The sequence below is a fragment of the Simiduia sp. genome, assembly GCF_058345725.1.
The window spans coordinates 1-55962 of record NZ_JBTUOC010000020.1 but is presented as its reverse complement, the minus strand read 5'-3'; the positions used below and the strand labels follow the sequence as shown (position 1 = coordinate 55962).

56 protein-coding genes and 1 riboswitch (1 of these 57 only partly in view) are annotated in these 55962 nt (G+C 57.5%); of the genes, 26 read left to right on the top strand and 30 right to left on the bottom strand.

The features are described from left to right. Positions 1 to 162, bottom strand: partial view of a pilus assembly protein PilM gene (locus ACW8F6_RS04880; RefSeq protein WP_491574727.1) — the beginning only. It extends 909 nt beyond the left edge of the window; 162 of the gene's 1071 nt are visible here — the first part of the coding sequence; its start codon is at positions 160 to 162; the stop codon falls past the left edge of the window. Positions 163 to 307: 145 nt separating this feature from the next. Here ACW8F6_RS04880 and ACW8F6_RS04875 point away from each other — a divergent pair, with 145 nt between their 5' ends. After that, on the top strand, positions 308 to 2836 hold the full coding sequence (locus tag ACW8F6_RS04875) for a penicillin-binding protein 1A (RefSeq protein ID WP_491574726.1): 2529 nt from the start codon (positions 308 to 310) through the stop codon (positions 2834 to 2836). A 53-nt stretch (positions 2837 to 2889) separates the two neighbouring features. On the opposite strand, the gene ACW8F6_RS04870 is transcribed toward ACW8F6_RS04875, so the two are convergent. Together ACW8F6_RS04870 and rpmE are read right to left on the bottom strand one after the other, a co-directional pair. Beyond that, positions 2890 to 4167, bottom strand: coding sequence for a malic enzyme-like NAD(P)-binding protein (locus tag ACW8F6_RS04870; protein WP_491574725.1), 1278 nt, complete (start codon positions 4165 to 4167; stop codon positions 2890 to 2892). A gap of 235 nt (positions 4168 to 4402) precedes the next feature. Further along, positions 4403 to 4618, bottom strand: a complete 216-nt coding sequence (gene rpmE, locus ACW8F6_RS04865; RefSeq protein WP_491574724.1) for a 50S ribosomal protein L31 — start codon at positions 4616 to 4618, stop codon at positions 4403 to 4405. Positions 4619 to 4773: 155 nt separating this feature from the next. Between rpmE and ACW8F6_RS04860 the strand changes: the two genes are divergently transcribed. The 17 genes from ACW8F6_RS04860 (at position 4774) to ACW8F6_RS04780 (ending at position 21456) form a co-directional block, all read left to right on the top strand. Then, positions 4774 to 6966, top strand: a complete 2193-nt coding sequence (locus tag ACW8F6_RS04860) for a primosomal protein N' (protein WP_491574723.1) — start codon at positions 4774 to 4776, stop codon at positions 6964 to 6966. A 54-nt stretch (positions 6967 to 7020) separates the two neighbouring features. After that, positions 7021 to 7572, top strand: coding sequence for an SPOR domain-containing protein (locus tag ACW8F6_RS04855; protein WP_491574722.1), 552 nt, complete (start codon positions 7021 to 7023; stop codon positions 7570 to 7572). A 76-nt stretch (positions 7573 to 7648) separates the two neighbouring features. Beyond that, positions 7649 to 8170, top strand: coding sequence for an ATP-dependent protease subunit HslV (hslV, locus tag ACW8F6_RS04850; protein ID WP_491574721.1), 522 nt, complete (start codon positions 7649 to 7651; stop codon positions 8168 to 8170). 4 nt (positions 8171 to 8174) lie between these two features. After that, positions 8175 to 9500, top strand: coding sequence for an ATP-dependent protease ATPase subunit HslU (hslU, locus tag ACW8F6_RS04845; protein ID WP_491574720.1), 1326 nt, complete (start codon positions 8175 to 8177; stop codon positions 9498 to 9500). Between the two features lie 185 nt (positions 9501 to 9685). Further along, positions 9686 to 10861, top strand: a complete 1176-nt coding sequence (locus ACW8F6_RS04840) for a methyl-accepting chemotaxis protein (RefSeq protein WP_491574719.1) — start codon at positions 9686 to 9688, stop codon at positions 10859 to 10861. A 75-nt stretch (positions 10862 to 10936) separates the two neighbouring features. Further along, positions 10937 to 11308 carry a gamma-butyrobetaine hydroxylase family protein gene (locus ACW8F6_RS04835; RefSeq protein ID WP_491574718.1) on the top strand — a complete coding sequence of 124 codons (372 nt, stop codon included), beginning with the start codon at positions 10937 to 10939 and terminating at the stop codon, positions 11306 to 11308. 25 nt (positions 11309 to 11333) lie between these two features. Further along, entirely contained in the window at positions 11334 to 12563 is a 1230-nt protein-coding gene (locus ACW8F6_RS04830; protein WP_491574717.1) for an efflux RND transporter periplasmic adaptor subunit, read from the top strand. A 5-nt stretch (positions 12564 to 12568) separates the two neighbouring features. After that, the gene (locus tag ACW8F6_RS04825) at positions 12569 to 15667 is read left to right on the top strand and encodes an efflux RND transporter permease subunit (RefSeq protein WP_491574716.1); all 3099 of its coding nucleotides are present in this window, start codon (positions 12569 to 12571) and stop codon (positions 15665 to 15667) included. Between the two features lie 133 nt (positions 15668 to 15800). Continuing rightward, on the top strand, positions 15801 to 16562 hold the full coding sequence (ubiE, locus tag ACW8F6_RS04820) for a bifunctional demethylmenaquinone methyltransferase/2-methoxy-6-polyprenyl-1,4-benzoquinol methylase UbiE (RefSeq protein ID WP_491574715.1): 762 nt from the start codon (positions 15801 to 15803) through the stop codon (positions 16560 to 16562). Beyond that, complete coding sequence (locus ACW8F6_RS04815; protein WP_491574714.1) at positions 16562 to 17182, top strand: ubiquinone biosynthesis accessory factor UbiJ; 621 nt, start codon at positions 16562 to 16564, stop codon at positions 17180 to 17182. The genes ubiE and ACW8F6_RS04815 overlap by 1 nt, the downstream gene beginning before the upstream one ends. Positions 17183 to 17198: 16 nt before the next feature. Beyond that, positions 17199 to 18827 carry a ubiquinone biosynthesis regulatory protein kinase UbiB gene (gene ubiB, locus ACW8F6_RS04810; protein WP_491574713.1) on the top strand — a complete coding sequence of 543 codons (1629 nt, stop codon included), beginning with the start codon at positions 17199 to 17201 and terminating at the stop codon, positions 18825 to 18827. Positions 18828 to 18892: 65 nt separating this feature from the next. Beyond that, positions 18893 to 19279: a phosphoribosyl-AMP cyclohydrolase gene (hisI, locus tag ACW8F6_RS04805; protein ID WP_491574712.1), complete on the top strand. Its 387-nt coding sequence runs from the start codon at positions 18893 to 18895 to the stop codon at positions 19277 to 19279. Then, a complete protein-coding gene (locus ACW8F6_RS04800; protein WP_491574711.1) occupies positions 19276 to 19620 on the top strand; it encodes a phosphoribosyl-ATP diphosphatase in 345 nt (114 codons plus the stop codon). Before hisI ends, ACW8F6_RS04800 begins: the two co-directional genes overlap by 4 nt. A gap of 9 nt (positions 19621 to 19629) precedes the next feature. Beyond that, the gene (tatA, locus tag ACW8F6_RS04795; protein WP_491574710.1) at positions 19630 to 19881 is read left to right on the top strand and encodes a twin-arginine translocase TatA/TatE family subunit; all 252 of its coding nucleotides are present in this window, start codon (positions 19630 to 19632) and stop codon (positions 19879 to 19881) included. Between the two features lie 18 nt (positions 19882 to 19899). Then, a complete protein-coding gene (gene tatB / locus ACW8F6_RS04790; RefSeq protein WP_491574709.1) occupies positions 19900 to 20259 on the top strand; it encodes a Sec-independent protein translocase protein TatB in 360 nt (119 codons plus the stop codon). Then, positions 20256 to 20987 carry a twin-arginine translocase subunit TatC gene (gene tatC / locus ACW8F6_RS04785; RefSeq protein WP_491574708.1) on the top strand — a complete coding sequence of 244 codons (732 nt, stop codon included), beginning with the start codon at positions 20256 to 20258 and terminating at the stop codon, positions 20985 to 20987. Before tatB ends, tatC begins: the two co-directional genes overlap by 4 nt. Before the next feature lie 259 nt (positions 20988 to 21246). Continuing rightward, on the top strand, positions 21247 to 21456 hold the full coding sequence (locus ACW8F6_RS04780; protein WP_491574707.1) for a cold-shock protein: 210 nt from the start codon (positions 21247 to 21249) through the stop codon (positions 21454 to 21456). A 25-nt stretch (positions 21457 to 21481) separates the two neighbouring features. On the opposite strand, the gene ACW8F6_RS04775 is transcribed toward ACW8F6_RS04780, so the two are convergent. From ACW8F6_RS04775 to ACW8F6_RS04755, 5 genes are read right to left on the bottom strand one after another with little or no spacing between them, the layout of a single operon-like run. Beyond that, the gene (locus ACW8F6_RS04775; protein ID WP_491574706.1) at positions 21482 to 21709 is read right to left on the bottom strand and encodes a hypothetical protein; all 228 of its coding nucleotides are present in this window, start codon (positions 21707 to 21709) and stop codon (positions 21482 to 21484) included. Positions 21710 to 21749: 40 nt separating this feature from the next. Continuing rightward, positions 21750 to 22820: an HD domain-containing phosphohydrolase gene (locus tag ACW8F6_RS04770; protein WP_491574705.1), complete on the bottom strand. Its 1071-nt coding sequence runs from the start codon at positions 22818 to 22820 to the stop codon at positions 21750 to 21752. A gap of 49 nt (positions 22821 to 22869) precedes the next feature. After that, entirely contained in the window at positions 22870 to 23319 is a 450-nt protein-coding gene (gene dtd, locus ACW8F6_RS04765; protein WP_491574704.1) for a D-aminoacyl-tRNA deacylase, read from the bottom strand. Between the two features lie 51 nt (positions 23320 to 23370). Next, positions 23371 to 24351: an alpha/beta fold hydrolase gene (locus tag ACW8F6_RS04760; RefSeq protein WP_491574703.1), complete on the bottom strand. Its 981-nt coding sequence runs from the start codon at positions 24349 to 24351 to the stop codon at positions 23371 to 23373. Positions 24352 to 24359: 8 nt separating this feature from the next. Further along, on the bottom strand, positions 24360 to 24938 hold the full coding sequence (locus ACW8F6_RS04755) for a hypothetical protein (RefSeq protein ID WP_491574702.1): 579 nt from the start codon (positions 24936 to 24938) through the stop codon (positions 24360 to 24362). Positions 24939 to 25032: 94 nt separating this feature from the next. On the opposite strand from ACW8F6_RS04755, the gene ACW8F6_RS04750 reads away from it, so the two are divergent. Both ACW8F6_RS04750 and ACW8F6_RS04745 read left to right on the top strand, forming a co-directional pair. After that, positions 25033 to 25617, top strand: coding sequence for a DNA-3-methyladenine glycosylase I (locus tag ACW8F6_RS04750; RefSeq protein WP_491574701.1), 585 nt, complete (start codon positions 25033 to 25035; stop codon positions 25615 to 25617). 261 nt (positions 25618 to 25878) lie between these two features. After that, on the top strand, positions 25879 to 26637 hold the full coding sequence (locus ACW8F6_RS04745) for a PEP-CTERM sorting domain-containing protein (RefSeq protein ID WP_491574700.1): 759 nt from the start codon (positions 25879 to 25881) through the stop codon (positions 26635 to 26637). Between the two features lie 84 nt (positions 26638 to 26721). Here the strand turns inward: ACW8F6_RS04745 and ACW8F6_RS04740 are convergent, their stop codons facing one another. From ACW8F6_RS04740 to ACW8F6_RS04730, 3 genes are all read right to left on the bottom strand, one after another. Further along, a complete protein-coding gene (locus tag ACW8F6_RS04740; protein ID WP_491574699.1) occupies positions 26722 to 26883 on the bottom strand; it encodes a hypothetical protein in 162 nt (53 codons plus the stop codon). A 230-nt stretch (positions 26884 to 27113) separates the two neighbouring features. Then, positions 27114 to 28373: a S41 family peptidase gene (locus ACW8F6_RS04735; protein WP_491574698.1), complete on the bottom strand. Its 1260-nt coding sequence runs from the start codon at positions 28371 to 28373 to the stop codon at positions 27114 to 27116. A gap of 81 nt (positions 28374 to 28454) precedes the next feature. Beyond that, positions 28455 to 29486 (bottom strand): helix-turn-helix domain-containing protein, encoded by a 1032-nt coding sequence (locus ACW8F6_RS04730; protein ID WP_491574697.1) that lies wholly within the window; start codon positions 29484 to 29486, stop codon positions 28455 to 28457. Between the two features lie 430 nt (positions 29487 to 29916). On the opposite strand from ACW8F6_RS04730, the gene ACW8F6_RS04725 reads away from it, so the two are divergent. Next, positions 29917 to 30864, top strand: coding sequence for a LysR family transcriptional regulator (locus ACW8F6_RS04725; RefSeq protein ID WP_491574696.1), 948 nt, complete (start codon positions 29917 to 29919; stop codon positions 30862 to 30864). A gap of 72 nt (positions 30865 to 30936) precedes the next feature. On the opposite strand, the gene ACW8F6_RS04720 is transcribed toward ACW8F6_RS04725, so the two are convergent. From ACW8F6_RS04720 to ACW8F6_RS04685, 8 genes are all read right to left on the bottom strand, one after another. Next, the gene (locus ACW8F6_RS04720) at positions 30937 to 32385 is read right to left on the bottom strand and encodes a cobyric acid synthase (RefSeq protein WP_491574695.1); all 1449 of its coding nucleotides are present in this window, start codon (positions 32383 to 32385) and stop codon (positions 30937 to 30939) included. Positions 32386 to 32516: 131 nt separating this feature from the next. Beyond that, a complete protein-coding gene (locus ACW8F6_RS04715; protein ID WP_491574694.1) occupies positions 32517 to 35255 on the bottom strand; it encodes a M16 family metallopeptidase in 2739 nt (912 codons plus the stop codon). Between the two features lie 140 nt (positions 35256 to 35395). Then, positions 35396 to 36028, bottom strand: coding sequence for a cob(I)yrinic acid a,c-diamide adenosyltransferase (gene cobO, locus ACW8F6_RS04710; RefSeq protein WP_491574693.1), 633 nt, complete (start codon positions 36026 to 36028; stop codon positions 35396 to 35398). Between the two features lie 44 nt (positions 36029 to 36072). Next, positions 36073 to 36876, bottom strand: a complete 804-nt coding sequence (locus tag ACW8F6_RS04705) for a DUF4198 domain-containing protein (RefSeq protein WP_491574692.1) — start codon at positions 36874 to 36876, stop codon at positions 36073 to 36075. Beyond that, on the bottom strand, positions 36873 to 37364 hold the full coding sequence (locus ACW8F6_RS04700) for a DUF2271 domain-containing protein (RefSeq protein ID WP_491574691.1): 492 nt from the start codon (positions 37362 to 37364) through the stop codon (positions 36873 to 36875). Before ACW8F6_RS04700 ends, ACW8F6_RS04705 begins: the two co-directional genes overlap by 4 nt. Next, positions 37364 to 37954, bottom strand: a complete 591-nt coding sequence (locus ACW8F6_RS04695; protein WP_491574690.1) for a PepSY-associated TM helix domain-containing protein — start codon at positions 37952 to 37954, stop codon at positions 37364 to 37366. The genes ACW8F6_RS04700 and ACW8F6_RS04695 overlap by 1 nt, the downstream gene beginning before the upstream one ends. Positions 37955 to 37999: 45 nt before the next feature. Beyond that, a complete protein-coding gene (locus ACW8F6_RS04690; RefSeq protein WP_491574689.1) occupies positions 38000 to 39946 on the bottom strand; it encodes a TonB-dependent receptor domain-containing protein in 1947 nt (648 codons plus the stop codon). A gap of 119 nt (positions 39947 to 40065) precedes the next feature. Continuing rightward, entirely contained in the window at positions 40066 to 40758 is a 693-nt protein-coding gene (locus tag ACW8F6_RS04685; RefSeq protein ID WP_491574688.1) for a hypothetical protein, read from the bottom strand. 189 nt (positions 40759 to 40947) lie between these two features. Here ACW8F6_RS04685 and ACW8F6_RS04680 point away from each other — a divergent pair, with 189 nt between their 5' ends. Continuing rightward, complete coding sequence (locus ACW8F6_RS04680; RefSeq protein ID WP_491574687.1) at positions 40948 to 42312, top strand: M20/M25/M40 family metallo-hydrolase; 1365 nt, start codon at positions 40948 to 40950, stop codon at positions 42310 to 42312. 75 nt (positions 42313 to 42387) lie between these two features. On the opposite strand, the gene ACW8F6_RS04675 is transcribed toward ACW8F6_RS04680, so the two are convergent. From ACW8F6_RS04675 to ACW8F6_RS04645, 7 genes are all read right to left on the bottom strand, one after another. Further along, positions 42388 to 43188 (bottom strand): S1/P1 nuclease, encoded by an 801-nt coding sequence (locus tag ACW8F6_RS04675; RefSeq protein WP_491574686.1) that lies wholly within the window; start codon positions 43186 to 43188, stop codon positions 42388 to 42390. Positions 43189 to 43234: 46 nt separating this feature from the next. Then, positions 43235 to 44062, bottom strand: coding sequence for a DUF2799 domain-containing protein (locus tag ACW8F6_RS04670; protein ID WP_491574685.1), 828 nt, complete (start codon positions 44060 to 44062; stop codon positions 43235 to 43237). 125 nt (positions 44063 to 44187) lie between these two features. Next, entirely contained in the window at positions 44188 to 44568 is a 381-nt protein-coding gene (locus tag ACW8F6_RS04665) for a hypothetical protein (protein WP_491574684.1), read from the bottom strand. Between the two features lie 57 nt (positions 44569 to 44625). Continuing rightward, complete coding sequence (locus ACW8F6_RS04660) at positions 44626 to 44844, bottom strand: DUF6500 family protein (RefSeq protein WP_491574683.1); 219 nt, start codon at positions 44842 to 44844, stop codon at positions 44626 to 44628. 167 nt (positions 44845 to 45011) lie between these two features. Then, on the bottom strand, positions 45012 to 46307 hold the full coding sequence (locus ACW8F6_RS04655; RefSeq protein WP_491574682.1) for an amidohydrolase family protein: 1296 nt from the start codon (positions 46305 to 46307) through the stop codon (positions 45012 to 45014). Continuing rightward, the gene (locus ACW8F6_RS04650) at positions 46304 to 47710 is read right to left on the bottom strand and encodes an amidohydrolase (RefSeq protein WP_491574681.1); all 1407 of its coding nucleotides are present in this window, start codon (positions 47708 to 47710) and stop codon (positions 46304 to 46306) included. Before ACW8F6_RS04650 ends, ACW8F6_RS04655 begins: the two co-directional genes overlap by 4 nt. 131 nt (positions 47711 to 47841) lie before the next feature. Then, positions 47842 to 49740 (bottom strand): TonB-dependent receptor domain-containing protein, encoded by a 1899-nt coding sequence (locus tag ACW8F6_RS04645; protein WP_491574680.1) that lies wholly within the window; start codon positions 49738 to 49740, stop codon positions 47842 to 47844. A gap of 131 nt (positions 49741 to 49871) precedes the next feature. Further along, a riboswitch (cobalamin riboswitch) is annotated at positions 49872 to 50012 on the bottom strand. A gap of 312 nt (positions 50013 to 50324) precedes the next feature. Here ACW8F6_RS04645 and ACW8F6_RS04640 point away from each other — a divergent pair. Then, positions 50325 to 50900 (top strand): outer membrane beta-barrel protein, encoded by a 576-nt coding sequence (locus ACW8F6_RS04640; RefSeq protein ID WP_491574679.1) that lies wholly within the window; start codon positions 50325 to 50327, stop codon positions 50898 to 50900. Between the two features lie 815 nt (positions 50901 to 51715). Here ACW8F6_RS04640 and ACW8F6_RS04635 read toward each other — a convergent pair. The 4 genes from ACW8F6_RS04635 to ACW8F6_RS04620 form a co-directional block, all read right to left on the bottom strand. Continuing rightward, on the bottom strand, positions 51716 to 52327 hold the full coding sequence (locus ACW8F6_RS04635; protein ID WP_491574678.1) for a BON domain-containing protein: 612 nt from the start codon (positions 52325 to 52327) through the stop codon (positions 51716 to 51718). 371 nt (positions 52328 to 52698) lie between these two features. Further along, on the bottom strand, positions 52699 to 52887 hold the full coding sequence (locus ACW8F6_RS04630; protein ID WP_491574677.1) for a PLDc N-terminal domain-containing protein: 189 nt from the start codon (positions 52885 to 52887) through the stop codon (positions 52699 to 52701). Between the two features lie 71 nt (positions 52888 to 52958). Next, positions 52959 to 53171: a CsbD family protein gene (locus ACW8F6_RS04625; protein WP_491574676.1), complete on the bottom strand. Its 213-nt coding sequence runs from the start codon at positions 53169 to 53171 to the stop codon at positions 52959 to 52961. Between the two features lie 38 nt (positions 53172 to 53209). Beyond that, positions 53210 to 53389 (bottom strand): DUF1328 domain-containing protein, encoded by a 180-nt coding sequence (locus ACW8F6_RS04620; protein WP_491574675.1) that lies wholly within the window; start codon positions 53387 to 53389, stop codon positions 53210 to 53212. A 515-nt stretch (positions 53390 to 53904) separates the two neighbouring features. Between ACW8F6_RS04620 and ACW8F6_RS04615 the strand changes: the two genes are divergently transcribed. From ACW8F6_RS04615 to ACW8F6_RS04605, 3 genes are all read left to right on the top strand, one after another. After that, complete coding sequence (locus tag ACW8F6_RS04615) at positions 53905 to 54096, top strand: hypothetical protein (RefSeq protein ID WP_491574674.1); 192 nt, start codon at positions 53905 to 53907, stop codon at positions 54094 to 54096. 107 nt (positions 54097 to 54203) lie between these two features. Beyond that, the gene (locus ACW8F6_RS04610; RefSeq protein WP_491574673.1) at positions 54204 to 55733 is read left to right on the top strand and encodes a mechanosensitive ion channel family protein; all 1530 of its coding nucleotides are present in this window, start codon (positions 54204 to 54206) and stop codon (positions 55731 to 55733) included. Between the two features lie 15 nt (positions 55734 to 55748). Then, the coding region (locus ACW8F6_RS04605; RefSeq protein WP_491574672.1) for an MgtC/SapB family protein at positions 55749 to 55962 on the top strand (214 nt) is incomplete at its 3' end.

The following is a 55962-nucleotide window of genomic DNA, read 5'->3' as shown; positions in this document are numbered from 1 at the left end:
TTTCTCTGATACGGCATTAGGCGGAAGCGCCCGGACGGCGTAGCTTTCAACCCGGAAGCGCTCGCCCTGGCGGGACAACTCAAGCAACTTGACGGACGTGGAGCTAATATCCAGTCCGATCACCGGTTTCGTCTTTTTCTCGAGAAATCCCAAAATTCCCATTTTTCTATCAATTTCCGTAACTTACGTGCAAGTTATGTTATAGCACTTTAACTTAAGCCTGCAACAATAGTGGCAATATGTAAAGCCCACAAAAGCCCGTATAATGGCCGCCAATTTGACGGGATACCCTAAGCTACTAATTCCTATGGAAAAAATATCCAAGAAGTACCGCAAGCTCCGATTGCTGGGCTGGTTTGTTTTAGCCGGTTTTAGCGCTGCCGCCCTCTCTACCGGCGGACTCTACCTGTATCTCAGCCCCAAACTGCCCTCGGTGGAGTCGCTGAAACAGGTGAAATTCCAAACCCCCCTGCGGGTGTATTCCGCAGACGGCAAGCTCATTGGCGAGTTTGGCGAGAAGCGTCGAAGCCCTGTGCGCTATGACCAGATCCCCCAAGCCTACATCGATGCCATACTTGCGGCTGAGGACGACCAATTCTACAAACATCATGGCGTCTCCATTAAAGGACTTTTGCGAGCAGCTTCACAAATATTGCAAACAGGCCAGATTCAGGGCGGTGGCAGCACCATCACCATGCAGGTGGCACGCAATTTTTTCCTGACTTTCGATCAAACTTTCCTACGAAAGGCCAACGAAATTCTGCTCGCCATAAAGATTGAGAACGAACTCACAAAACAAGAAATTCTTGAGCTTTACGTTAATAAAATTTACTTAGGCAATCGCGCCTACGGCATCGAGGCTGCCGCCCAAGTCTATTACGGTAAAAGCATAGACCAACTTGACCTCGCACAACTGGCTATGATTGCCGGTCTGCCCAAGGCGCCCTCTCGCTTTAACCCCATAGCGAACCCGCCCCGCGCCACCATTCGCCGCAATTGGATCATCGGCCGAATGCTGGAGCTTGGCAAAATCACCCAGGCCGAGCACGACCAAGCCATAAACGCGCCACTGACGGCGCGGTTTCACGAGCTGGCGCTGGATTTAAGCTCGCCCTATGTGGCGGAGATGGCGCGCCAACAGGTGCTGGAGTTTTACGGCGACGACGCCTACAGCGACGGTCTCAAGGTGTACACCACCATCGACACCCGCCTGCAGGCCACCGCACAGCAAGCGGTGGTTAACGGCCTGCTGACCTACGACAGCCGCCACGGCTACCGAGGCCCGGAAAAACACATAGATGCAGCGACCGATGACCCAGTCGAGCGCCGCGCCGTCTACCTGGATGCTCTCAAGCGATTGCCACATCTCGGCGGGCTGGTGCCCTCAGTGGTGCTTAGCGTGGACGAACAAAGCGCACAAATATTACTGCCCGATGCCACGGAAGCGACCTTAGGTTGGGAACAAGGGTTGGCCAGCGCCCAACGCTACATCAATGAAAACCGCGTGGGTCGCGAGCCCGCAAAGGCCGCCGATGTGGTCGGCGAAGGGGATGTCATTCGGTTGCGCGCGCAACCAGACGGCAGCTGGCACCTGTCCCAGGTGCCTGCGGCACAGGCGGCGTTTGTGGCGCTGAATCCCGAAGACGGTGCCATTGTCTCGCTGGTAGGTGGCTTCGACTTTCGCCAGAGCCATTTCAATCGCGCCATTCAAGCGGAGCGGCAACCGGGCTCAAGCTTTAAACCTTTCATATACACCAGCGCACTGGAAAGCGGTTTTACGCCCGCCACATTGATCAACGACGCCCCCATCGTCTTTGAAGATGCGAGCCTGGAGGGAACCTGGCGCCCAGAAAATGACAGCGGCCAATTTCTGGGCCCAACCCGCATGCGCCAGGCGCTCTATCAATCGCGCAACCTGGTCTCGATTCGCATACTGCGCTCTCTAGGCATTGGCAATACTCTGGAGAAGTTGGGCAAGTACGGCTTTGACACCGACAAATTGCCCCGCGATCTGTCTTTGGCGCTCGGCAGTCACGCCCTGACACCACTGCAAATTGCCACTGGCTACGCCGTCTTTGCCAACGGCGGCTACCGCGTTGAACCCTATCTGGTGCAGAAAATCACCGACGTCAACGACCAAATCATCTACCGCGAGAATCCCCTGGTTGCCTGCGCCGAATGCCCGGCGCGCGCGCAGCTCAATGCAGAGCAACCCGAGACGCCACAGCAGGATGACACAGACGAACAGGACATCGAAGAAGCACACTCCCTGGCGGCACTGCTGGCAGAACCCGAGCCGGCCGACGCGGTGCCCGAACCCTTGGAGCCAGAGGTGCGCCTGGCGCCTAAAATTTTGGACGAGCGCGACGCCTATATCATCGACTCCATGCTCCGCGACGTCATTCGAAAAGGCACGGGCCGCAAGGCCATGGCGCTGGGCCGCTCGGACCTAGCCGGCAAAACCGGAACCACTAACGGCCCGCGCGACGCCTGGTTCTCGGGCTACAACCACACCTTGGTAGCCACCGCTTGGCTGGGCTTCGACCAGAATATCAACTTGGGCCGCTCGGAGTACGGCGGCTCGGCGGCACTGCCAATCTGGATCGACTATATGGCCGTAGCCCTGGAGAACACCCCAGAGGCACACAGACGCCAGCCAGAAGGTATTATTACCGTGCGCATAGACACCAAAACCGGCAAACGCGCACAGCCTGGCAGCAGCAACGCCGTGTTTGAAATTTTCAAGGAAGAGAATGCGCCCACAGAGGTGCAGGACAACGGCCAAGATAACCACCCGGGCGAGTCCGACGACACCCTGCCAGAGGAGCTGTTCTAAAGCATTACCCAAAGGCCGCGCAATGTCCCCTGCGGCCTTTGCACCACGTTAATTTACACGCGTATTGCCGCGACGTTTTCGAGAGGATAATGGGCGGGGAACGGCAGCTTAGCCACCCCCGTATCCACTGCGGCACGGGCCACCGCTGCCGCCACTCGCCCCAGCAGCCGCTCATCCGTGGGTTTGGGAATAATGTATTGAGGGCCAAAGCTTAAGTCCGCACCACCGTAAGCAGCGCGCACCGCCTCGGGCACAGGTTCCTGGGCTAAACTCCTGATTGCCTCCACAGCGGCCAGCTTCATGGCTTCATTTATAATGCACGCACGCACATCCAGTGCCCCGCGAAATAAAAATGGAAAGCACAGCACATTGTTCACTTGATTGGGGTAGTCGGAGCGGCCGGTGGCCATAATTAAGTCCGAGCGCACGTGATGCGCCAGCGCGGGATCGATTTCGGGGTCGGGATTGGAGCAGGCGAAAACCACGGGTCGCGCCGCCATTTTAGCCAGCTGCTCGCCGGTCAATAGGTTCGGACCCGAGACCCCCAGGAACACGTCGGCGCCCTCGATTGCATCGTCGAGATTGCGGCGCTCGGTGTCCACCATAAATTCCCGCTTGTATTGGTTTAGATCTTCCCGCGCCGATTGAATAATGCCCTTGCTATCGAGCATGGTGATATTGTGTCGCTGTGCACCGGCGGCCACCATTAGGTTGCAACAGGCATTGGCTGCAGCGCCGGCACCGAGGCACACTATTTTTGCCTGCTCTATGGATTTTTCCTGAATCTGCAAAGCATTTAATAACCCCGCCACGGTAACAATTGCGGTACCGTGCTGATCGTCGTGAAACACCGGAATGTCGCAGCGCTCTTTTAAAATGCGCTCAATCTCAAAGCACTCCGGCGCCTTAATATCCTCTATATTAATACCGCCAAACGTCAGCGCAATATTGGCCACCGTTTCTATGAATGCCTCAGGCGAAGGCGCACTCACCTCGATATCAATGGCATTGATACCGGCAAAGCGCTTAAACAGCAACCCCTTGCCCTCCATGACCGGTTTGGACGCCAAAGGCCCCAAATTGCCCAAGCCCAAAATAGCGGTGCCGTCGGAGATTACCGCTACCAAATTCCCCTTGCCGGTGTAGCGATAGGCCGCCTCTGGGTCCTGGGCGATCGCGCGCACCGGTTCGGCCACCCCCGGGCTGTAGGCTAGCGATAAATCTTCCTGGGTTTCTGCGGGCTTGGACAGCTCGATACTGAGTTTTCCCGGAATCGGAAATTCGTGGTAATCGAGCGCCGCCTGTTTGCGTGACGCTGGTGACTCTGACATGGATGCAACCGCCATTTCTTTGTTTTGTTGTAGTAATGGGTGCCGAAGCATACAGAGTTGACCAGACCCCCTCAAGCACGCACAGGGGCTGCAAACAGCGAACATTCACGCGCTGAATTCTGCGCCCATCAATCAGTATAGACAGCTGCCACCAGGGCGCAGCAGGGGCACTATTGTTGTGGGCACAAAAAAGCCGCGACAAGCGCGGCTTTTTCGACAATTAGCGTACGAACTGTTACTTAGCTGTACCGCGACCCGCAAAACGCTTCTTGAAGCGATCAATACGGCCGCCGGTATCGGCTACTTTCTGCTTGCCAGTATAAAAGGGATGGCATTCAGAACAAATATCGACGTGGAAATCCTGACCCAGAGTCGAGGCAGTTTCGATTTTGTTACCACAGCTGCAGCTTGCAACTACGGGTACGTAACTTGGATGAATATCGGCTTTCATTGTATGGATTTCCCGTTGTGTGCCGCCACCCGATCTTGTGCCGGGCACCGCACAAAGGTTAATGTTAGCGGTTTGAAGGATCGCGCATACTACCAGAAATACCCCCCCTGACAAGCGATTATTGTGTAATTTTTCAACAGGCCCACCCGCCCCCTATGCCTACCAACTCTTTACTACGCGTTGCCGTGCCCAGCCCACTGCGCCGCCTATTCGACTACCTGCCTCCCGCAGAGGGGCCGCTGCCAGAACCCGGTCAGCGGGTGCGGGTGCCCTTTGGCCACCAGCTACTGGTGGGGGTCGTAGTCGAACACACGCCCGGCGACTTCCCGCCGCCTAAATTAAAAACCATTGAGGCGGCGCTGGACCCAGAACCCCTGTTTGATCCGCAACTGCTGCAATTTTGCCGCTGGGCCGCCAACTACTACCAACACCCCCCCGGCGAAGTTTTTAGCGCCGCATTGCCCGCGCCATTGCGGGCCGGCGAGCCAGCCGAATTACCCCGTCAAACCCGCTGGCAGATTACCGTCGAGGGCCTGGGACTGCCCGCCGGTGCGCCCAAGGGAGCTCCCAAGCAGGCAGCGCTTCTGAACCTCTTGCGCACCGGCACCCAAAGCCCGGAGGACATCGGTGCCGCGGGGTTCAGCTCAGCTATTGTTAAAGCACTGGCGGATAAAGGGCTTATCGCCGCCCTGTCGCTGGCTGAGGTGCAAGGCTTTGATGCGCCGCTCGGTGAACCAGCGCTCACACTCAACGACGAACAGCAGGCGGCGCTCGCGGCCATCCCCATTACCGGCTACTCGGTAAACTTAATCGACGGAGTGACCGGTAGCGGCAAAACCGAAATATACCTGCAGGCCATAGAACAACAGCTAGCTGCCGGCCGCCAGGCCCTGGTGCTGGTGCCTGAGATTGGCCTGACCCCCCAAACGGTGGCGCGCTTCCAGCGCCGCTTTAAAGTGCCCGTGGGCATTCTGCACTCGGGCGTTGCCGACGGCGGCCGCAACCTTGCTTGGCTGCGTGCTCGCGCCGGGCTAGACCGCATTGTCATCGGCACCCGCTCAGCAGTTTTTGCGCCGCTAAAACACCCGGGTATCATCATTGTGGACGAGGAGCACGACAGCTCCTATAAACAGCAGGAAGGATTTCGCTACTCCGCCCGCGACCTGGCCGTCTACCGCGCACACCAATTGCGCATTCCCCTGATCCTGGGCAGTGCCACCCCGTCACTAGAAAGCCTGGCAAACGCTCAGGCCGGCCGCTACCGGCACCTACAATTGCGCCGCCAGGCCGCAGCCCGACATTTATCGCAACTGCGACCGGTGGATATTCGCAATACAGCGCTACAGGAGGGCCTGGCCCCCGAGAGCTTACAGCTGCTCAAAGCCGCCATTGGCCGCGGCGAACAAGTGTTGGTGTTTATCAACCGGCGCGGATTTGCACCGCTGATCATGTGCCACTTTTGCGGCTGGCAGGCCAAATGCCCCCGCTGCGATGCGCGCATGACATTGCACCAGCAGCCCTATCACTTGCACTGCCACCACTGCGATCACCAGCGCCGGGTACCCTCCCAATGCCCGGACTGCCAGGGCTCGGCGCTGCAGCATATTGGCGCCGGCACCGAGCGCACCGAGGCACAGCTGAGCAAACTGCTGCCCGAGGTCCCGGTGCTGCGTATCGATCGGGACTCGACCCGCTCGCAGAAGCAACTCAACGCCATGTTGGAACAAATTCACACGGGCGAACCCTGTGTGCTGGTGGGCACCCAAATGCTCGCCAAGGGGCACCACTTTCCGCGCGTCTCCACGGTGGTGATTCTGGATGCCGACGGCGGCCTTTTTTCGCCCGACTTCAGGGCCACGGAAAAAATGGCCCAGCTCATCATCCAGGTCGCCGGCCGCGCAGGTCGCGAGGCCCTACAAGGCCAGGTCTTGCTGCAAAGCCACCACGTCGACCACCCCTATTTGCAGCTTTTACTCAGCCAGGGCTACGGGGGGCTGGCCAAACAGCTTTTGCGCGAGCGCCAACTGGCCGAGTTGCCCCCCTTCAGCGCCATGGCCATTCTGCGCGCCGAGTCCAAGCGCCCCGACAATGCGCTGCAATTTTTACAGCAGGCGCGGGCCGCCGCCGAACAGCTGATCGCCGCCAGCCCGCAGTTTCGCTACCTGGGCCCGCTGCCCGCAGCCATGGAAAAGCGGCAGGACAGGTACCGCTTTCTCCTGCAGCTGCAAGCCTCCGCCAGATCCCAGATGCAACGCTTTCTGCCCCAGTGGATAGCCCAGCTCGAACAGCTGGCCTTGAGCCGCCGTGTGCGCTGGGCGCTAGATGTGGACCCGCAGGAAACGCACTGACGCCGGCCGCGCAATCCTTTACAATGCCCGCCCAAACACGATGTACCGAGAGCCATGACCCAAGATTTCGCCAATCGCAAACGCCGCAAGCAACCCAGTAAAAAGAAATCTGAGGTGCCCGGCTGGGTATGGCTGTTTACCGGCGCGGTGCTGGGCGCCTTTGTCATGTTTTTGGTGTATCTGGCCGACCAGCCTCCGGCCGCCAAGAGCGCGCCCAAGATCGCCAGCACCCCCAAGGCGCAGGCACCTGAAAAATCAGTACCCAAGCCGCGCTTCGACTTTTATAAACTGCTGGAAGAGAGTGAAGTACAGGTCGAAACGCCCGAGGAAACGCGCCTCCAACTGCAGCAGCAGAATACCGATAAGGTGGAGTACCTGCTGCAAGTGGGCTCTTTTCGCAAAGCCGAGGACGCCGACAGCGTGCGCGCCAAGCTGATTTTGCTGAACATGGACGCCAAAGTGGAAAAAGTTACAGTGAAAACCGGCGAAACTTGGCACCGCGTTATTGTGGGGCCCTTTACCAACACTTCCTCAATGGCCAATGCCCGCAGTACCCTGGTATCCAACCAGTTCGACACCCTGCTACTCAAGCGCAAAGCCGGTTAATCGCCCCAGCCGGTTGAATTCAACCGGCGCCACCCCCATCTGGAAAGTTCTCACGCGCAAACGCTAAGGACTTCCCGTGACAACTATTCTCTCTGTGCGCCGCGAAGGCAAAGTCGTACTCGGCGGCGATGGCCAGGTTTCGCTCGGCAATACCGTCATGAAGGGCAATGCCCGCAAAGTGCGACGGCTGTACAACAATCAAGTACTGGCTGGGTTTGCCGGCGGGACAGCCGACGCTTTCACCCTGTTCGAGCGCTTTGAAGCCAAACTCGAGGCCCACAATGGTCAACTGGTGCGCGCCGCCGTAGAGCTGGCCAAAGATTGGCGCACCGATCGCGCCCTGCGCCGCCTGGAGGCCCTTTTGGCCGTGGCCGACAAAGACGCCTCGCTAATCATTACCGGCAACGGCGACGTCATCCAGCCAGAAGACGACCTGATAGCCATCGGCTCGGGCGGCCCTTTCGCCCAGGCCGCCGCGCGTGCGCTGCTGGACAACACCGAGCTGGATGCACGGCTCATCGTCGAGCAGGGGCTAACCATTGCCGGCAATATCTGCGTGTTTACCAACAATCACCTGACTATAGAAGAATTGAGCTAGCCCTATGTCGAATATGACCCCCAGTGAAATTGTGCACGAGCTGGACCGACACATTGTTGGCCAGCAAGACGCCAAGCGCGCCGTTGCTATCGCGCTGCGCAACCGTTGGCGGCGCATGCAGTTAAACGACGAATTGCGCACCGAAGTCACACCCAAAAACATCTTGATGATTGGTCCAACCGGCGTGGGCAAAACCGAAATCGCCCGGCGCCTGGCAAAGCTCGCCAATGCGCCATTTATCAAAGTGGAGGCCACCAAATTTACCGAAGTGGGCTACGTGGGCCGCGATGTGGATTCCATCGTGCGCGATCTAGTGGACGTATCCATTAAAATGCACCGCGAACAGGCCCAGGAAAAGGTTAAATACCGCGCCGAGGAAGCTGCCGAAGAACGCATTCTGGACGCGCTCCTGCCGCCTCCGCGCACCGCCGAGGACGAACCAGAAGCCAAGCCCGACTCCAGCACCCGCCAAGTGTTTCGGAAAAAGCTGCGCGAAGGCGAGCTGGACGACAAAGAAATCGAAATCGACGTGGCCGCCGTGTCTGTGGGCGTCGAAATCATGGCGCCGCCCGGTATGGAAGAAATGACCAGCCAGCTGCAAAACATGTTTTCCTCCATGGGCAAGCAAAAGCGCAAAAAATCCAAAATGACTGTCAAGCAGGCCTTTAAGCAATTATGCGAAGAAGAAGCCGGCAAACTCGTCAACGAAGAGGAAGTCAAAGCCCTCGCCATTGAGGCCGCCGAGCAAAACGGCATCGTGTTTATCGACGAAATCGACAAGGTTGCCAAGCGCAACGGCAACAGTGGTGCCGATGTGTCGCGCGAAGGCGTGCAGCGCGATTTACTGCCCCTGATCGAAGGCAGCACCGTCTCCACCAAGCACGGCATGATTAAAACCGACCACATTTTGTTCGTCGCCAGTGGCGCCTTCCACTTTGCCAAGCCGTCGGATCTGATTCCAGAGCTGCAGGGGCGACTGCCCATTCGCGTCGAACTCAAAGCCCTCACGCCAGAGGATTTTGAACGCATTCTAACCGAGCCCCGGGCCTCGCTGACCGAGCAGCAAAAAGCGCTGATGGCCACCGAGGGGGTCGAGGTGACGTTTACACCCGACGGCATTCGGCGCATCGCAGAAACGGCGTTTCAGGTTAACGAGCGCACCGAAAATATCGGCGCCCGCCGCCTGCACACCGTGATCGAAAAGCTGATGGAATCCGCCTCCTTTAACTCCGGCAACGGCGATAAAACCCTACAGGTAGACGCAGCTTTTGTCGATGCCCAACTGGGCGAGCTGGCCCAGGACGAGGACTTGAGCCGCTTCATCCTATAGGCACATTAAGCCTTACACAGGGGCACCAATCGCGTGCCCCTTGTGCCCTGGCACGCCCCGTTGGCGCATTCACACTTGGCCCCCTCTTAAAGAAAGCCCCCCTTTGGCCGCTAACCTGAAACGCAGCTTGCGCCTCGGTCGCGCCTGCGACGCCAACAATCAGCAAGCTAGGACAGATCCGGCCTATGAACGATGCAATCCAGAATACACTGGCCCGCCAAACGCTGGGACTCAGTGCAGCCGTTGGCGGTTTGAGTTTGTTGCTATTTTGGATTGCCGCACCCAGTGGCCCGGCGGCGGGCGTCATCGGGCTGGCGCTAGCACTGACCCTGCAAAGCGGCGCCGCCTACGTGTTTGTTCACTACCGTATTGGCCGACGGCTGCAGCGCACGGTGCACTACCTGCAACTCGTGGCCGATCCCGAACGCGCACCCACAGATCCACTACCCGACCGGCACCACGATGAACTCAACCAGGCCAACACCCTACTGGCCAACTTCGTCGATCAACTGCGCGAAATTTTAGACGGCGCCCGAAACAACTCCCGACAACTGGCAGATATTGCCGAACACCTGGCCAACACCATGGGGCAATCGTCGCAGGACGTGCACGCTCAGTCGCGCGATATCGACGAGGTAACTGATGTCATCCACCAGATCACCGACGCGTCTCGCGCCCTGTCTGAACGCGGCCAGGCCATCAGCGACGCCGCGCGGGAAACCGTCAATTTGCTGGCCGAGGGCAGCAACGCCTATGCCGCCAGCCGGGATTCCGTACAAACCCTGGGCCAAAAAATTGATGCTATCGCGCAGGACATTGGCCATTTAAAACAGCAAAGTGCGCAGATTGGATCGGTGTTAGACGTTATTGGAAGCATTGCCGAGCAGACCAATTTACTGGCGCTGAATGCCGCCATTGAAGCGGCGCGGGCCGGCGAGCAGGGGCGGGGCTTTGCGGTAGTCGCCGACGAAGTGCGCGCACTGGCACATCGCACGCAGGAGTCCACCGTGGAGATTCAACATACCGTGGCCCAACTGCAAGCCAGCGCCAACCAAGCCGTCGGCGGCATCACCGATTGCCTGGCACTGAGTGAAACCAGTCTGGCCCAAAGCCTGGCCATGGAGGCCGTCATTCAACAGGCCCAGTCCTCCACCCAGCACGTCAACCAGCTTACCCAACAAATTGCAGAAGGCACCCAGCGCCAACAAAGTGCCACGGCCACGATTAATCAGCGCATGAACCAAGTTAATGCGCTGAGTCAAAATATCAGCGAGCGATTAACCGACACGGCCGAGCGCACCCAGGCGCAATTGCAGCAAGCCAAAGCTGTTGACCAACAACTTAATCAAATCTGCGTCTAGTTCGGCCCAGTAATGGTCATTGCCGCTTTTAGGTTGGTATACTCTGGCCACCAAAATCCCCTCTGGTAGCCCGGCATGGTGCCCGACAAGATAAAACTGCACAAAGGCACGCAGACGCTCGAACTGGTTTTTAGTGGCGAGTCGTATCAGCTCACGGCAGAATTTCTGCGCGTTCACTCCCCGTCGGCCGAAGTCAAAGGCCATGGGCCTGGCCAGGCCGTACTGCAAACGGGCAAGCGCAATGTCGCCATTCAGGCCATCGAACCGGTGGGCAGTTACGCCATTAAACTGGTGTTCAGCGACGGCCACGACAGCGGCATTTACACCTGGCATTACCTGCACGACCTGGCGCTCCATCGAGAGCGCTATTGGGACGACTATCTGCAAGCCTTGCACCAGGCTAAGGCAACCCGCGATCCAGACACCTCTGTTGTAAAAATTCTGTAACTTCCTCACCACAAGGATGAACACCATGAGCCTACGCCCACTTCACACCACTCTCGCAGCCAGCGCGCTACTGCTCGGCCTTACCGGCCTGGCCGGCTGTAGTAAAAAGGCACCCGCACCTACGGCGCCACCGGCGGCGGTATCCGTTGTGGAGGTGACCAATCAGGATATCGGCGGTAGCCGGGAGTTTGTGGCGCGCACCGAAGCTGCCGCCGAAGTGCAGCTCATTGCCCGGGTTGAAGGCACTCTGGAAAAAAAGAATTTTCAGGAAGGCGGGCTGGTAGCCGCCGATCAAGTGTTGTTTGAAATAAACCCCGACACCTACCGGGCGCGCCTGTCCCAGGCCAAGGCTGAGCTGGCCGCGCGCAAAGCGGAACAGGCGCGCGCTGCGCGGGATCTGGCCCGCGGCGAAGAGCTGGCGCCACAGGGTTTTATCTCCCAGTCGGACCTGGACAAACTCACGGCGAACAAACAGCAGGCCGACGCCTCGGTATTGGCGGCACAGGCTGCCGTGGAAAACGCCGAAATCGATTTGAGCTACACCAAAATTAAAGCGCCCTTTGCCGGTCAGATTGGCAAATCCAATTTTAGCGAGGGCAATACCGTCGGGCCGGCCACCGGCGCCCTGGCCACGCTGGTCAACATCGATCAAATCAAAGTGAATTTCCAACTGGAAGAGGCCAGCTACTCGGCCTACTTACAGGAGAAGGCAAAGACCAACAGCGACGCCGGCCAGTTGTACACCCTGAAATTACTGCTGCCAAACAAGGTGGAGCACCCCCACCTGGGCACGCTGGATTTCGCCGACACCAAAGTTGACGCGACCACCGGCACCGTCAGCCTGCGCGCACTGTTCGACAACCCGAACCACACAGTGCTGCCCGGTCTGTACACCACGCTGCTGGTCGAAAGCCAACTCAAGGAAACCCGCGCGCTCATTCCGCAGTCTGCGGTACAGGAAAACCAACAGGGCGACTTTGTCCTAGTGGTGGATGGCGAAAACAAAGTGGTCCAGCGCTTTGTCACCCTGGGCCGTCGCTACGGTGCCCTGTGGGTGGTGGAACAGGGCCTGGAAGCCGGTGAGCGCGTGATTGTCGAAGGTCTGCAAAAAGTCCGTGCCGGCGCCACCGTGGCCCCCACATTGAAAACAGTAGACCCAAGCACCGGCGCCGTATCCAGCCTCGCGACCGACGCAGCCCCCAAAGGCGACGCACAACCCAAAGGCGATAATGCCGCCGCAGACAGCGAGGATTAAGCGCCATGATCAGTAAATTTTTTATTCACAGGCCCAAGTTTGCGTTTGTGATTTCCATCGTGATCACACTCGCGGGCCTGCTCTCGCTGTTTACGCTCCCCGTCAACTTATACCCCGAAATTGCCCCCACACAGATTCAAGTCACCGCCACCTACCCCGGCGCCTCGGCCGAGGTGGTCGAAGAAACGGTGCTGCGCCCGCTCGAAGAGCAGATCAATGGCGTAGAGGGCATGGAGTACATGGAGTCCACCGCCTCTAACAGCGGCTTGGCCACCATTACCGTCACCTTTAAAACTGGTGTCGACGGCGACATGGCGCAGGTAAACGTCAAAAACCGCGCGTCCCTGGCCGAGGCCAGTTTGCCGCCGGAAGTAATGCGCAACGGCGTACAAACCTTAAAACAATCCACCAGTATGCTGCTGGGTATCAACCTCATCAGCGAGCGCAAGGAGTTCGATACCACCTTCCTCTCCAATTACGCCATCAGCAACTTACAGGAACCTCTGGCGCGTATTCCCGGGGTGGCCAAAGCCGAAGTGATGGGCGATTTTCAATACGCCATGCGCATTTGGCTAAACCCCGACAAAATGCAGGCGCTAGACATTACCGTCAGCGACATTCAAGCGGCAATCACCGAGCAAAATACCGTGGTGGCGGCGGGTAAGTTGGGCGACGGCCCGGTGCTACCCGGGCAGCAGTTTGAATACACCATTCAAACCCAGGGTCGGCTGCAGGACGCCAGTCAATTTGCCGACACCATTCTGCGCGCCCGCCCCGACGGCGGCTACCTGCGCCTGAAGGACGTGGCGCAGGTTGAGATGGGCGCGCGCAGCTACCGCAATGCGGTGGAGCTGAACGGCAGAGACACCGCTTTTTTGGTGATCTATCAACTGTCCGATGCCAACGCCACCCAGGTGGCCGAAGCTATTCACACCGAAATGGCGCGCCTGGGTGCCAGCCTGCCCGACGGCATTCGCTACGACATCATGTACGACACCACGGATTTCATTAACGAATCCATCGCCGAGGTTTACTCCACTCTTTACGTCGCCATTGGGCTGGTCATTTTGGTGGTGTTTTTGTTTCTGCAAAACTGGCGCGCTACGCTCATTCCAGCCATTGCTATCCCGGTGTCGCTGGTGGGTACCTTTGCGCTGATGAATGCTCTTGGCTACTCGGTCAATACCATCACGCTGTTTGGCCTGGTGCTGGCCATCGGCGTGGTCGTCGACGACGCCATTGTGGTGATAGAAAACGTCGAGCGTTTAATGAAAGAAGAAGGCCTCGACGGCGTGCAAGCCACCCTCAAAGCCATGGAGCAGGTGACCGGCCCGGTCATCGCCACCACCTTGGTGCTGATGGCGGTATTTGTGCCCGTGGGTTTTATGCCCGGCATCACTGGCGAAATCTACAAACAATTTTCCGTCACCATTTCTTCGGCCGTTTTCATTTCCTCCATTAACGCACTAACACTCAGCCCGGCGCTGTGTGCCGTGCTGTTGAAGCCGGAGTACATGAAACCCATTAGCTGGCTGGCGCCAGTGGATAAGGTAATTCACAAAGTCACCGACCGCTACACGGGTGCGGTGGGCTGGCTGTTGAAGCGCGGCGGTCGGGTGGGCATCTTTACACTCCTGTTACTGGGCAGCACCTACTGGCTGATGACGACCACTCCCACGGGCTTTGTCCCGAACGAAGATCAGGGCTTTTTGTTCGTGGACGTGCAACTGCCCGATGCCGCCTCCGCCAATCGCACCGAGGCGGTAATGCGCAAGGTCTCTAAAGCCATTGAGAACGAAGCGGGCGTACGCAGCGTAATTACCGTCTCGGGCTTCAGCCTGTTGAGCGGCGGCGCCACCAACGGCGGCCTGGGTATTGTCATTTTGGAGCACTGGTCTGAACGGCGCGAGCTGGCCTTATTTGCCGACAATCTGCAGAAAAAACTGCAGGGTAAACTCTGGGCGCTACCCGATGCGCAGGTCATGGTCATTAACCCGCCGCCCGTGCCGGGTCTGGGTACCGCTTCGGGCTTTGACTTCCGCCTGCAGGATACCCTCGGCCGCGATGCCAAGGAGCTGGCCCAGGTCATGGGCGGCCTGATCTACGCCGCCAATCAGCGCGAAGATCTAGCCTATGCCTTCAGTACTTACCGCGCCAATGTGCCGCAGTATTACCTGGATGTCGATCGCAATAAGGCCAAGGCCATGGGTATTCAACTGTCTGAAATATTCATGACCCTGCAGGCGCAGCTGGGCTCGTTGTACATCAACGATTTCTCGCGCTTCGGCCGCAACTATCGGGTCATCATCCAGGCGGAGAGCGAATACCGACAAGAGCCCTCGGACCTGCTGCACTTTTATGTGCGCAACAAGAACGGTGAAATGGTACCGCTCTCTACGCTGGCAACCCTGACCCCCACGCAGGGACCCACCAGCATATCGCGCTTCAACATGTTCCGCTCTGCCACCATTAACGGCGAGGCGGCACCGGGCTTTAGCTCCGGCGATGCACTCGAGGCCATGCGTGCACTGGCCGACCAGATGCCAGAGGGCTACGCCTTCGAATGGTCGGGTCAATCGCGCCAGGAAGTGGAGGCCGGCAACTTGGCACCGCTGTTGTTCGGCATGGCGCTGGTATTCGTTTACTTATTTCTCGTGGCTCAGTACGAAAGCTGGAATATTCCCTTTGCCGTGCTCGGCGCGGTGCCCATCGCGGTATTCGGGGCCTTGGCGGGCCTGTACCTGAGCGGCATGGTTAACGACGTCTACGCGCAAGTGGGCATGGTGTTGCTGCTGGGGCTGGCCGCCAAAACGGCGATTCTGATCGTGGAATTTGCCATGGAGGAGCGCGCCGCCGGCCGCTCTATCCGCGAGGCGGCTGCCAACGCCGCGCGCCTGCGTTTTCGGGCAGTGCTCATGACGGCGCTGTCGTTCGTGCTGGGCGTGCTACCTCTGGTAACGGCTACGGGCGCCGGGGCGGCCTCGCGGGTTTCGCTGGGCACCACCGTACTCTGTGGCATGCTGGCGGCCACCGTCTTTGGCACCCTGTTACTGCCTTCTTTCTATCAGGCCATACAGGGCATGCGCGAGCGATTTAAGGGCTAATTTCCGCGCTGCCGACTAAACCGGGCCGAGGCCCGGTTTTTTTGTGTCCATCCAGCGCCCAGATCCAATGCCGACAAAGCCCTCGCAACAAGGTAGAATCCGGTCACCACAACGAGGCTCGCAAACGCACACTATGTCCGAAAAACATTCCGAACCAGGCACCACCCACTTTGGCTTTGAACAGGTTGCCGTGGCCGATAAGGCCAAGCGCGTGGCCGGCGTCTTTCACTCAGTGGCCGCCAAGTACGACATGATGAACGATGTCATGTCCGGCGGTATCCACCGCCTCTGGAAACGGTTTACCATCGAGTTATCGGGCGTGCGCCCGGGCGACAAGGTGCTCGATATTGCCGGCGGCACAGGTGATTTAAGTCACAAATTTGCGCGTCTGGTGGGTGCTGATGGCCTCGTGATATTGGCCGATATCAACGAATCTATGCTGCGAGTCGGGCGCGACAAACTCATCGACCTAGGCGATGTGGGCAATGTGCAATACGCCCAGGCAGATGCCCAGTTTCTGCCCTTTCCCGACAACACCTTTGATTGCATCACCATCGCTTTCGGCCTGCGCAACGTTACCGACAAAGACCTGGCGCTGGCCTCGATGCTGCGCATATTGAAGCCCGGCGGCCGCCTGCTGGTGCTGGAATTTTCCAAGCCCACCAACGGCCTGCTGGAAAAAATCTACGACACCTATTCATTCCGGCTGCTGCCCACCATGGGTAAGTTAATTGCCAACGACAGCGACTCCTACCGCTACCTGGCGGAAAGTATACGCATGCACCCAGACCAGGAAACGTTGAAGGCCATGATGGACACCGCGGGCTTTGCGCAAACTCGCTACTACAACATGACCGGTGGCATTGTGGCCTTGCACAAGGGCGTGAAACCCTGATGTATACCCTGCAGACCGGCGCGCTGGCTGCCGCCGAAGCACTCATCAACAAAGCGCTGCAACACGACCCAGCCACCCGCCAAACCCTGGCCCAATTGGCGGGCAAGGTGGTGCAACTGCAACTTACCCAGCCGCAACTGGATATCTACCTGTGCCCGAGGGGCGATCGCCTCGATTTGCAGGGCCAGTGCGAACTGCCAGTGGCCTGCCTGGTGCGCGGCCGGCTGCTGGATCTGCTCAAGCTCGCCGATGGCCAACAGCTCAACTTGGCCGGCAGCGGCGTGCAAGTAACCGGCGAAACCCAGCTGCTGCTGACATTGAAGAACTGCCTAGAAGGGCTCGATATCGACTGGGAAGACTGGCTGGCGAGCTACCTGGGCGACGATTTAGCACACCCTCTGGCCGCCGGTTTCGCGCAATTGCACCGCTACGGCAAACAACAGGCCGCCAACTTACAAGGGCAACTCGAACCCTATCTCACCGAAGAACTGCAGCTATTGCCCAGCCGCACAGCACTGGCGCAATTTGGCGCCGAGGTAGACCAGCTAGCGCTGGCAGCCGATCGACTGGAAGCCCGGCTCGCCGCGCTGCGCGCCCAACTCAAAACCACCCACCACTGACAACTGAGACCTGCCCGTGCGCGCACTGAACCGACTTTTTGTGATCCTAGCTGTCTTGCTGCGCTACCGATTGGATCAGCTGCTGCCTACCAATAAGCCCCTGTGGCTCCGGTGCATACTGGCCCCGCTCGCGCTTGCCCCCTCCCCCAAAGCGCCGGCGCCGGTGCGCCTGAGGCTCGCACTGGAGCGACTCGGCCCCATATTCATCAAATTCGGCCAGCTGCTGTCCACCCGTCCCGACCTGATTCCCACCCCTCTGGCCGCAGAACTGGCCAAGCTGCAAGACGATGTGGCGCCCTTTGCCAGCGCCCAGTGGACCGCGTTGGTAGAGCAGGCGCTCGGACAACCCGTAGCGGCGGTTTTTGCCGAGATATCCCCGGCGCCTCTGGCCAGCGCCTCCATCGCCCAAGTGCACAGTGCCACCCTGGCCGACGGTCGGGAGGTCATCGTCAAAGTGGTCCGGCCCGGTTTAGAGCCCATTATCGAACGGGATATCGCCCTGTTGCGGCTGCTCGCCCGACTGCTCGAGCGCGTGAGCCAAGACGGCCGCCGCCTGCGCCCGGTGGAAGTTGTGGACGACTACCGGCACACCATTAACGACGAGCTAAACCTGCTGCGCGAGGCCGCAAACTGCACCCAGCTGCGGCGCAATTTTCTAGGTTCACCGCTACTGTACGTGCCGGATGTCTACTGGGACTACTGCCGCGAAAACGTCATGGTACAAGAGCGCATTCACGGCATTGGGGTGAGCGACATAGCGGCGCTGAAAGCCCAAAACACCAATATGAGGCGCCTGGCCGAGCGGGGTGTGGAGATATTTTTCACCCAGGTGTTCGAGCACAATTTTTTTCACGCCGACATGCACCCAGGCAATATTTTTGTCGCGCGCGAGCAACCCGATGCACCCAGCTATATCGCCGTCGACACCGCCATCATGGGCAGCCTAACCACCGAGGATCAGTATTACCTGGCGCGCAACTTGCTGGCCATGTTTCGCCGCGACTACCGCCAGGTGGCGCAGCTGCATGTGGACTCGGGCTGGGTGCCGGCGCACACGCGCATTGCCGATTTCGAGAGTGCCATTCGCACTGTGTGCGAGCCCATCTTCGAAAAACCGCTGGCGGAAATTTCCTTTGGCATGGTGTTACTACAGCTATTTCGCACCGCGCGACGCTTTGATATGACTGTGCAACCGCAACTGGTGCTACTGCAAAAAACCCTGCTGAACATCGAGGGGCTGGGCCGGCAGCTCTACCCTCAACTCGACCTGTGGAGCACTGCGCAGCCGTTTTTGGAGCGCTGGATGAAGCGCCGCTACCACCCTAAAACCCTGCTGGCAGAGATTCAGCGGTTTGGCCCCGAGTGGCTGGAAAAGCTGCCGCAAATGCCGCAAAAACTGTTTGACGCACTCAGCAGCTCCGCCCAGTTGAGCGATCGGCTTGCCAGCCTGGAGAACCAGGCGCAACTGCGCCAGACCGAGCGACACACGGCGCGCCGTCGCCGCCGAAACCTGGCACTGAGCGCTCTGCTTCTGGTGGCCGCCGGCGCTCTGGCGCACCCTGGCTGGCTGGCGGCGCTCGCCAGCCTGCCAATGGCCAGCTGGGCGCTGTTAGGCCTGGCCGGCGCGGTCTGGCTCAAGCGCTAATTCTTACCCCAGCCGAGCGCTCAAATTAGGTACACTAGGTATTTCAACCACAATTACATTTTGCCATGCCAGCATCCTTTCTCGATCACGTAAACTTCAACGCCGACGGCCTGGTGGCCGCCATTGCCCAGGACGCCCACACAGGTCGTATTCTCATGATGGCCTGGATGAACCGCGAAGCCCTGGCGCAAACCGTAGCCAAGGGCGAGGCGGTTTATTTCAGCCGCTCGCGCCGGCGCTTGTGGCACAAAGGCGAAAGCTCCGGCCACACGCAAAAAGTGAAAGAGATCCGCCTGGACTGCGATGGTGATATGATCTGCCTCCAGGTGGATCAAATAGGCGGTATTGCCTGCCACACCGGTCGCGCCTCGTGCCTGTATCGCGTGCTGCAAGATGGCCAGTGGTCAACGACCGACCCCGTATTAAAAGACCCAAAAGAGATGTACACATGAGTGAACTGCTTACGCGCCTGTCGGCTGTTCTGGAAGCGCGCAAAACCGCATCGCCAGACAACTCCTACGTAGCCTCTCTGCACCACAAGGGCCTTAACAAGATTTTGGAAAAGGTGGGCGAAGAATCCGTAGAAACCATCATCGCCGCCAAGGATTGCGACCGCAGCGGCAATACGGATGCCGTCGTGTACGAAACTGCCGACCTCTGGTTTCACACACTGGTGATGCTATCGCACCTCAATTTATCGGCGGAGGACGTGCTGCACGAGCTAGACCGTCGCTTCGACCTTTCCGGGCTGGTTGAAAAAGCCAATCGCCCTTCAGACTCATCACATTCGTAGGAGATTCCCATGGGACTCGGCGGTATTAATATCTGGAGCCTAGTGCTCATTCTGGCCATCGTAATCGTATTATTTGGCACCAAGCGGCTGCGCAGTATTGGCAGCGATTTGGGCGATGCCATTAAAGGGTTTCGCAAAGCGGTCAGCGATGACGACAAACCCAAGCAAGACGAGGAAGCCACACCGGCTGCGCTGGAAAAAAACACCCCCCAAGCGGATGCCAGCAAGGTCAAAGCCGACGCCAAATCCGACAGCAAATAACACACCGAGCGGCACCGGATGTTTGATATTGGCTTTTTTGAGTTACTCGTCGTCGCAATCGTAGGGCTGCTGGTCATTGGGCCCGAGCGCCTGCCGGAGACTATTCGCACCCTGAGTTTGTGGATTGGCCGCATTAAGCGCAGCATCCTGTCCACCAAAGCCGAGCTGGAACAACAGCTCGGCACCGATGACATTCGCCGCCAACTGCACAATGAAGCCATTATGCGCGAGCTGAACGCCAGCCGCGAAGAAATCCAGCGCGTACTGCGCGACGGTTACGTAGAGCACGAGGAATTGCCCGACCATGCACACATGGACGAAGCGCCCAAGCCAGCTCAACCCACCGACGTCCCACCGCCCGCGCAGGATAAAGCATGACCGACCAACCCCTACCGCTGGTTCAGCACCTGATCGAGTTACGCGACCGGTTGTTGCGCATGTTACTGGCTGTGCTTGTTGTTTTTCTGGGGCTATTTTATTTTGCCAATGACATTTACACCTTTGTCGCCGCGCCCCTGCAAAAATTTTTGCCGCCCAATGCCAGCATGATCGCCACGGATGTGACGTCGCCCTTTTTCACGCCCTTTAAGCTCACACTATTTGCCAGTGTTGTGGTAGCCATTCCCTACTTGCTGTACCAGCTCTGGGGTTTCATTGCGCCGGCCCTGTACCGCCACGAAAAGCGTTATGCACTACCCTTGCTGTGCGCCAGCGTCAGCTTATTTTATGCCGGCATGGCCTTTGCCTACTTTGTTGTCTTTCCACTGGTGTTTGGTTTTTTCACCAGTGTCGGTCCGGCCAGCGTCACGGTCATGACCGACATCAGTCTCTATTTAAATTTTGTATTAAAACTCTTCTTTGCCTTCGGACTCGCCTTTCAGATTCCAGTGGCAACCGTGTTGCTCATCTCCATGGGCATTACCAGCAGTGCAAGCCTGGCCGGCAAACGCCCGTATATTGTTGTGTCCTGTTTTGTCATCGGCATGCTGCTCACCCCGCCGGATGTCATTTCCCAATCCTTGCTGGCGGTGCCCATGTGGCTGCTATTTGAGTCCGGTGTACTCATTGGCCGCATGATTGAGAAATCCAATACCCAAGCCCAATAAAATACCCCTTAACTCTGTGCGTTTATTCAATAGTTTAGTAGACGAAAGTTCCAAAAAGTGCATAGGGCCCCTAACAAAAAATAAATATCCGTGTAGAATCAAGCTAACTGTGCTTTTGTGGTACGGGATCAGACAAGTGTTCTTGCGGTCCTACGGCGCAGGTAAGGTGTCTGCCGGACAGTGTTAGCCTTCAGGCTACAAACGGCAGACAGATTTTAAGGCTCCGCCGTTGGGGCAATTGCAAAGAAATGGAAAGACTATGTCTGATCAGGTTGAAGGCACTGTAAAGTGGTTTAACGACGAAAAGGGTTTTGGCTTTATTGAACAAGAAGGCGGGAAGGATGTGTTTGTCCATTTCAGCGCCATCAACGGCAGTGGCCGAAAGACGCTGCGCGACGGCCAGAAAGTAACAATGACCGTAACCCAAGGTCAAAAGGGCCCACAGGCCGAAAACGTCAATCCGCTTTAATGTCTCGAACTTTTGGCAGAAGGCGCTAGCCCAACGAAAGTATGAGAAGCAAACAACCACCCGCTGCAAAGTAGATAACTTCGCGGGCCTTGTCCCAGGCAAAAAGGCTATACAGATACGACAGCGGTGGCACAAACAAGGTAGCCAAGCCCCAGGCATAATCCGTTTGAAACGAAACCTGCAGCAGTAACACCCAACTCACGGCCAACAACACCAGGCCAAAAACAAACATCACTGACGATAAAGGGTCCATCGGCTTATCCTCTTGTTGTTAATGATGATGTACGCGCAAATCAATGGCGCTGTTCTGATTGCACGTCGGGAAACTGCTGCCGGATATCCAGCACTTGATCGAGTATCGACACGAATTCGTTCACCACGGCGGGGTCGAACTGGGTGCCGCTGTTTTCTTTTAAATAATCCAGCGCCTTGGCCACCGGCCAGGCAACTTTGTAAGGGCGATTGGAGGTGAGCGCGTCAAACACATCACACACGCTGACAATGCGCGTATACAAAGGTATTTCCTCGCCCTTTAACCCCTGCGGATAGCCTTTGCCATCCCAGCGTTCGTGGTGGGTTTTAGCGATAATGGCCGCCACCTCCATCAATTTCGAATCGTAACTGCCGAGAATTTCCGCGCCCACTTCGGCGTGGGTTTTCATGGTTTGCCACTCTTTGCTATCGAGCTTGCCCTGTTTTAACAGGACGTCGTCGGGAATCGCTATCTTACCAATGTCATGCATGGGACTGGCGTGCAAAATAATTTCACACTCTTCGTCACTCAAGCCCATTTGGCGCGCCAACAATGCCGATGCATGGCTCATGCGCACTACGTGCATACCGGTGTGGGTATCGCGGTATTCGGCGGCTTTACCCAGGCACTCAATTAATTTTATTTGCGCTTCGTACAACTGCCGGGTGCGCTCGCGCACTTTCAATTCTAGCTGTTCGCGCGAGTCCAACACCGCCTTATGCAACATGCGCACCTCCACCAGATTGCGCACGCGAAAGAGAACTTCCACGCGCTCGAAGGGCTTGCTGATAAAATCCTTAGCACCAGAGCTAAGTGCCAGGTGGCGCGTTTCCGGCGAGTGATCTGCGGTGAGCACCAGAATGGGTAGGTAATCATCAGGGTGATCTTCTGCCAGTTCCGCCATGACGTCAAAGCCATTGAGTTCGGGCATGTGTACGTCCAGTAAAATGGCGTCGTAGCGGTGCTCTCTGTAAAGCTCGCGTACCGCTTTGGCATCGGTGGTGGAATCGATGTGTGCAAAGCCGTCTTGACGTAGAATTTTTTCGACGATGACAATGTTGACCGAGTTGTCATCCACGATCAGTATGCGACCTTGATGCACTTTCATCATATTGTTGTACTCACCCGCTTATTGTTATGTTGCACTTGTGTCAGTGCGGCTAGCGCGCGCCCGACTGCTCCAGTAAAAACGTCACTGGGCCGTCGTTAGTCAAGCTCACTTGCATATCGGCCCCAAACATACCACAGGCCACCGGTTCGTGCTGCCCTCTCAGTCGAGTCAGCACATAATGGTAAAGCCGCTCGGCGGCGGCCGGTGGCGCGGCGCTGGAAAACCCAGGACGTAAGCCTTTGCGCGTATCGGCCGCCAGCGTGAATTGCGATACCAGCAAGATGCCGCCGGCAACATCCCGCACACTGAGGTTCATCTTGCCCTGGTCATCGGAAAATACCCGATAGGCCAGTAATTTATCCATGAGCTTATCGGCGCAGGCTTCATCGTCCTGTTGCTCTACCCCCAACAGCACTAATAATCCGCGATCGATGGCCCCCACCGTCTGCCCATCGACCTCTACCCGAGCGTGAGAGACCCGCTGAATCAACGCTTTCAATGCTATCGCCTCGGCAAAAGCGCCAGTGTAACCCAGGCTTTCAACGGCCAGCTAGCCGCACTCGGGAGGACGAGCACCACAGGCGTCGGCAATATCTGCCTGGGCTTTGATGACGGCGTCCACCATGGCCGCCTCGCGCACCGAGTGCCCAGCCTCGCGTACTATGTGCACTTTCATGTCGGGCAGCAGGCCCTGCAAATGCAGCACACCCGCCAGGGGCGACACCATGTCAAAGCGGCCGTGAATACAGGTGATAGGCAGCGATTGCAAAGCCCCCAATTGCGGCACTAGACCCGCGGCCTGGTCGCAGTCCCACTGGCGCGCCATATAGGCCAATTGCAAGCTCGCGTGCGCCAGCACCACGGGCGGTTCCAAATAGGCTTTTTGTAAATCGGTTTGGGGTTTGAGGCCGGCGCACTGGGACATCCAGTGCGCCCAGTGGCGCGCCATCGCCATGCGCTCGAGCTCATTGCCGCCCGATAACACCGTCTGCGCCCGCTCGATGATCGCCGGTGCTGGCAATCCTTCAGTGATTTTCAGCGCCTTGCACAAGTGCCGGTAGGCCTCGGGAAACACTTGCGGCGCGCCGTCTTCAAACAGCCAGCTCAATTCGGCCCGCGCGCCCAGCCCGGTGGCGATCAACAGTAAACTCAGCACCCGATCTGGCTCGCGCAATGCCAGCGTCAGGGCCAACAATCCGCCCCAGCCCACACCCGCAACAACCCAGCGCTCGATGCCCAGCTCTCGGCGCAGCGCCTGCAAATCGTCGCACAAAGCCTCGCGCTGATTGTCGGTCAATGCCAGGTGAGGGCGCGAGCGTCCGCAGCCGCGCTGGTCCGGCAGAATCATATGGAAGCGATGGGGGTCGAACAGTCGGCGGTCGGCGGCGTGGCAGCCAAGACCGGGGCCGTCGTGCAAAAACAGCAACGGCACACCGGAGGGCTGGCCGGCCTGCTCCACATAAATTTGGTGTTCGTTAATGGATAGATGGCTGCGGGCGAAGGGCCGTAAATCGGGGAAGGCCTGATGCATGATGGGCGCTACTCTCCCGCCGTGCGAAATACACCACCGCGCATGATGATACGACCGTACTGACTGCGTCCGTCGTAGACCACATGCACCCAAGTGGCATCGCCTGCAGCGTGCCAAAAAATCGGCTTTTTAACGCCGCGCAAACTGTTATAGACCTGTTCGGAAACCACGATAATATCGTTGGTGGACTCGTAATACAGTTCAACCGGAGCCCAAGGCGGCAAGTCGTTGGTGCGACGAATAAAACCGTCGCTAATCACTTTTTCTGCAAAATAGGTCACTAGCGGCTCTAGGTCGGGCTCGTACACCACAAAGGGTAGGTGCTCGATTAATACCCCTTCGTAGAGATACACCTCGCGCCCGTCTTTGTTCGTGATACGCAAGCTAACCACGGCGTCGCGACAGGGCTTGCCGGCCACATTCACCGTGAGGGTGTCGGTAGCCTGATCGCCAGTAAAGGCCACCTTGGCGGCGCGCGTGACGTCGCAGCCGGTCTCACCTTCAGCCCACGCCGGCGGCGCCGCGAGCAGCAACCAACACAACACCCACAGCCCGCCGCTCGATAGCTCACCTTGCCGCTGTCCCATAGAGGTCTCCAAACCCAACCTAATCGCGATGCCCAAAGTGTAGACGACGCCACACCAATACAGGCAAACTCAAGGCAACAAAGGGGAAGCCACTATGACCGATCAACGCTGCGACTGGTGTCACGGCGACAGCCTCTACCAGCAATACCACGACGAAGAGTGGGGCCGCCCGCTGTTTGACGAGCAGCGGCTGTTTGAATTCTTGATTCTGGAAGGCGCTCAAGCCAGTCTCAGCTGGATTACCGTTTTGCGCAAGCGCGAGAATTACCGCGCGGCCTTCGACAACTTCGATCCCGAAAAAATGGCCCGCTATAGCGCCGCTAAAATTGAGCGTTTGCTGCAAAACCCGGGCATTATCCGCAACCGCTTAAAGGTCAACAGCGCCGTGCGCAATGCCCGGGCCTGGCTCGCTATGAAAGAGCGCGGCCAGAGCCCAGTGGACTTCTTTTGGCAGTTTGTGGACGGTCGACCGGTGCAAAATCGCTTTCGCCAGATGTCGGATCTACCCGCCAGTACACCTGTATCAGATCAACTGAGCAAAGCGCTTAAGCAGGCCGGGTTCAATTTTGTGGGATCGACCATTTGCTATGCGCACATGCAAGCCACCGGCATGGTCAACGATCACCTGTTGAGCTGCCCGCAACACGCGGCCTGTGCGACACTCGCGCAGGCGCTTTAAGCCCCGTCGAAAGTTTTTACAGCACAAAACCCTGCTACCCCCATGGTTTTTCATGCCCGATCAAAATAAGCCTGCCCACGCGTCGAAAAGTTTTACAGGCGGCTGCGACAGCCGCACTTCAACAGCTTGATATTACTAGGCTTTTCTTCTTGGCCTACATATTGCTTCATGAGGATCGAGACGACACATTGAGTGTGTCCGATGCGGTTCAACCGCGCTAACTCCGATCAATTTGGTTTACAACAAGGACGCTTGCCCCCCATGAACAAGCTTATTAAGACGACTGCCCTAGCGCTGCTTGCTAGCCTGCCACTCTCCGCTTCCGCCAGCTTGCTGAGCGTTTGGGGCACCGATTGGCACCAAATGACTGTCACCGCCGGCTATGGCGACGGCGTGGTAGCCCCCGGTGTGGGCGGCCAGGCTTTTGACGTTGAATTTTTAATGTACAAGTTCGATGCCAGCAGCAATACCCTGCACGTGGGTCTGCAAACCGGCTTCGACATCATCGACGCCGATAACAATGGCTTCCGTTACAGTGGTAAGGACTATTTCAACGGCGATATGGCCCTGTCCTTTGACGGCGACGACAGCAATTACGAATACGCGTTGGATTTTGGCAATCTGACCAAGGGCTACTACGGCACCAACCTGGGCACAGATGCTGCCGGCCTCTACGAAGTCAGCAGCTGGAGCAATGAGGTGTACACCGGTCACGGCGTATCCAACCCCTTTGCCATGGCCAGCGGCACGCTAAAAGTGGGCGCCAACGGCAGCAACTTCACCGAGGGTTTCATGCTTGGTGAAGATGGCAAAAAATCTTACTACAACATGTTCAGCTTCAACATCGGCGCCATCGGCTTGATGGGCGACTTCACCATGGATGCCCACTGGACCATGTCTTGCGGCAACGATTGGCTGGACGCGCGCGCAGATGTGGATGTGCCAGAACCGGCACCCTTCGCCTTGTTGGGACTGGGCCTCGTTGGGCTGGCGTTCATGCGCCGTCGCGCGACCAAATAATCCGGCTGTTCGGATAGTAAAGGCGCCCTGGGCGCCTTTTTTTATGGGGGCTCGCTCTTTGTGAGGCAGGCGCCTTGAGCACACCTAAACGCTCAGCCTGCGCTCTACCAACTTGCGCGCCCAGTGGGCGCTGCCCAATCGAACTGTTTCAGAGGCGCTCAGGCCGTGCACTAGCCCCCTACGCCCCAGACCATCTGGCTCGAGTAAACGCACCGCGAGAAACGCCACATCAGAAATGACGTACACCAGCGCCCGGCTGCAAACGCTTTTACGCCTTTAATAATTACAATTGCGTCGCTGTTCTGTTGCGATACGGGATTCTCGATAGTCTGCTCGCCGTCTCGATAAGTTGAAAGCTCAATTTCAAATACCGCCGCCAGTGACTTTGCCATTTCCAGGCCGGGCTTATGGCCGCGCGCTAACCGATGAATCCTGTGCACCGTCACGCCTGTCACCCCGGCCAATTGCGCTTGGGATCAGTCGCGCGCCGCTGTCGCAATATCGGCCAAAATCCACTCCAGCGGTAAGTCGCGCCCGGCCAGGTAGTGCTGTGCCGGCCAGGCCACCGGCACATCCGGCAGCAGACCCTGAGTGGCAGTATCGGTGAAGCGGTAGCGGCGCTTGGACACCATCACCTGCCAGCCGGCATTAGGCAACGAAAAGGAATCGGCATCCTGGTAGCCCACGGGGTTGGCACCGGTGGCTTCACCCACTAAGCGGGCATTCAAAATTTGCCGATACTGCGCGGCATTGCTCATGGCCGCGGAGTAGGTGTGCCGGCCAATCAACACATAGACCCCCTGCTGCCAGTCCAGCTGATCGAGCAACACCAGCCCATGCGCCAGCACCAACCCGACAAAAAAGTCGCCGCCGCCGTTATTGCGCAGATCGATAATCAGCCGCCGCACCGCGCGCTTAGTCAGGGCTTTGTGAAGCGATTTGGCTAAACGCTGAGCTTCGCCATAGGGCGGGTAGCGCTCAAATTGCAGGTAGGCTGTGGCAGATGCAGCGTTGTGGTACACCGCCAAACCCGGCATCGAGGGCGGCACCCGCTGAAACCCATAGCTGCGCCACGGCGGCTCCTGCCTTGGGCTATCGCCGGCAGACTGCCAGGGCAGCTCCAGTTGCATAAACTCGCCGGTGGCCAAATGCAGCTGCACCTGTACCCCGGTGTCGGCCACAGTCGCGCCCGCACCGGCCAGCACTTCGGCCACCGCCGCCGCGCTCGCAAAGGCGGCCATCCAAGAGGATTCATTCTCCACCGATGGCAGACAACCGCGCAAGGAAGCGGCCAGCGCCGCTTCCGTCAGGCCGCCAATGCGCGCTAGGCGCGCGCCCAGTAAATGCTCATAGGTAGGCGCGGCCTTGACCACGCGCAGACCATCTGCAAACCAGCGCCAACGCAGCGGCAGCAGTCGGTGCGCGCGGCCCCAATAGCTCACCTGAGTATGGCCGTCGCCCACGGCCGCGGTTAAGCACATGAGCTCTCGCAATATGCCGTCTTCATCCAAGCTCGGCAGCCGTGCGCGCAACACTTGCAACCGGTGAGTGAACTCGGCCTCCGACAACCTGTGAAAGGGGTCGATATGCCGGTTGCGCAACTCCCGCTCAAAGCTCGCCAAATCGGCCCGCCAGGCGGCCACTTGGTCGCCGCTCAGGGGCTCGGCAATCAGCGGCGCTGCACCAAAGGCCACCAGCACCGTCACTACCCAAACCATTAACCACTGCACTCGCATCGCCACACTCCTCGTGAATAAAAGAGCGGGTAGCCTGACAGCCGGACGGCACGCTGGCGTTCGAAATCAGGAATGCGAACGTCAGTGCCGGGCCCTGGTGCGCCCATATTGGCTAGGTGTAGTGCCCGTGACTTTTTTGAAGGCGGTGTTAAAGCTGGTTTTCGAGTTAAACCCCTGTGCCAAGCCCAACTGCAGCAGCGGCACAGGCTCTGCTGTCGAGTGTAAGTGTTCACACACCGCCTGCACCCGCAAACCGTTAATGTAGTCGCAGAAATTTTGTCCGGCACCGGCATTGATGGCCCAGGACACCAGTTTTTCCTGCAACCCCAGCTGTTCGGCCACCTCGCGCAGCGACAGACGCGGCCGGCGAAAGCCTCCGGTGCTGCGCAGGTGTGCATCAATGGCGGCAAACACCGGGGCGGCATCGGCGGGGGGCTGAGTATCGGCATCTGCATCTGCTTGCGCTAGCGAGAGGCCGGTAAAAAGCGCCGGTTGTTGCGCCGCTTTAACCACCAAATAACCTGTCATTAGCGCATACAAAGCGCTATTGACGGTGTACCAGGGTACCAAAATCGACAGGGGTATATGGCCCTGCAAATGCAGGCGCAAGTGGTCTTGCAACTCCATGGCGATCCAGAAGCAAAGTAGATTGCGCAGCCAGTAGAGCGCCTGCTCATCGGCATCGGAGCGCTGCTGGCGCGACTGCTGGTGGTAGCACCTTAACAGCGCCAAGGCCGACAGCGTATACAGCAACTGGCTTATGCTCGCCACCACCAGCACCCATTGAGGCCAAATCGTGAAAGGCAGCGCCAGCAATATTGGCGCTCCGTGCAGTCCCCAGTGGCTGAGCGACAACGCCGGCGCCCCCACAACCTGGCGAGTAAACACATAGAGCGCGGGACCAAAACCCAACATTAACGCCGGTGTCACCAGCGGGCCGCGCCACAACTGCAGCTCTTCGGCCAAATTAAAAAGGTGCAGTACGCTCTGTAACCCCAGCAGCACCCCCATGGCGCGAAGGCGCGCTTGCGGCCAGACAATGGCAATCCCCAGCAGGCACCAAGCCACCGACACCCATTGGATCAAATTCACCGGCATGAGGGTAAGGGACATAAAGTACAACATCGCTACGAAAGACGGAGTCGCTAGGCTAGCGGCTGAGCATGCCACTGCCAAGCGTTGTGCGCTGTGAAAACAGGGCGGTAAAAACTGTGGCGCAACGCGATCCAGCGTCGCGTGCATTGTGGGGTTGGCGACATCAGGGGGCCGGATCAGTCGTGCGCCCAAAGCTGGCTAGCTCGAAGGGTTTCCAGCACGGCGTTGGTTGGCCCGAACGCCATAAAAAAACCCCGCCAAGGCAGGGTGAATCTGACGCTTTCTGAACAAGTTCAGAGGGGTAAAATGTGCCGCTCACGGCATCTCGGGGAGAGCATTCCCCAAGGTCAACACGCCTTACGGCATGGACTGGTAAACAGATTAGCGCAGCAGGTATTATTCTCCCAGTGACTTTTATTCAGCCGCCATATGAATTAGATTCACACCCATGAACATTGACCTGCTCGCGCGACTCGACCTCAACCTGCTGATCACTCTGCACCTGCTGCTGGAGGAGCGACAGGTCTCGCGCGTGGCCGAGCGATTACACCTGACGCAATCCACCGTTAGCAAAGCACTGGCGCGCCTGCGCAATACCTTGGACGACCCGCTATTTACCCGAGGTCCCCACGGCTTAACCCCCACCCCCAAGGCGCTGGCCATGGCGACGCCCCTGGCTAACTGGCTGCGCGGGGCCGACCAATTGCTGTTGCCCCAGGGCTTTGACAGCCGCCAGTATCAGGGCCAATTTCGCCTGGCGCTAGGCGAGTACCTAGGTGTCGCGGTGATGCCCGAGCTGATTGCACAGCTCGCGCGCCAGGCACCGGGCGTGCGGCTGAGCGCGGCAGCCTACGAGGCCGACCCGCTAAAACAGCTGGCCGACGGCGACTTGGATTTTGCCGTGCAGCTTCAACGCCAGCACTATGGCCCGGGGTTCGATGTGGTCGAGCTGGGTGCCATTCAGCCCTGCCTGCTGATGCGAAGTGACCACCCACTCACGCTTACAGAGGCAGTGCACTGGCAGGCGTTTCTCAGCTACCCACAGGTGCGCCTGTCGGTGGGCGACTTCCGCAAACTGGAGTTTTGGCGCCAGGACAGCCGGCTGGCGGAATACGAGCGGCAACTGCACTATGTGCTGGAAACCAGTCACCTAATGACCGCCGTGGAGGTCCTGTTACGCACCGATGCGGTCATGTTGGGCCCGCCGCTGCTGGCAGTGAGCCCGCGACTGCGCCACCTACTCACCGCGCGGGCCATTCCCAGCGCCGACACTCAGCCGCTCAACACCCAGATGCGCTACGTGCTGGTCCAGCACCAACGCAGCGGCCACTCGGCCCCCCATGCCTGGCTGCGCGCACAACTGCTACAGGCCTGTAAGCAGCTCCAACTGGGCTGACATTCTGGCGGCCTTACAGGCCGCCCTGTACCCACGTTGCAGCCTGCCTGCGCAAACAGCCTGCCACTGACGCTAGCGAAAGCACGCCAATAGCCGGGGCCAGTCCAGACTTTCGGCCACCACATCGGCCAGGCGATCCAGGTCCTGCCCCACCCGCGCCCGGTAATCGAACGACGCCACCTGACCCAGGCCGGCCCAGTGCAACCAGGTGGACAGACTCTCGGTCGCCTCGAAAACGCCGTGTAAGTAAGTGCCCACCACCTGACCATCTTCACTGGTATAGCCGTCCCAGTGAGTGCCCAGGTCTATCAGGTTGGGAGGTAAGCCTCGGGTTTCACCGGCGTGAATCTCGTAGCCGGTGACCGGAGCAGTGCCGGCGGGTAAATGCAGCTGGCCCACCACATTGCGCAGGGTCTTCCGGGCCGCCAACTGGGTGTGCAGATCAAGCAGCCCCAGCCCGTCGCTGCTTCCGGGCTCACCTTCAATGCCCAGGGGATCGGCGAGGTGGCGACCCAGCATCTGCAATCCGCCGCAAATGCCCAGCACCTTGCCGCCATAACGCAAGTGTTGGTACAGCTGCTTGTCCCACCCTTGGGCGCGCATAAAAGCCAGGTCGCTGCGGGTATTTTTACTGCCCGGCAGGATCAACCAATCGGCGCCCTGCAAACTGCCACCCGGACCCACAAACTCAAAATCCACCTGCGGGTGCAACCGCAGCGGGTCGAAATCGGTGTGATTACTGATGCGCGGCCACACTGGCACCTTTACTTTTAACGTGTCGCCGCCCGTGGCGCGCACACTCGGCGTCAGTGCATCTTCGGCGGCCAGATGTAAATCCTGCACATAGGGAATCACGCCCAGCACCGGCTTGCCCGTTTTTGCCTCCAACCAATTCAGCCCCGGTTGCAGCAGCGCCAGATCGCCGCGAAAGCGATTGATCACAAAACCGACGACCCGTGCCTGCTCCGATTCAGACAAGAGCGCTAGAGTGCCCACCAAGTGCGCAAACACGCCGCCCTTGTCGATGTCGGCGATCAAAATTACCGGGCAATCCACCGTTTCGGCAAAGCCCATGTTGGCGATGTCGCCTTCGCGCAAATTGATTTCCGCAGGGCTGCCCGCGCCTTCAACCACCAAATAATCGTACTTCGCCTGCAGCCGGCCATAGGATTCGAGCACCGCTTGCAGCGCCACTTTTTTGTAGTCGTGATAGGCCCCGGCTTCCATTTGCGACAGCGCGCGGCCGTGCACTATCACCTGCGCGCCTGTGTCGGTACAGGGCTTCAATAAAATCGGATTCATATCTGTATGCGGCGCCACACCGCAGGCCTGTGCCTGTACCGCCTGGCCGCGACCGATTTCGCCTCCGTCTTCTGTCACCGCCGAATTGAGCGCCATGTTCTGCGGTTTAAAGGGCGCCACGCGCTCGCCGGCCCGCGCCAACAGTCGTCCAAGAGCCGCCACTAGAGTGGTTTTGCCCGCATCGGAGGTGGTGCCCTGCACCATTAACGTTTTTGCCATTGCACCCATCCCACCTGAAAGAACGCACATTGTACCGACACCGCGACTAAATCCGCCCCCTTCAATGCGCGACCGACTAGGCAAAAAAAAACCGGCATCGCTGCCGGTTTTTAGATAACGTCGGTGCGGTGTTAGCGCACGGCGTTGCCGTCCACGTCCAACACCTTGATTGCGCCTAAGTTTAATGACTTGATACCCGCTTCAATTTTGCTCAAGTCGCCAACGATTACCCAGGTGAGTTTATCGGGCGTCATATTGGCCTTGGCCACCTGGCGCACCTGCTCCACAGTTAGCGCTTTTACGCGATCGGCGTAGGTCACCACATAATCGTCGGGGCGATCAAAACGCACCTGCGAACTCATGGCACCCAATACGGCATTCATGGTTTCGTAGCTGCCCGGCAACTTAGCCACTTCGTTCAATTGGTAGCGCTGCAGCTCGTCTTTTTGCGCCGGATTTTTACCGAGGTATTCCTTCAGCTCGCGCGCCACTTCGGATACAGCCTCTTTGGTTTTATCGGTTTGCACCGGCGCGTAAGCCATCAGCGGCTGTTGAGCAACAGCGTCCACCATGAAAGTGTAAGCTCCATAGGCCCAATGCTTATCCTCGCGCAGGTTCATGTTGAGTCGCGCGGTGAAAGCACCACCTAAAATGGTGTTGGCCATATCCAAAGCGAGGTTGTCGGCCGACTTGGCGGAGCCCACCAGCTGCCCCGCCAGAATCACCGATTGCTCGGCGCCGGGTTTATCGATTAGATAGACGCTGGCCTCAGCCGGAGGCTGCACGGCCTGCACCTGCTTGACGCCCTTGTCGGCCGAGGGCGCACGCCATTTGCCAAAGGCGCGCTCAAGTTCGGGCTTGAGATCGGCCAGCGACATGGCACCTACGGCCACCAAGGTGGCGTTATCGGGTCGAATCCAGCGAGCGTGAAATTGCTGCATGTCTTCGATACTGATATCTCGCACCGATGCCTCGGTACCCGAACCGGTCAGCGGAATACCATAGGCGTGTTGATCGCCGTATAGCAGCGGCGGCAAGGTGCGCAGCGCCATGGACACGGGTTGCGATTTTTCCTGGGCGATGCCCGCCAGTGTCAAAGCGCGTTTGCGCTCGACATCGGCTTCGCGGAACGCGGGGTTTTGCAAAATATCGGCATAAATATCCAGCGTATCGCGCAGATTGGCGCTCAGGGCGGAGACGTTAAAGCTGGTAACGTCGACGTTATTACTCACCCCCCAAACCGCGCCCAAGCCTTCGAGCTGCGCCGAGATTTCCAGCGCGTCGCGCTTTTTGGTGCCCTCTAACATCACGTCGGTGGTGAACTTGGTCAGGCCCAGCTTGTCGCCAAAGTCGGCGGCGTAACCGGCGTCAAACATCAGCGACAAATTCACTTGCGGCACAGTGTCGCGGCGCGCGTACACCACCTTCATTCCATTGGCCAGCTCGGTGCGCTCAATGGCGGGAAAACTCAACTGCGGCACATCACCAGCGTCGGGAATCTTAGCGCGATCGACATCTTGACCCGAGGCCGCAAGCTTGGGAAAGGGCTCCACTTCCAGCACCAAATCGCCTGCAGACAACCAGCGCTTGGCTACCTGCTGCACGTCCTTAGTGCTCGCCTCTTCCATCACCAGCAGGCTCTTCTTGAAGGCGCCCGGATCACCCATGTACACCGCATTAGACGCCAGGATGTCGGACTTGCCGCCCCAGCCACCGACTTGTTCGGCGCCGCGCACAAAGCTCGCAAACAAGCTGGTACGCACCCGCTCCAGCTCTTTTTTATCCGGCCCCTTCTTCAAAAAACGGGCAATTTCTTCATCGATGGCGCGCTCAACCTGCGCCAGTTCTACGCCGGGTTTGGCGTCGGCCACAATAGAAAACAGACTCGCCAGCTCGAAGGGCCAATAGGCGACACTGACGCTGGTGGCAATTTGCTCTTCGTGCACCAGGCGTTTGTACAGGCGAGAGTTTTTACCGCCTGCTAACAGCTCGGCTACTATTTGCATCACGTCGCTGTCGCTGTTGGCGAGCTCCGCGGTATTCCAAGATTTATATAAGCGCGACTGGGGTACCCGGTCTTGGGTTTTCATGCGCTTTTGGTTATCGCGCTTAGCGACCCAGGTTTTTTGACGGTCGATAGGTTCGCCGGGAGCCACAAAGCCAAAATATTTGTCCATTTTAGCCTTGGCGGTTTCCGCATCTATGTCGCCCGCCAGCACCACCACCGCATTGGCGGCGCCGTAGTATTCGTGGAACCAGCTCTTCACATCCTCCAGCGAGGCGGCGTTCAGATCTTCCATTGAGCCAATGGTGCTCCATGAATAGGGATGGCCCTTGGGGAAGGCAGCCTTTTGCAGCAAACCCCAGGCTTTTCCGTAGGGCTGGTTCTCGCGCTGGCGCTTTTCGTTTTGTACCACGCCGCGCTGCTCATCCAGCTTGGCCTGATCGATGGCGCCCAGCATGTGCCCCATGCGATCGGACTCCATCCACAGCGCCATATCCAACGCCGGGGTGGGCACTGTTTCAAAATAGTTAGTGCGATCCAGCCAAGTGGTGCCGTTCATATCCGTGGCGCCGGCTTTCTCAAAGGGTTCAAAAAACTCACCTGGCGCGTTTTCACTGCCGTTGAACATCAGGTGTTCAAACAAGTGGGCAAAGCCGGTTTTACCGGGCTTTTCATCTTTGGAGCCCACGTGATACCAGACGTTGACCGCCACCACCGGCGCTTTGCGGTCGGTGTGCACCACCACCCGCAGGCCGTTATCCAGGGTAAAGGTTTCGTAGGGGATTTTGACGGAATCCGTCAGTGGACCGGCGTAGGCGCCAGCGGCAAAGACCAAACAGGCAGCGGCCAACGGTTTTTTGAACATGGGCAAACTCCATTTGTGAATTATCGTGGCGCCGGATCACAGCGCCAAATAAATGTAGCATCTTTGCCCAGTGCCACCCAGCGCGCAAGCCTAACTAACGCAGGTTGAAGTATTCTGGTCGCAATCTTACAGAGTGGTCACTACCACTCAATCCCCTTCTGCGCGGCCACGCCCGCGTGGAAGGCGTGTTTGATCGCCTTTACCTCGCTAAAGGTATCCGCTAAGTCCTCCAAGTATTTTTTGGCGCCGCGACCGGTAATGATTACACTTTGATCCTTCGGCCGCGCGCTAATCGCCGCCAAAACTTCAGCTTTATCCAGGTATTTGTAATTGAGCATGTAGGTGAGCTCGTCAAACACCACCAACCGCACGGTGGGGTCGGTCAACAGGTGTTTGCACTCTGCCCAGCACTGTTCGGCGGCGGCTTTATCCTGCTCGGCATCCTGGGTTTCCCAGGTGAATCCCGTGCCCATCACGTGAAATTCCACGTTCGGCAGCGCCGCCAGAATATTGCGCTCTCCGCACTCCCAGGTGCCTTTAATGAACTGCACAATGCCCACCTGATAACCGTGACCGGCACAGCGCAGTGCGGTGCCAAAGGCCGAAGAACTTTTGCCCTTGCCGTCCCCCGTAAGAACAATAACCACGCCGCGCTGTTCCGTTGCGCGCGCCACGGCCTCGTCTACTAGAGTCTTGCGCTGGGCCATACGGGCCTTGTGTCGTGCAGCCTTGTCTTGCGTGTCGGCTTCGGGCTTTGAGGCATTGTCAGTCATGGCGACGCACCGATTGTGTGGAAATGCCGCACTATACCGAAGGATCAGGGTTTTAACACATCCACGGTCAAGAAATAGCTGTACAGCTGACGCTGAATACCCGCCTGACTAGGGGTCACCTCTGTCTCCGCCTCCAGCAAAAAGCGGCCGGCGCCGGGCCACTGTATATGCAAACGGCCCTCGGCATCGGTGGTGAAGCGGTGTACAGCCTGGTCGTCGCGGTAACGTGTGCCTTCACCCTGCACATTTACCGTCAGGTTGGCAGCGGGTTTGCCGTCCAGCAGCAGCACGAACTCACCCGATTCGTCGGCGTAAAGTGCATTGGGGTGACTGACCATCTGCAGGGCCAATCCCTGCTCGGCCGGCGCGGTTGGTGTACTGGGGGCACCCAAGGTAATGTAGGTTTCTATGCGCGAAACCGACGCCATGTATTTCACCTTGCGGGCATTGGCCGGTAGCTCAGCTTGCAGGGTTGCCAGCGCGCCGCGCGCGCGTTGAATGCCTTTTTTATCGGGCACTTCATAGGCCACAAAGTACATGGGCGCGCCCCCGCTCACAATGTGATAGGTACCACTTTGCGCAATCTGAACGTCGAAACTGGAGCGTCGTTTACCCTCTTGCGGCTGCAACAGGGGCAGCGCTTCGCCTGCCGGTGAATACACCTGAACATCGCGCAGCGGCATGCCCTTATCCACATAAAAAATATTGTTAGAGGCCGTGTAATCCACAGTCACGGTTTCCGCCTCGCTTAGTGAAAAATCGGTGGGTAACAACCAGCGTTTGTGGGCTGCAGCTTGCGGTACTACCCAGGCGATGAGAGCGAGTCCCGCCATACAGTGTTTTATCATGGTGCATCTCCTGTAATAGTCAATTGAATGTTGCCCAACTCGCGCTCACCGGCGTGTTGCGCATATACGCCACCCTCACCCCAGCGAAACGGCAAGGTAATGTGCTCGCGACCGCCCACTTCGCGCACGGCCTCTAGGTTGAGCACATAGTCCCCCGGCGCGAGTGCCACACTGCGCTGTAATACATATTGCCCCGGTTTGCGTGTGGCACCAGACACGCCATCGACGGGCAGCGTCAACGAGCGACCGCCGCGCCGCCACCAACTGCGTAAGTCGCGGTGCCATTTTTCCTGCTCCAGCCACAGGGCAATGTGTGCGACCTGTTGCCGCTGTGAATTTTCTATCCACACGGCCACATAGGGTCGGTGGTACTCGGCGGTTTTTATATCGGGGATTTCCAGGTTTACCAACAATTCGGCAGCCTGCGCCGACGTTGCCAAAAATAAAACTAACGTACTCAGGCGCAGTGAATTTTTAAACTTTTGCATCACGGCACATACACCCCATAAATAATTAATGGCACAAGCGCGCCCAATATCACCAACGGCCATGTGGAAGTGCGTTTGCGCGCGTACACCCACAACAGCACCAGGCCGGTGATGGCGAAAAACAAGCAGACAACTGCCACCCCATCGATTAGCAGCGACCACGCCCTGCCCGAATGGCGGCCTTTGTGCAGATCGTTAATGAGTGCAATCGCGCCGTCGTCCACTTGTTCGAGCACCAAGCGTCCAGCGGACACATCCAATATCACCGTCGCCACACCGCCAGGGCGCTGGTAGTCCAGCACCCATTCGACGGCATCACGGTCGATGTTGCGCGGCACTGGCAACGCCCAGTACTTGTCGACCAAGTGTGTCAACTGCGCCAGCTGCGCTGTTTGCGGTGCCTGCTGAAAGGTGTCCAACCACGATCGCTCCAGCTGAATAACCGTTTCGCTGACATGGCGTTCAGCCGAAAACCAATCTGGGTGATTGAGTGTAATTCCCGTGATTGAAAAAAAGATCAGACTCGCCAATCCAAGTGCAGAAGTCACCCAGTGGGTGGTGCGCGATATTTTTGCCAGAGCTGCATTCATAGAAAAAGGGCCGGCAAAGCCGGCCAAATGAGACATGCCGAAAAATTAAAACTGATAGGACGCCGTTAATTTCACATTGCGCCCCGGCTCGTAGTCGTTCAAAACCAGGTGTCCAAATCGCGGGTGATTGCTTTCGCCGACGCGGGATGCGTGGGAGGTGTACTGGGTATCAAATACATTATCGACGCCCGCGACCAAATAGAGTCCCTCTATCGCTTGCGGCTGCCAACGCGCAGACAGGTTGTGTACGTCGTAGCCGGGCTTGTTCTGAGACGCCTCTTCTGCTATCCAGCGGCTATCCCAAATGACATCGACGTCGGTCCAGCGATAGGCTAACTCGAGCCCGAAGGAATCGCCCACTTCGCGATCCAAGGTGTCGCTACTTGTGGTGCCATGCGTATCGCTGCGCGAACGCGCAAAGGTGAGCAGTCCATCAAAGCCGCCCAGCGCGTAGCTCACGCTGAGCTCGCCACCGTCGACTGTGACCTCGCCCAAATTTCTGTCGCCGCTGGTGGCATACTGAATGTAATTATCGATGCGCGTTTGAAACACATTCAGCCCCGCACTGACCCTGTCGGCGCCGAGGAAATTTTCCTGCGAGAAACGCAGCCCCAGTTGATCGTTGCGCGCCTGCTCTGCCTTTAAGTCGGCACTGGCAGTTTTACCGTAGCCCGCGCCCACCAGCACCTCGGTCAACTCGGGCGCCTTAAATACTTCTGTGCTGCTGGCCAATAATTGCCAAGCGTCGGTTAGGTGCCACTCCGCTGCCAGCGCAAGGCTGGTATCGCTGTAGGTTTTATTGCCGCTGACGGCGTCGTTGTCCACGCTGTCGTAGCGAATACCAGGTGTGATAAAAACGTGGTCGGTTAGCGCAATGCGGTCTTGCAGATATACCGAGCGCGCGCGCTGAGATTCTGCACCCAGTTGGTTGCCGTCTTCCACATAGCGCGTGCGGTAGTCGTTGACCTCAATGCCGGCGGTAAATTCGTGGGCATTGGTCGCGTCCAAGGCATAGGTGCCCACCAGATTCAGGCCGGTATTTTCCGCCGATCCCTCAACCAGCCCTGCGCCGTAGAGATTCTGCTCGTCGCGCTCTAGGTCGTACTGATTCTGGTACACGTTAGCACGCAGTTCGCCGCCGTCGCCCAGGCTGCCCACATAACCCAGGTTTAGCGTTTCGCGACCGAACTCCGTGGCAAATACCACGTCGCCGCTGATCGCCGCATTCGTGGCCACCCCCATATCCGGGCGCGGCGCATAGTCACCTCGATCCCGATATTGATCGATACTGGCCGTAATTCGGTGCGCCGAGCTAAGCGTGGCACCCAGCTTCACCAGGCCATTAGTTTGGGTGCCGTCGTTGCCCAAAATTTCGGTGCCGTCGCCATCGGTAAAATTCCGCCGCTCAACCTGATTCACATAGCCCAGTAGGTCCACTTGCTCGGTCAGCTGCCCGTAGGCTGTTAGTGATCCCGACGTGGCGGCATTTGTGTTGTAACCCAATTGAGCCCGCGCGCCAAATTGTTTGCCCTGCAATAAATCCTGGGCAGATTTCGACTCAAAGCGCACCGCACCGCCTAAACCACCGGCGGCCACAGAATTGGCGCCCACATCAATATCCACAGACCGCAAAATATCCGGGTTCACCAACAAATTACCCATATGGTGATACAGGTAATTATTTTGCCGCGCTCCGTCGATGGTGACGGTGAGATTCCGGTCGTCCAATCCGCGAATGTTGATACGCTGATTCACTGAGTGAGTACCGCCAATATCGACCCCTGGAATATCGCGCATCAACTCGCTGAGGTGATCGGCCTGTTTGGTCACTATCTGGTTCTCGCCCATATACACCGAGGAGCTTTTAACCTGGGTGGCCCATACCTGCACGGTTTCTAACGATGCCTCCGAAGGGATGGCGGGTGTTTGCGCAACAGCAGTTGCCGGCACCACTAGGGCCAAGCCAAGCAGTTTGTGGGTAAATCGGTACATGAGCGCTCCAATGCGACGGGTCATTTTTGCGAATGATATCGATTTACATTTGATAATACAATACAAATGATAATAATTATCAATTAATGCGAGGCAGCTACTGGTCTTCCTCCCTGCTCCTAGCGGCGCAAGCTACGCTGCAGGGCAAAAAAGCTCATCGCTAACCCGGTGAGCACAAACACAAAGGCCAGCCAGGCAAAAACACGCAACAAGCTATTGTTAAAATCTTTGCCGGTGCCGTAATCCATAATATGTAAGCGCCAAAGCGCGTCGTACCACACCCAATAATCGGAACGCACCCAGCCATAATCCCCTTTAGGGCCAAAGTACAAGCGCACGCCGTCAAAATCTGCCTGCCACAACCCCGTGCGACCACCGGTCTCATCCACTAGCCCCAACCAACGCGACTCGGTGGCCGACAGCCAATTGATATCGGGCTCGGAAACAGGGCCGGTATACAGACGCCGAGCAAAGTCGGCCACCTGTGCAGCGCTCGCACGCGTGGCCGGCTGGCCGTTTGCCAAGAGCCACTGTTCGCCATCGGCCCGCTCGAGTTTGAGCAGCACGCCTTGTGCGCTGGCAACCGCAGTGACAGTCCGCAGCCCTGGTTGGGCCGGCACAAGCATCTGCCAGTTATCGGGGAGTTCAGCAGCCGCAGGCGGCGCAACAAAATCGCCACCTTTCACTAACGCAGAAAAAGGTACAGTCGCAAAAAATAGTCCGCCGACCACCCACAAAAATACTTGCAAAAACACGAGATAGGACAACCACTTGTGCATGCGCCACACGATTTTTCTGACGGTATTTGCCATGGATCTGACACTCGCTCTCTCAATTAGAATTATTATTGCACCGGCAGCCGCCAATTGCGCCGAAGCTGCTCCTATAGCAGGTTGCTCGTCCAGCCAGTGGCGCAGGCGCGCCGCTGCACTGGACGATGACAGGTTTTCAAGCGTCCGTTAAGCCCCTAAACTGCCGCCTTCATTTGCTGGAGGCACTTCATGACACTACGCACCTTGATCCCGGCGCTTTGCGCTGCAGCCCTGATGGCCTGCGCTACCCCACCGACTGACGACCCGGCCGCCAGCCTGCGCGAGCAGGCACTGCAGGACCAGGCCGGCTACGCCTTTGTGCGCGACCTAACCACCGAAGTGGGCCCGCGCATGGGCGGTACCGAGGCAGACGCCCGCGCCGTGGCCTGGACCAAGGCGCGCTTTGAGCGCATGGGCTTCGATAAAGTGTGGCTAGAACCCGTCACCTTTCCACAATGGCAGCGCACCCATGAGCGCGCCAGTGTGCTGGGTAAATTCCCGCAGCCGCTACACATCACCGCGCTAGGCGGCTCGGTGGGCACCAACGGCGAGTTGCAGGGCGAGCTGGTTATGGTGGACGACTACGCGGCCCTGGTGGCCACGCCCCGCGCACGCATTAAAGACAAAATCGTGTTTATTAAAAACCGCATGCGCAAACACAAAGAGGGGGCCGGCTACGGCGAAGCCGTGATTGCGCGCGGCAAAGGCGCCCTCGAGGCCGAGGCCAAGGGTGCAAAAGCGCTGCTAATTCGCTCCATCGGCACCGATAGCCACCGCTTTCCCCACACAGGCATGATGAGCATGAGCGCTGGCAGCCCCAAGATTCCTGCCGCGGCGCTTAGCAATCCCGATGCCGATCAACTGGAGCGCTTACTGGCCAAAGGCAAGGTATCGCTCAGCCTGGACATTAATGTGGGCTGGACCGGTGAATACACCTCGCACAATGTGATTGCAGAAGTTACCGGCGCGGAAAAGCCGGAAGAAATTATTGTGATCGGCGGCCACCTCGATAGTTGGGATCTGGGCACGGGTGCGTTGGACGACGGCGCGGGTGTGGCTATAACGGCTGGCGCCGCCTACCAGTTCATCAAACACCGCCAGCGCCCTGCGCGCACCATTCGAGTGGTCGCCTTCTCCAACGAGGAGCAAGGTTTAGTGGGCGCAAAAGCTTACGCCCAGGCCCACGCCGAAGAACTGAGCCGCCACATTGTCGCCTCGGAATCCGACTTTGGTGCGGGCCCAATCTGGTCGTTTAAAACCCGCCTGGAAAACCCTAGCGATGCGTTTATCGCGCGCGCGACAGCGCTGTTAAAACCGCTAGGCATTTCCTACCTGGGCAACGACGCCACCAGTGGCGGCCCAGACATAATTCCATTGGCCGATAAGGGCGTGCCGCTGTTTCAACTGAAGCAAGACGGTACCGACTATTTCGACTACCACCACACAGCCGACGACACCCTGGATAAAATCAATCCCGAACATTTTAACCAGAACCTCGCGGCCTGGACTGTTATGCTGCATTTGTTTGCCAATGAGTGGCAAATGGATCAGTAGCTCCCAGAGCCCAGTTGTTGTCGAACATAAAAAAGGCCAGCGATTGCTGGCCTTTTTTATGGCGGTACGGCTAACTTATTTTTTAGGTGCGCCAAATATGGCGTTTAATTTACCCGCTAAACGAAGCCCCGCCTGCTGCAGCCGCTGATTCAAGGTAGCCTTGTTGCGGAAGTTATAATTCCAACTTAGCTGGATATCCGGCCCCTTCTGCTCGCCAAAATCATACACCTGCGCGCGCAGGGCTTTGGATTCTTCTGCCCACTTAAGGTAACTGCTGGACTGCCAGCGCACGCGCAGCTCGGGCGCCACATTGTCAAGAAACACACTGTATTCGGTGTAGCTGAGCCGTTCCAGCTCGATCAACTCTGTGTCCCATACTTTGTGCAAATTGGACGGTGTCCCCTGCCACAAAACATTAACCCTGTTGCCACCCATGTCGTGACCGTGTCCCACGTGCAAAGGCTGATGAATATCGCCCACAAAATGCGTATAAAATGCCAGCGCCTGCCACTTGGCCTCAGCGCTGGCACTGGCATCGCGCAATACCGACTCGAATTGATGCAGCGCCCGAATCACGTCGCCCTCAGGTTTGCGTGGAAAATTTTCCACCGTGTATTCATCGTCGATAGTGACAAAATGCCAGGGTGATGCGTGTGTCCAGTTGGGATCTGAGTAGAGAAAATCCGGCCAGGTAGATAGCTGTGCAAGGGGTTGCCCACGGGTAATTTCCTGCACAATCGCGCGCGCATCCGGCGTTAAATGATTTTCTGCCAGCTGTGCCACAATGCGATGCCCGTTAGCACCTAATGCGAACGCCGGCGTTGCGAGCCCGCCGATGGTGACGGCCAGCAACAACTGTCCAAAAGCTTTAACCATAAGTCTTTCACCGAATCGCGCCCCACTTGCCACAGACGCAAGAGTGTTACATACCATTTAACTGCGCCTGAAGGGCTGCCAATTCACTCTCTATGCGGCGATACTCGCGCTTGAGTTTTTTGCGCTCATCGCGATGTGTTTTAATATCCAGCAGCGCCTGCACGCGCGCTTCTGAGTCGCTGTCCTTACTAACAATCAAGGCCTCTGAGTCGGCGATGAATTCATCGTGCGCTTGAATTTCGCTGTCCAGCGCAGCCAGTTGATCCTCCAAGATGTGCATCGACTGCTCGATTTCGTAGCGGGCCAAACCACTCACATGCCCTTGGCTAAAAGCCGGAAAGTCGGCTTCAGGGCAATTCCTGTTTAAGCCCTCTCCGCGCGCGCCTAAGTTAAAGCCACTCTCGTAGGTGCAGTAACGCACTAATCCGGCATAGTAACCCTCTTCAAAGGCGGGGTAGCTGCGCGCGGGACATGTGGCATTGTAGTTGGCTCCCACTTGGCCTGCGTTCAATCCGCGCTCGTAAGAGCAGTAGCGGATCAGTCCAAGTTGGTAGCCCTCTTCAAAGGCAGGGTAGCGACGGCTTGGACACTGGGTGTGGTAATCCGCACCGGCCTCACCGCTATTCAAGCCGCGCTCATAACTGCAAAAATCATCCAGCCCCTGCTGGTGACCACGTTTAAACGCAGTGTAATCGGCCTTGATATTATGATTGGCACAATCGGCCTGGTACTGATTAAAGGTTGTCGCACTCTGCCCCTGAGCGCCGTGCTTGTACCCCACCGCCTGCCAATCGGCCAACTGGCACTCTTCTTTATTCATGGTGGCACAGCCAGACAGCAGCGCTAGTAATACCAAGGGGATATATTTCTTCATTATATTATTGCTCACTCATTAATCAGGTACTCGGGCCTCAGCCAGAGATAGACGCAAAGTTTAATACAGCCAGCGGAGTATTGCAGGCATCGCCTGAACAGCAGCTGAACCGCGGCTGGCTCGCTTCACCGCAACTCGCTGAAGCCTACCAATAACCCCACCAGCAATAGACCTGCCCACCCCGGATGGCGCCCGCGGGTAGCGCAAAACACCAGCAACGCCGAGGCGCAAAGGAACCCGGCGATGATCAGTGTTAACTCGAACGCCCTGGGCACCGCCTGCTCCGCCAGCGCCAACCACGCGAGCAGCGCAGCCATACCCGCGCCCAATAACGACACTAGATGCCAACTGGCCCACAGTATTGAATAGTGCGACTGGGGCAGCAGTGCCCCAGTGTCGGCCGCTCGCTGTCGTAGCCGTGCGAACACGCGTATTTCGCCTAGCCAGGAGTGCACCAACCCAATCAGCAAGAGCAATCCCGCCGCGAGCAGCAATTGTTCATTCATAAATTGCTTTCCCTGCACCACACAAAACGTTCAGCGGCGGAAGACAGCGCGACTCAATTAAAGCCCTGCCTCTACCATCCCCTTAATCTTGGTCGCTTTTTCGAAGTGATCGAGTTTATGGAGCGCTATCCACCAACTGGCGGCTTCCATTAATAAATCCGGATCATGGTTTTTATTGGCAAAAAACGCGTAAAACGACAGCCCAACGTCCTCGCCCTTGGCGCGTATTTTCTTGTCGCACACTGCGACTATTTTCTCTCTTAGTGCGGCTCGCATAATCCATCAATACCCTTAAACTTCACGCGCACTCACTGCTTGACCCATTTTGCACTTGCGCGAGAAAAATTCTCGCGCTCTGCCAAGCCACACGCACACAGCGGAACAGCCTTAGAGCACACCCTGTTGTGCGCTCTAAAGGCTGCTAATCTATCCAACCTCGCCCATCACTGGGCAGACAGCCGCTCGAAATAGCGATCGCGCAACATGGTCGCGCGCGTCACCATTGGCACCACCTCACCGGCAACGATGACCAGCTCTGGCTCGGAGGTAACTTCCAATGGGTCGCCGCCCCATAACACCAAGTCGGCAACGCTGCCTTGCTTGATATCACCGGGCACGGGTGCATTGAAAAAGCGCGCGGGATTGCGGGTCATCGCCGCCAGCGCCACCTGCTTATCCAGGCCATTGGCCACCGCATTGCCCGCCGATTGACGCACCAGGTGTGCATTGTGTGTGTTGTGCCAACTCATACCGGTAAATAGCAATGTTACCCCGGCATCACTCAACAATTTGGCATTGTCCAAGCGCGTGCCCAAGGCTTCATAGCTGCTGGGCAAATTGTCGATAGGATCGATAATGACCGGCATACCATTGGCGGCAATCTCGTCGGCAACCATCCAACCCTCTTTCACACCGGCCAACAGCACTTTTATGGAAAAGGTTTTTGCCATCTTAAGCACTATTGTGATATCGCTAGCGCGGTGCACTCGCACCAGCAGGGGTATCTGCCCTTTTACCACCGGCTCAAGAGCGGCCAAATCCATAAAGCTCAGGCTGTACTCGCGGCGCTCACCTGCCAAGGCGGCACTTTTATGCTTGGTAAAGTCCTGAGCATCGGCCAGCGCCTGGCGCAACACAGCCGCAGCGGCGGCGCGCGAAGCGCCCGCCAACTCAACGCCGTGCTCGGTAAAATCCACCGCCACTGCCACAGTTTCATGAACGACCTTGGGCGACTTGCCAAGCTGCACTAAAGCGACTTGGCCGGAAAACAAACCACTGCCCGATTCCGGTACCAACAGCGCATGGGTTAAGCCGTGCGCGCGATTGTGCGGCAACAACGTGGATTGTGGATTGAACGCATCGGCCACTTTCAGTGCCGCCGTCACCTCCACATTGGTTGTGTAAAAATCCGCGGTCTGAGCAATGGCGTCGACTTCAACGGCACCCAGGTGTGTATCGCTGTTAAACAAACCGGCGGTCACACTTTTGCCTGTGGCATCGATAGTGCGATCTGCCGCTTGCTGCAAATTTTTACCCAGCGCTTCGATGCGCCCGTTATTGATAAAAATATCAGTACCTTGCAACGGCTTGTCGGCGGTGTAAACCTCGGCACCGCGAATTAACAGCGACTCGGCTTGCACGGCTGCGGCACAGGCACTCAGCGCCAGTGCGCCGGCCAGGTGCCGGGTAAGTGCAGCCACAACAAGCGCGTTGAACGGAACAAAATTCAAAAATTTCATGGACGCACCTCGCCGGCTTCTAAAATACCGAGATTAAAATCACTGGTGGGCGCAACTCGCGAGTCGTTGCGGTCGTAACGCAGCACACCGTCTATCCACACGCGCTCCGCGTGAGCGTAAACGCTCATGGGGTTGGCGTCCCACAACACGAGGTCGGCATTCTTGCCCACTTCGAGCGATCCAATTTGATCTTCAAGGCCTAGGGATTTCGCTGGATTCAATGTCGCCCATTTAATGGCATCGCCTGCGGTTAATCCCAGCCCCAGGCGATTGCCTGCGCTCATGGCCTTGGCCACTTCCTGGTTTAAACGCTGGATTTGCACGGGATCATCCGAGTGGATGACCGCGCAGGCTTTGGCATAATCAACCAGCGCAAGATTTTCTCGCACCATATCAAAGGCTTCCTGTTTGAAGCCCCACCAATCCGCCCAAATAACGGCACAAATGCCCTCTTGAGCCAAAAGCGGCGCCGCCTTGTAGGCCTCCACCGCGTGGTGGAATGCGGCAATCTTGTAGCCAAACTCTTTGGCCATATCGATCATCTGCGCCATTTCGTCCACTTTGTAGCAGTGGTTGTGAACGCGAATATCACCCTCGAGCACGCCCGCCAGTGTTTCTAATCGCAGATCGCGGGTGGGCGCTTCGGCCGCTTCACCGGCCTCCACTTTTTTCACATAGTCATCCCAGCTTTTCTTATAGGCCGCGGCCTCAATCCAGGCACTGCGGTAGCCTGCCATGTTGCCCATTCGGGTAGAGGGTTGCTGGCCTTTTTCGCCGTATACTCGCTTGGGGTTTTCGCCGCAGGCCATTTTCAGGCTGTAGGGCGCGCCCGGAAATTTCATGGCCTGTACCGTGGTGGCGGGAACATTTTTCAATGTCACGCCACGCCCGCCAATCAGGTTGCCTGAACCCGGTAAAATCTGGACGGTGGTTACGCCACCGGCGAGGGCCTTTTCAAACTGCGGATCTTCCGGCCACACCGAGTGTTCCGCCCAAACCTGTGCCGTGACCGGCGCAGTCATTTCGTTGCCGTCTTCGTGGTTGGCGGTGCCCGGTGCCGGGTAGACCCCCATGTGCGAGTGCACGTCTATCAATCCAGGCGTCAGCCATTTGCCACTGGCGTCGATTATAGTGGCGCCCTCGGCCACCTGCAGCCCCTCACCCACGGCCACAATTTTACCGTCGGTCACCACCAGGTCGGCGGCGCTTAACTGGGCGCCGGTGCCCGTGAGCAGGGTGGCGCCCTTAATCACCAATGTGCCTTTGGCGTTGGCGTGATAGGTGGAAGGAAAGGGGTCTTTATTAGGTAGTTCCAGCGTGGGCTTGGCCTTGTCGGGCTCGCCGCAGGCACCCAGGGCGAGTGCAATGGCGGCGGCCAGGCCGGTGGTGAGTAACCGGTTCATCGCGCGTCCTTATCATTAGGGGGTAAAGGTATGGGACGAGACAAGTACGCAATGCCGCAATGACCAGCGCTCTGACCATAAAAAAAGCCGGCTGCAAGCAGCCGGCTTAGGCCAATGGCAACGCGTGATACCTAAAAACTAAAGCGCGCGCCCACCGAGCCGTTCACGCCGTCCTGACGGTAGCCATTGACCAGGGTGTAGGACTTATCCAGCAGGTTTTTCACATTCGCCTCCAACACCATATCCGGCGTCAGCTGCCAGGCCAGCCGCGCATTCAACAAGCCGTAACCCGACAGGGCCACCGAATTGCTGGCATCGGTGTAGCGCTTGCCGCGCGCCTCCAATGCCAAGCCCAGCGTCACTCCGCCCCACTGTCGGCTGACATCGGCATTCAACATCCGGCTGGCCCGATGGGGCAGCGCCTTGCCCGAGGCATCGTCCTCGGCATCCAGCCAGGTGGCATTGGCCGACAGCTGCCACTCATCCAATACCGCGCTTAGCTCGGCCTCGGCGCCCAAAATTTTGGCCTTCGCCACATTGGATGGCAGCCAGCTACCGCTCGCATCGGGCGCCCAGGCGATCAGGTCGTCGATGCGGTTTTCAAACACATTGAACGCCAGCTGCAAGCCGTCGTCCTGATAACGCGCACCCAATTCTGCATTGACCGAAGTTTCCGGCTGCAATTCCGGATTGCCGGCGCCGGGCCAATAGAGATCGTTAAAGGTGGGCGCCTTAAAGGCGCTGCCGTAACTGGCGAGCAGGCTCCAACTTGGGCTAAGGGCATAACCGTAGGCCAGGCTACCGGTGGTGGCGCTACCAAACTGGGCGTTGTCGTCGTTGCGCCCAGACAGCGCCAGGCTGTGAGCGTCCCAGCGCGCCTGGTACTGGCCAAATAATCCGACGCTGTCGCGATCGTCGATATCGTAGCCCACAAAGTCGACGCTATAGCTCCAATCCGGCGCATAGGTGCGCTCTTCGAGTTTACCGGCCACCTTGTCGTTCACGTAGTCCACGCCCAGGGTCAATAACTGATTGTCGGCCAGCGCCAAATCATTTTGCCAACTGGCGCTCTCGCGCTCGGTTTCGATGCGGTTGCGGCCGCCGTAATTCTGAATTGCCGCCGCGGCAATGTGGTCGTCTTGCTCGCTCTTGTCCTGGGCAAAGCCCAAGCGCACCGTGCTCAACCACAGCTCGTTCACCTGTGCTAGCAACGCCAGGTCGGCACTGCCATTGGTAAAGCGAGCGAAGGGTTCACAGTCTAGGGCGCAATAGCCGTTGTCGCTGTCGGACTCGCCGGACTGGTATTGCACATTGGCACTCAGGCGCAGGGCTTCGTTAATTTGATGGCCGGCGCTCAAGGCGAGATTGTTGGCCTCATAGGCATCGTCGTCGCCATTGCCGTTACTTTCGTTGAGGGTGCGATCAAAGCCATCGGTGCTGTAGCGGCTCAGCACCAGCCGCACATCGCTGCGATCATTTTTGTAGGCCAGGCTGGCGCGGTATTGCTGCTCGTTGTGCGAGCCGTAGCTCAGCCCCGCGTCCACTTCAATGCCGGGCGTCTGTGCTTTGCGGGTGAAAATTTGCAGTATGCCGCCCACCGCATCCGATCCGTACAGGCTTGAGCGGGGCCCGCGCACCAGCTCGATGCGCTCAATGGCCGCCGGGTCCAGGGTTTCGAGCGCCGTGGTGCCCAGGGTCGCGGAACCTACGCGCACGCCATCCACCAGCACCAATAGATGCCCGGAGTTTGTACCGCGCACAAAGGCGCTGCTATTCGCGCCACGACCGCCGCGTTGTACCAGGTCAACGCCGGTAAAGCCGTTGAGCAAACTGGGCAGGTCGGGGGCTTGCAGCGCGGCGATATCGTCTGCGGTCAATACGCTAACCGGTGCCAATGCCTCCACCACGGGAGCCGCCGTGCGCGTTGCGGTCACAAGAACTTCTTCGGTTTGACCGGCGGCGTCGGCCAGTACTTGTGCTGGCCCCACCAGGGCCAAACTGGCCAACAGGCCGGATTTAATCAGTGTCATGGAAACTCCCCAATCACAATGTGTGTTGAGGGAGGGAGAAAAGTGGGTTTTGACGGCGGCCCTAGGCGCGCCAGAAAAGACAACCACCGATGCAGCCCTCCGCTACGTCGTGTACCCGTGGCCTATGCCATACGGGGCAGCGCAAGCAGGCTGGTATCGGGCTTATTGCGTCAGCAATTTACCGTTGCGGGGGCAGCGCCGGCTTTCCGGCTTCCCATTTAATGCGCCCGCCCCCTGGAGGGCAGACCGCGACCTGTTTGCGATGGCGCGCAGTTTACGCCAATCCCACCGCAGGTCAAGGCGCCAACCCTCGAGCAGCACGGATGTGAATCTGGCGGTTTTTACAAGCGCGCCGCTAATGCGCTGCAATTTTTACAAACACCCACGCCGCCTGTACCCGTAAAGAATCCGCCTCAGTGTTAGCTGCCCTTCGAGGCCGCCCCCTATTTCTAGGCCCGCCGGGTTCGACTGCACTCAGTGGGCCCTGTGCAATAGGCTTGGCACAACCATTGCTAAATCACAATCGAAATGCAATGGCCATCGCCGTTGTTGATATTGACTGAATTTAAAACAGGAGTTGTTACATGATTATTGGACGCACACTCGCCACAGCCGGACTACTGACCAGTGTTTCACTCAGCGCATCGATGGCTGCAATCGCAGACGATTTTAATGTGGCCGATTCAGAATTTTACTTGGGCGGTGGCTATGGCCAGTACTCCATTAAATGGGAAGACGAAAACACAGAGTTTGACGACGATGCCGAAGTGCTAAAGGCCTACGGCGGTATGAAAATTAACGAGTTTGTTGGCGCTGAAATAGTCTATTTAAATTTTGATGAGGCCAATGACTTCGATAGCAACGCAACGATTCACGGTCTTGGTTTTGCCGGCATTTTATCCGCCCCGCTGCACGAGCGTTTTTCGCTCTATGCCAAGGGCGGTTGGTTCACCTGGAATGCTGAAGTTGAAGCCACGTTGCCGGTTGTCGGTACCGTGTCGGAAGATATGGATGGCGGCGATTGGTTTTACGGTGGCGGCCTGAAGTTTGGTTTGGCCGAGCACTTGGATCTGCGAGTTGAATACGAGCGCTACGAGCTGGACGACGACATCGATCCAGAAATCGACGTTGCCTCCGTCAACCTGCAATACAGCTTTTAACGATCCAAGGAGATCCTGCGCGGCAAAGGACGGCTGCGCGACGCACGGGGGCGCCGCCGCTAACCTGATTGTGGCGGCCTAAAGACTACCCTACTGCCTCCCCCAAGGCAGTTCGCGAAGGCCCTCCCTTCGCACCCCCTTGCCACAGGTTCGCCCTGTGGCATTTTTTATGTTGTATCAATTAAACGAATGGACAACGCTATCGCTGTAGAAGACGCCCGCCGCGCAGTGCCCTAACGGGGCATTTTCCCCAGGCGTATTCCAATGGCCCCGATTATTGCATATGTGGCACCGATGCCACGCGCACCCTTAGCGCTTGCGCGACAAAACACGTCTGCAAGATCCTGCAATTCGCCCGATCGCCGCCTCTCGGTAATCAACTATAGAGCGAAACAGCCCACACACTCGCCGCCCGTCTTAGTAGGTCACGCCACGCCGCAACCTTAGCCTTCGAATGGCCAGGTCGCCAGCGACGAAATAACCTATCGCGCCTGCTTTCTGCCATAGGCAACTGGCGAGGTGGGAGGCGAAATGCGCCAAGTTTAGGTGCGACGACCTGTCTACCTAATTGACCTCAGTCGTGTGACCTGACCGTTTATGCCCCAAGGCATGCCATCAAAATAGACACGCCATCAAAACAGGTACGCCATAACAAATGGCACATCATCTAAATTAGGCAAGAACGCATCTTAATGGGCAAGACAGATAAATAGATAGCGCGCTTACAAAGTAAGTTCCGATGGGTATTAGTGGGGCATTTCACGCTGCCATAAAAAAACCGCGCAAAGCGCGGCTTTTTTGGCTAACCGTAGTGATTAGCTATTGACAACCTTCAAGCGGTTCTCGACATCGCGAACATCTTCAGTATTTGACGCGATCTTTTCGGCCAGTTCCTTAGCCGCTTCGTTGGGCACTTCACCCTTTAGCACAACCACCTGATTTTTCGTGTCCACGTCTATTTCCAAACCGGACACGTTGCTATTGGCCAAGAGCTTCATTTTTACTTGTGCCGCCAAGGTAGCGTCTTTCACCGCCTTCACAAAATTGCTGTCTTTGGCGCGTCGGTCGCTCACCTGCTTTTGCTCGGCAGCGTCCTTGCGCACCGTTAGACTATTTTCCACCGAGTGAATACCATCGACGCTCAGCGCCACTTGCTCGGCCAAATCCTTTTCGATATCCGACGACACGGTACCCACTAAGTGCGCCACGTCCTTGTTAACTTCGACGTCAATGTCAAATGCGCTAAGATGCTTGTTAAACAGCACCGCGGCTTCAATTTTACCTTCACGCCAACCGTTGCTGAAATAGTGGGATTCTTGCTCACTCATGGACTGAGCCCGCGTTGATTCGGCAAAGCTGGCAGGGATGCTGGCAGCGGCGGCAATACTAACGGCCAATACACTGAATGTTTTCGTCAAGGTTTTCATGATTAGCTCCTTTTGCTAGTCAATGTCATTACTTCGTTACCATTTCCTTAAAACGTCGGAGAGCAGCCAAAGCGTTTCTCCTTACACCTGATACTTAGCGAAGACCATGCCAACATTTAAAGGGCTGTTAGAAAACACTTCATCGATTGCATCAACCCCATTATTTATGGGGATCACAGGTAAATTTCCGAGCAAACTCAGTGGCGCCAATATCGCAACAGCCCCAGCCTTGCCCACTTTTACAGGCAGCTTTTGCAAAAGTTGAAATTGTTACAGCCAAGGCGATACCGCAATAAAATCGCAGTCACAAAAAAAGCCCCTATGGGGCTTTCAGACAGGTGACATTTACACGCACGCTGGCGCCGGCAGGTTTAAGCGGGTCGACCACGTGGGCCGGCCAAAAACCAGATGATCAGCCCAAGTACAGGCAGCAACAGAACCAGCAGCACCCACACCAGCTTTTTCCCCATGCTGACTGAGGATTGGGCGATATTGATAATCGCCCAAACGTCGGCAATAAGAATAAGCAACCCTAATATTCCTGACACTTGAATATCCATTCTTCCCTCCTGGTTGATCCAATTGTATCTGCAGGTTAGCAGCCGGCCGCACGCGCGGCCAGCCGCTTCCCTTACAGGCTTTCGGCCTTCGCTTTAGCCACGGCGCTTGCCAGCTCCGCCTCTGCCTTTTCCTTGGCCCAGCCATAGCGCGCTTGTAATTTGCCCACTAGTCGTTCGGCCTTGCCTTCGGCGTCACCCAAGTCGTTGTCGGTTAGCTTAGCAAAATGCGATTTAATCGCACCCGCCATCTGTTTGAACTGCCCTTCAAAAATATCCGTGTTCATTAGCTATCTCCTATTACAGTGTGAATATTACAGCGTAATTACGGCAGCGGTGGCCGGCGCCCTGTCAGTAAGTGGGCCACCAGAGTGACCAAAAACAGTACGATAAAAATCGCGAAAAATACTTTCGCAATACCCAGGGAAGCACTGGCAATACCGCCAAATCCGAGGAAGCCGGCGATTAGTGCCAGAATTAAAAATGTCACAACCCAACTCAACATCATTCGCTCCTTGTTTCTATAGGGAAACACTTTGAATATATTTACGGCCTCGCGCCAAAGCGGCACTCAAACCATTACCCCGGTTAGTGCAATGGTCATGCCAGGCTCTGTTCAGCCAGCCAAAATATAAAGCGGGTCCTGCGGGTTAGCCGCTACCAATGAAGGCGCCCCTGCGGCGAGCACTGTTCATCAGCACTGTGCAGGTTTAGAAATTAATTGAAAGGCGACGCCCTTTCGAACGCTCCACCGAAGTCAGTTGGCTGCGCGTATATTTGCAAGTTTTACACAAGCGGGCCCAGACCTTTGTAAACACTGCCCAGCCAGCCTCCAATACAACAGCGTGCGCCAAGTCCGCCGAACGTGCCAAAGGCTTTGATTCACGGGGCTTAGCGACACCAATGCAAAGGTTGGCACGACAATTGAATTACCTATTGTGCTTTAACACGCTCAGATCCGCCCTCGAACAGGCGATCGGGCTTAATACCTGACGAATCAATCTTAAAAAGGAAATGAAGATGAAAAATCTATTGATGATGATGCTATTGGTACTTTCGGGTCTGTCGCTGTCCGCCTGCGATATCAATGAGGGCGGCCCTGAGGAAGTGGGTGAAAACATCGAGCAAACCGTGGATGACATAGGCAACGATATTGAAGATACCTGCGAAGAAGTGAAGCAGGAAATGAACGCCGATGACACCGACTGCTAATGCTTGACCTTGCGCCAGGGCAGCTCTAGATGGCTGCCTTGGACTGATTTTTCCTCCACCATATTCTTCGATTCACCATGAAACTATTGCCCAGTATATCGCCAGCAATGCTTTGTCTTTGGCTGACCTTGGCACTTGCGGCAGCGCATGCGGTCTCGGCGCCAGCGCAAACTCAAGCGCCGGCAGAGTCGGCCAGCCCAACCGAGCCGCTGCCAGCCGCCGAGCCGCAGACCAATGCCGATGAGCCACTGCTCGATGTTGCAGAACGCACAGACCTTCGCGAATTAATCGCTCTGTTAGAAAGCGAAACCGCCCGCACCGAATTCATCAACCGGCTTAAAACGTTGAGCGACATCCAGCAACAAGGTCAGGCAAGTAAACTCGCCGTCAGCGAATTGCTGAACCTGGATGACAGCAGTGGCGCGCTAGCCAGCCGCTACAGCCAGTTGCTGCAAGGCCTCGGCTTAAGCGACTCCCAGTTTGGCAAAATTGCCGTCACACTGTGCGCGCTGCTAGCGCTATTACTACTCGCCTTCACCAATCGTTGGTTTGCCCACGCGGTAAACCAAAAGTTGGACAGGCTGCGCCAGCGGTTTTCCCTAGCAGCCAACCGCTTAAGCCTGATTCCGCAGACCTGGGCGCTGCTGGGCGCCGCACTGTGTACGGTGCTGGCCGTTGCCGCTGCAGCAGAAATTTGGACGCTGCAATGGTTTTTACCGGACGGCCCTGTCAGCTATCTGAGCTTGATCAACGGGGCGCTAACCCTCGGGGTATTAACTCTGCTCTACGCCGTATTTTGGGAAATCTCGAATGCTGCGCTGGAATATGCCATGCGCCACGCGCGCACCCTGTCAGATGCCCGCGCCGATACCCTGCTGCCCATCGTCCGGCGCGTCATACTGATCATCTTGGTGCTGATCTTTACGCTGATCGCACTCTCTGAACTCGGCATCGACATCATGCCATTGGTGGCTGGCGCCGGGGTATTTGGCATCGCCATCGGTTTTGGCGCGCAAACCTTGGTACGCGATTTCCTGGTGGGTTTTACCATCGTACTCGAGGACCTTCTGCAGATTGGCGATATCGTCAAGGTGGCGGGTCGCATGGGCGAAGTGGAAAAAATCACCATGCGCAAGCTGCAGTTGCGCAGTCTGGACGGCACCGTCCACACCATCCCCTTTAGCGAGCTGGACGTGGTGGAAAACTTTACCAAGGAATTCAGTTATTACCTCACTGATATCGGCGTGGCCTACAAGGAGGATATCGATCAGGTGATCGCCTGCGCTAAAGAGGTGGCCCAGGCGCTCAAGGCAGACGATCAGTTCGGGCCAATGATGCTCGACGATATCGAAATTTTGGGCGTCGATCAGTTTGCCGATAGTGCGGTGGTAATTCGCGCGCGACTCAAAACGCGTGCCCACGACAAGTGGACCCTGGGCCGCGAATTCAATCGCCGGCTAAAGTACGCCTTCGACGAGCGCGGTATTGAAATCCCCTTCCCGCACCGCACGCTAATGCTGGGCGAAGCCATCGGCGACAAGCTGCAACCCGGCACGCAGCGCGCCGCAGACAATGTCGGCAAGCCTACACGGGCCGAGCATCAAACGGCCGAAAGCCGCGAGGAGGCGCCCGCCTAAGGCGGGTGATTGCCAATGGACATCGATCTTGATCTGGTAGTGGCACACTTCACGCAACTGGGCATCGCGTTTCTGCTGGCCCTGCCTGTGGCCTTTAACCGAGAGCTGAATCACAAAGGCGCGGGCCTGCGCACCTTTCCCCTGGTGGCCATCGCCTCCTGTGCATTTATTCTGGTGGGCGTTGATATATTCGAGCAACCCGATGCCCAGGCGCGCATCGTGTACGGTG

What these genes read in the sequence shown, in the direction of transcription:
- ACW8F6_RS04645 (WP_491574680.1), bottom strand. Translation starts at nt 49,740, where the DNA reads ATGACACTGATTAAATCCGGCCTGTTGGCCAGTTTGGCCCTGGTGGGG.
- hslU (WP_491574720.1), top strand. Translation starts at nt 8,175, where the DNA reads ATGTCGAATATGACCCCCAGTGAAATTGTGCACGAGCTGGACCGACAC.
- ACW8F6_RS04780 (WP_491574707.1), top strand. Translation starts at nt 21,247, where the DNA reads ATGTCTGATCAGGTTGAAGGCACTGTAAAGTGGTTTAACGACGAAAAG.
- ACW8F6_RS04800 (WP_491574711.1), top strand. Translation starts at nt 19,276, where the DNA reads ATGAGTGAACTGCTTACGCGCCTGTCGGCTGTTCTGGAAGCGCGCAAA.
- tatA (WP_491574710.1), top strand. Translation starts at nt 19,630, where the DNA reads ATGGGACTCGGCGGTATTAATATCTGGAGCCTAGTGCTCATTCTGGCC.
- ACW8F6_RS04685 (WP_491574688.1), bottom strand. Translation starts at nt 40,758, where the DNA reads ATGGCAAATACCGTCAGAAAAATCGTGTGGCGCATGCACAAGTGGTTG.
- ACW8F6_RS04715 (WP_491574694.1), bottom strand. Translation starts at nt 35,255, where the DNA reads ATGTTCAAAAAACCGTTGGCCGCTGCCTGTTTGGTCTTTGCCGCTGGC.
- ACW8F6_RS04640 (WP_491574679.1), top strand. Translation starts at nt 50,325, where the DNA reads ATGATTATTGGACGCACACTCGCCACAGCCGGACTACTGACCAGTGTT.
- ACW8F6_RS04725 (WP_491574696.1), top strand. Translation starts at nt 29,917, where the DNA reads ATGAACATTGACCTGCTCGCGCGACTCGACCTCAACCTGCTGATCACT.
- ACW8F6_RS04700 (WP_491574691.1), bottom strand. Translation starts at nt 37,364, where the DNA reads ATGCAAAAGTTTAAAAATTCACTGCGCCTGAGTACGTTAGTTTTATTT.
- ACW8F6_RS04695 (WP_491574690.1), bottom strand. Translation starts at nt 37,954, where the DNA reads ATGAATGCAGCTCTGGCAAAAATATCGCGCACCACCCACTGGGTGACT.
- ACW8F6_RS04755 (WP_491574702.1), bottom strand. Translation starts at nt 24,938, where the DNA reads ATGGGACAGCGGCAAGGTGAGCTATCGAGCGGCGGGCTGTGGGTGTTG.
- ACW8F6_RS04665 (WP_491574684.1), bottom strand. Translation starts at nt 44,568, where the DNA reads ATGAATGAACAATTGCTGCTCGCGGCGGGATTGCTCTTGCTGATTGGG.
- ACW8F6_RS04615 (WP_491574674.1), top strand. Translation starts at nt 53,905, where the DNA reads ATGAAAAATCTATTGATGATGATGCTATTGGTACTTTCGGGTCTGTCG.
- ACW8F6_RS04830 (WP_491574717.1), top strand. Translation starts at nt 11,334, where the DNA reads ATGAGCCTACGCCCACTTCACACCACTCTCGCAGCCAGCGCGCTACTG.
- ACW8F6_RS04705 (WP_491574692.1), bottom strand. Translation starts at nt 36,876, where the DNA reads ATGATAAAACACTGTATGGCGGGACTCGCTCTCATCGCCTGGGTAGTA.
- ACW8F6_RS04670 (WP_491574685.1), bottom strand. Translation starts at nt 44,062, where the DNA reads ATGAAGAAATATATCCCCTTGGTATTACTAGCGCTGCTGTCTGGCTGT.
- ACW8F6_RS04730 (WP_491574697.1), bottom strand. Translation starts at nt 29,486, where the DNA reads ATGTCCCTTACCCTCATGCCGGTGAATTTGATCCAATGGGTGTCGGTG.
- ACW8F6_RS04860 (WP_491574723.1), top strand. Translation starts at nt 4,774, where the DNA reads ATGCCTACCAACTCTTTACTACGCGTTGCCGTGCCCAGCCCACTGCGC.
- ACW8F6_RS04630 (WP_491574677.1), bottom strand. Translation starts at nt 52,887, where the DNA reads ATGGATATTCAAGTGTCAGGAATATTAGGGTTGCTTATTCTTATTGCC.
- ACW8F6_RS04760 (WP_491574703.1), bottom strand. Translation starts at nt 24,351, where the DNA reads ATGCATCAGGCCTTCCCCGATTTACGGCCCTTCGCCCGCAGCCATCTA.
- ACW8F6_RS04660 (WP_491574683.1), bottom strand. Translation starts at nt 44,844, where the DNA reads ATGCGAGCCGCACTAAGAGAGAAAATAGTCGCAGTGTGCGACAAGAAA.
- ACW8F6_RS04625 (WP_491574676.1), bottom strand. Translation starts at nt 53,171, where the DNA reads ATGAACACGGATATTTTTGAAGGGCAGTTCAAACAGATGGCGGGTGCG.
- ACW8F6_RS04825 (WP_491574716.1), top strand. Translation starts at nt 12,569, where the DNA reads ATGATCAGTAAATTTTTTATTCACAGGCCCAAGTTTGCGTTTGTGATT.
- ACW8F6_RS04750 (WP_491574701.1), top strand. Translation starts at nt 25,033, where the DNA reads ATGACCGATCAACGCTGCGACTGGTGTCACGGCGACAGCCTCTACCAG.
- ACW8F6_RS04610 (WP_491574673.1), top strand. Translation starts at nt 54,204, where the DNA reads ATGCTTTGTCTTTGGCTGACCTTGGCACTTGCGGCAGCGCATGCGGTC.
- ACW8F6_RS04870 (WP_491574725.1), bottom strand. Translation starts at nt 4,167, where the DNA reads ATGTCAGAGTCACCAGCGTCACGCAAACAGGCGGCGCTCGATTACCAC.
- ACW8F6_RS04875 (WP_491574726.1), top strand. Translation starts at nt 308, where the DNA reads ATGGAAAAAATATCCAAGAAGTACCGCAAGCTCCGATTGCTGGGCTGG.
- ACW8F6_RS04745 (WP_491574700.1), top strand. Translation starts at nt 25,879, where the DNA reads ATGAACAAGCTTATTAAGACGACTGCCCTAGCGCTGCTTGCTAGCCTG.
- ACW8F6_RS04620 (WP_491574675.1), bottom strand. Translation starts at nt 53,389, where the DNA reads ATGTTGAGTTGGGTTGTGACATTTTTAATTCTGGCACTAATCGCCGGC.
- ACW8F6_RS04835 (WP_491574718.1), top strand. Translation starts at nt 10,937, where the DNA reads ATGGTGCCCGACAAGATAAAACTGCACAAAGGCACGCAGACGCTCGAA.
- ACW8F6_RS04690 (WP_491574689.1), bottom strand. Translation starts at nt 39,946, where the DNA reads ATGTACCGATTTACCCACAAACTGCTTGGCTTGGCCCTAGTGGTGCCG.
- ACW8F6_RS04815 (WP_491574714.1), top strand. Translation starts at nt 16,562, where the DNA reads ATGTATACCCTGCAGACCGGCGCGCTGGCTGCCGCCGAAGCACTCATC.
- ACW8F6_RS04840 (WP_491574719.1), top strand. Translation starts at nt 9,686, where the DNA reads ATGAACGATGCAATCCAGAATACACTGGCCCGCCAAACGCTGGGACTC.
- ACW8F6_RS04735 (WP_491574698.1), bottom strand. Translation starts at nt 28,373, where the DNA reads ATGCGAGTGCAGTGGTTAATGGTTTGGGTAGTGACGGTGCTGGTGGCC.
- tatB (WP_491574709.1), top strand. Translation starts at nt 19,900, where the DNA reads ATGTTTGATATTGGCTTTTTTGAGTTACTCGTCGTCGCAATCGTAGGG.
- ACW8F6_RS04655 (WP_491574682.1), bottom strand. Translation starts at nt 46,307, where the DNA reads ATGAAATTTTTGAATTTTGTTCCGTTCAACGCGCTTGTTGTGGCTGCA.
- ACW8F6_RS04635 (WP_491574678.1), bottom strand. Translation starts at nt 52,327, where the DNA reads ATGAAAACCTTGACGAAAACATTCAGTGTATTGGCCGTTAGTATTGCC.
- ACW8F6_RS04650 (WP_491574681.1), bottom strand. Translation starts at nt 47,710, where the DNA reads ATGAACCGGTTACTCACCACCGGCCTGGCCGCCGCCATTGCACTCGCC.
- ubiE (WP_491574715.1), top strand. Translation starts at nt 15,801, where the DNA reads ATGTCCGAAAAACATTCCGAACCAGGCACCACCCACTTTGGCTTTGAA.
- hisI (WP_491574712.1), top strand. Translation starts at nt 18,893, where the DNA reads ATGCCAGCATCCTTTCTCGATCACGTAAACTTCAACGCCGACGGCCTG.
- ACW8F6_RS04720 (WP_491574695.1), bottom strand. Translation starts at nt 32,385, where the DNA reads ATGGCAAAAACGTTAATGGTGCAGGGCACCACCTCCGATGCGGGCAAA.
- rpmE (WP_491574724.1), bottom strand. Translation starts at nt 4,618, where the DNA reads ATGAAAGCCGATATTCATCCAAGTTACGTACCCGTAGTTGCAAGCTGC.
- ACW8F6_RS04855 (WP_491574722.1), top strand. Translation starts at nt 7,021, where the DNA reads ATGACCCAAGATTTCGCCAATCGCAAACGCCGCAAGCAACCCAGTAAA.
- ACW8F6_RS04770 (WP_491574705.1), bottom strand. Translation starts at nt 22,820, where the DNA reads ATGATGAAAGTGCATCAAGGTCGCATACTGATCGTGGATGACAACTCG.
- cobO (WP_491574693.1), bottom strand. Translation starts at nt 36,028, where the DNA reads ATGACTGACAATGCCTCAAAGCCCGAAGCCGACACGCAAGACAAGGCT.
- ACW8F6_RS04680 (WP_491574687.1), top strand. Translation starts at nt 40,948, where the DNA reads ATGACACTACGCACCTTGATCCCGGCGCTTTGCGCTGCAGCCCTGATG.
- ACW8F6_RS04675 (WP_491574686.1), bottom strand. Translation starts at nt 43,188, where the DNA reads ATGGTTAAAGCTTTTGGACAGTTGTTGCTGGCCGTCACCATCGGCGGG.
- ACW8F6_RS04775 (WP_491574706.1), bottom strand. Translation starts at nt 21,709, where the DNA reads ATGGACCCTTTATCGTCAGTGATGTTTGTTTTTGGCCTGGTGTTGTTG.
- tatC (WP_491574708.1), top strand. Translation starts at nt 20,256, where the DNA reads ATGACCGACCAACCCCTACCGCTGGTTCAGCACCTGATCGAGTTACGC.